Origin of the sequence: Microcoleus sp. B4-C1 (genome assembly GCF_036705285.1) — a bacterium.
Lineage (GTDB): Bacteria > Cyanobacteriota > Cyanobacteriia > Cyanobacteriales > Microcoleaceae > Microcoleus.
In genome coordinates, this window is the sequence record NZ_JAUBUC010000061.1 from 1 (window position 1) to 42457 (window position 42457).

Sequence of the window (42457 nt, forward strand, 5' to 3'; positions counted from 1 at the left end):
GGGCGTCCCGCCCGTCCAAAACGGACGGGCGGGACGCCCATCCCACTTTCAAGAGTGGAAGTTATTTAATTCTCATTCCTAAGTAGGTGCAAATAAACCTCCCTGTGGGGAGGAGGGGGGCTGAGTGCAGCAATAAACTGGCAGCTTTGATATATCTTTGCTTAACCGGCCACTACAAAATATTATTAAAAACCCCGTTGCTGCGTTCAAAACTATCTAAGTCAAAATAGACCCACTCATCATCCGCTGATATCTGCGCTCCAATTCATCCCGCACCACCGGCCACTGATTCAAACTTTCATCATTCTCAATTACCATTTGAGCCGCCGCCCTCGCCAACTCCAAAACCTCCTGATCCTCCACCAAACTCGCCAAAGCAAAATCAGGCAAACCCGACTGCCGAGTTCCCAAAACCTGACCAGGCCCGCGCAATCTCATGTCCATTTCCGCAATAAAAAAGCCATCTTGAGATTGTTCTAAAACCTTCATTCTCTGCATAGCTTCCGCCGTTTTGGAACCGGGCATTAACAAACAATAAGAACGGTTGCTGCCCCGACCAACTCTACCCCGCAACTGGTGCAGTTGCGACAGTCCAAAACGCTCAGAATTTTCAATCAGCATTACCGTGGCATTCGGCACGTCTACTCCCACCTCGACGACAGTAGTAGATACTAAAATATCCGTTTCTTTGTCCCGAAACTTAGAAATTGCGTCATCTTTGTCGGCACTGCTCATTCTACCGTGGAGCAAACCCACCTTAAACTCAGGAAATACACTTTTTTCAAGTTTCTCTTTTTCCTCAATTGCCGATCGCACATCCAACTTTTCCGACTCCTCCACCAGTGGTAGCACCACATAAACTTGACGCCCGCTCGCCACTTCCCGCCGAATCAAATCGTAAGCTTGTATGCGTTCTTTGGCAGACAGTACAGTGGTTTGAATAGCCTGCCTGCCGGGGGGAAGTTCATCAATTTGACTCACATCTAAATCCCCGTGCAGCGTCAGCGCCAGCGTCCGGGGAATGGGAGTTGCCGTCATCGTCAAAACGTGGGGAGCTTCGCCTTTTTGCTGCAATTTAGCGCGCTGCTGCACACCGAATCTGTGCTGTTCGTCAATTACCGCCAAACCCAATTTATGGAAATTTACCGTATCTTGAATAAGTGCGTGAGTTCCCACTAAAACGGGCAATTCTCCGGTTTCTAACTGGCTGTGAATTTCCCGGCGCTTTGCTATTTTTGTCGAACCTGTTAACAGTTCAACAGACAAGTGCATCAAGTTAAACCAACCTACCAATTTCCGGTAATGCTGTTCTGCTAAAACTTCAGTCGGCGCCATTAAAGCGGCTTGATAGCCGGATTGAATTGCTGCTAGCATTGCCACCACAGCTACTACGGTTTTGCCAGCGCCGACATCGCCTTGCACTAATCTATTCATCGGTTGCGACGAAGCTAAATCGTTGAGGATGTCATTGATGACTCTTTCCTGAGCATTAGTCAAGGCAAAAGGCAAGATTTCATAAAAATGTTCGATCAATTTGCCAGTAGGAAGGATGACTGCACTAGCTTGAGCTTTTCTTTGGGTTTGGCGGCGCTTTAAAAGCCCTAATTGCAGGTAGAAAAATTCGTCAAAAACTAAGCGACGGCGGGCGGCGGCCAAACAATCTCGATCGAGCGGAAAGTGAATATTAGTTACGGAATCGGCTAAACCCATTAAACCGTAACGCTGGCGCAAATCCTCTGGTAGCGATTCTGGCAACATTTTCGCCGCCGGCATTGCAGCCAAAATCGATCGTCTCACCGAACCAGCATCCACTCCCTCCGTTAGCGGATAAACTGGTATCAGGCGACCGACTTTCATTGATTCGATCGCACCGCCGGAGTCGTCTAATACTTCTAATTCAGGATTTTCTAAAGTAATTCCATATTTACCCTGCTTCACCAACCCGGAAGCTGCCAGCACCGCACCTGTACAATACTCCCGCTTTTTGAATTCTTGCCAACCGCGATTACTATAGCGAGGGCCTGCAAAAAAACGACTAATTTTTATCTCTCCGGTGCGGTCTTTTAAAATTACTTCTAATATGGTTAATTTCTTATTCTTCGGACTAGAAAAGCAATTGCAGCGCTTTACTTCAGCGATTAAAGTGACAGTTTCCCCAGCTATTAGCTCGCGAATTTGTACTTGCTTTGCATAGTCGATGTGGTTGCGGGGATAGTAGTAAAGCAAGTCATATACAGTGTATAAACCCAGTTTTGCCAAGCGGTTGCCGTTGGCGGGGCCGATGCCGGTGACGCGGGTTAACTGTTGGTCGAGAGTCAGGCTTGGTGGGGCAGGTGCTGTACTCAGGGGTGCTGTTCGGGGAACGGAAACTGCTGGGGCGGTTGGTTCAGAAGCGTTTGCGTTTGCGGGTCTGACTTGTCTTGCTGGTTCTTGCTGGTGGCGAGTTTCTTGTTCCCAAACTTGCTCCATTTGCCTCAAAAAACTGACCGTAATGGCGATCGAATGTTGGCGCTGTTCGAGATCCTTCTGAGGGTAGATGTCAAATTCAGCGGCTAGTTGTCTGGCTCGATCGCGCGAAGAAGCCGCCACAGAACCTGCCAACTGTCTCAAACTCAGGCCCAGAAACTCGCTGAAGCGGTATTGACTGCCTTGGATGTCGTTAAATCCGCGATCGGCTTCTACTGAAAGAGCTTTTTGCAATCGCTGCCATTCGGGTTGATTATTAGTCATCAGTCATTAGTTATTAGTCATTAGTCATTAGTCATTAGTCATTGGTCATTGGTCATTAGTCATTAGTCGTTAGTCATTAGTTATTAATCATAGCTCAAGAATTCCCGACAACTGACAACTGACAACTGTCAACTGACAACTGACAACTGTCAACTGACAACTGTCAACTGTCAACTGACAACTGACAACTGACAACTGTCAACTGTCAACTGTCAACTAACAACTGACTAATCTTCAAACCAACTCGATCGCCAAGCCGACTCAGCCTCCACCACAGCAAGTTCCCGCTGCTTTTTCTGGTAATCGCGGCCCAGCGAGTTCAACTTGACAGACAGGTTACGAATTTGCTGACGCCAAGCCGAGGTTCCCGCATCGGCAAACTCTATTTCCGACAGCCGCAGTTTAATCGCTGTAATGTGCAGTGCCCTACTACCAAAGGTTGCGGCCAGTTTTCGCGATGCTGATGAGGCATCGGTTTCAATGATTAAGTTTAATAAGTTAGGCGGCCCGGCAACACTATCGCCGGAGGATTCAGCTTGAGAAGCAGCTTCTAGAACCGGTTCTGGTAATTGACTCGGCAAGATTCCCGACTGTTGCAGCAAGCGGTTGGTGTCGCGAGAAAGCAGCTTGAGTATATGGACGATCGACTTTTCAATACTATTTTGCCAGCGTGCCAAACTTTCTGGCGAATTGGCACTTGGCAATTGATAATTTGCCAAGGAAAATAGATAGTTAATGGCGGAAACTGGGTTTTTTTCCTTTTCGTCTTCTTCCTTGTCGTCTGCTTCATCTTCCTCTTCATCGAAGTCGTCTTCGTCTTCCTCTTCATCGAAGTCGTCTTCCTCTTCCTCTTCCTCTATTTCTTCCTCTGCTTGTGATTCAGTCACCAGCGATCGCAATTTTTCCTCCGACGCCGCAGCCAAAGCCTTTACAGACTGCTGCATTTTTTGCCGCCCCTCGAAGGACAACTTGAGAAACGACTCCGGTACTGCTTGAGTGCAAAGGTGATAGCAAGCCAAAATTAACTGCTGTCGCACCGCTTGTCCCAACGCAGTTAAATAACCATCGTAGGTACTGCGAAACTCCATATTCAAGGCTGCTAAAGCCTCTTCGAGTCCTGCCAAATCTTGCTCTATTCTCTCTCTTGGTCGCACCATATCTCTCGTATAAAATTAAAATAAGCTAATCCACTTTTAAATTCCATGGTCAAATAAATTTTCACTTTTGTGGCGTCGGCAGCCGATCCCGCCCTCAACAAAAAATTTAAATGCACAACAGCTTAAGACTTACGCAAATTTTCACTTTTTACGCTGTCTGTAGTAGTAAGGCTTGCAGTGATCGGCCTACAAATATAGTCTGTCCATAAGTCCTATAAAAATTAAAAATTAAAAATGCAAAAAATCAAGTTTTCACATTTTTAATTTTTAATTCTCAATCTTAATTGGGATTATTGAACACCCATTTGGGCTGCCACTTCATCGGCAAAGTTAGCTTCTACCTTTTCAATGCCTTCGCCCAAGACAAAACGCACGAAGCGGCGCACTTGGATATTTTCTCCAATTTGGGCGATCGTTTGTTTCACCAACTCTTCCACCGAGATATTCTGATCTTTAATAAAAGGCTGATCCATCAAAGATAACTCTTTCATGCGCTTCTCAATCCGCCCTAGAACAATCTTTTCTTTGATGTTTTCCGGCTTGTTGCCCAAGTCATCTTTGCCCATTTCAATTGCCTTTTCTCTTTCGACAACTTCGGCGGGGATATCTTCAACTTTCACGTATTCCACATTCGGGCAAGCTGCAATTTGCATCGCAATATCCCGCACCAACTTTTGGAATTCTTCGCGACGTGCCACAAAATCTGTTTCGCAGTTAACTTCTACCAGCACTCCCACGCGGCCGCCGGTGTGAATGTAGCTACCTACAAGCCCTTCTGAGGCAACTCGTCCACCTTTTTTACCCGCCGAAGCCAGACCTTTTTTCCGCAGCCACTCAATGGATGTTTCCATATTGCCTTCGTTTTCAACGAGGGCTTTTTTGCAGTCCATCATGCCCGCGCCAGTTTTTTCGCGCAGTTCTTTAACAAGTTTTGCAGATATGTCCGCCATCTTCTTTAAGTTCCCAATCAAAATTAGTTATTAGTCATTAGTCATCAGTCATTAGTCATCAGTCATTAGTCATCAGTCATTAGTCACTAATTTTAATGTTAATGATTAGACCAGAGTGAAGAAATACCCAGTCGATTTTAGTACCGACTTTGTAGGTGTAGCGCCAGAATTAATTCTGGCCCTGACACAATGAATGCTTTTGCCAGAGCTCTACTAATGACTTAGACTCGTGCTATAGCAATCCTCGCATCATTTCTGAATTTCTTACTCCCTCCCCTTGGTAAGGGGAGGGCTGGGGTGGGGTAAAAAATTTACGACTCCTGCAAGGATTGCTATATGTATAATTAAAAATTAAAAATATCCAACTAAAAATAATAATTATTTTTAATTTTCAATCTTTAATTTTTAATTTCCTGGTGTCAGATTCCGATGGCAATACTAGCTCTCGGTTTCTTCGCCCTCGGCCTCAGCAGCGTCGTCGGGATCTACATAATCGGGGTCATCCAATTCTTCGATTTCGACATCATATTCAGCGCCTTCGTAACCACCTTCGTAGTCGTAGTCTTCCTCAGAGTCGCCGCCCTGCTGACCATGACGACCTTCGTAGATGGCATCAGCCAACTTGCCGACAATCAGCTTGATCGATCGAATAGCATCGTCATTCGCCGGAATCGCAATGTCAACCAAATCCGGGTCGCAGTTGGTATCCAACAGAGAGACGATCGGAATTCCCAACTTTTGGCATTCCAACACCGCATTATACTCGCGGCGTTGGTCTACCAGCACCACTCCGTCGGGAATCTTCCGCATAGACTTAATCCCGCCCAGATATTTCTGGAGTTTTGCCATTTCTCGGCGCAGTACCGAAGCTTCTTTTTTCGGCAGCAAATCCAGGGCGCCGATTTCCTCGCGACGCTCCAAATCCTTGAGGCGCTCCACGCGGGACTTAATCGTCGTCCAGTTGGTGAGCATTCCCCCCAGCCAGCGCTGGTTGACGTAATAAGCACCGCAGCGTTGAGCTTCTTGGGCTACAATCCCGGCAGCTTGGCGCTTCGTACCCACGAACAAAAACTTTTTGCCTTTTTCTGAGGCAACTCTCATGTACTCGTAGGCGTCTTCCATAAGCTGAGCGGTTTGCACGAGGTCGATGATGTGAACCCCGTTGCGCTCTGTAAAAATGTATGGAGACATTTTCGGGTTCCACCGACGGGTTTGGTGTCCGAAGTGAACCCCTGACTCTAACATTTGAGCCAAACTGACTACTGGCATTGTATTTTTAACTCCTAATTCGGGTTAATCCTCCACCCGGTCGTATTTCTGAAGGTTTGCGCCCTAGAAACACCCGAAAACCCGGATGTGCGAATTTAAACAACTTTTCTAGTTTATCACAGCGCGCGCTACTTTTTCTGACAATTTTATATCACTAGGTTTAAACTCAGATGTTGCACCATTGTCGAGAACGGGCAAGATGCCCGTTCCACAAAGAATGAGTTTTCTTGTGGAACAGGCCGAAAAGCCTGTTCCTAAACAAGTAATTGAGAATGGTGCAAGATGTGAGTTTAAATGGGCGGTGGGCACCCGGAGGTGAGATTTAGGGCGCGGGTTGGGTGCGGGGTACGCACGGTGCGGTTAAAGTTACTTACAAGCGCTTCTAAAAAACGAAAAATCCAGGTGGGAGGTTGCCAAAGCCTTTGTTGGCTTGTGAGAGAATGGCCTTGTTGGTGCGCCTCTGGTACCTTCTACCTTCGATCGAGCTGGTATCCATTTTTTTCGATCGGCAATTCAGTCAGCTTTAGTACCTTGCCCTCTCGATCCGCAAAAATCCCCAAGCTAAAAACGCCATGCCCATACCCATTCTCGTCCTGCTTGAAGTTCTAATTGTTATCGCACTTTCGAGACTTGTAGGTTTAGGATTTCGAGCGATCAAACAACCTCAAGTCATTGGAGAAATTGTAGCAGGAATTATGCTTGGGCCTTCTCTATTTGGCTTAGTTGCACCTGCCACCGCAACTGCACTTTTTCCAGCCGAAGCCGTTCCCTTCCTCAATGTGTTGTCTGAGGTGGGGCTGATTTTTTTCATGTTCTTGATTGGTTTGGAATTGAATCCCAAGTACCTCAAAAGCAATTTAGATATAGCGATTTTAACTTCCCACGTCAGCATTCTAGTGCCGTTTTCCCTGGGAAGCTTGCTCGCACTGCTGCTGTATCCCATCGTTTCAAATAATAGCGTTTCCTTTACCGCCTTTGCTTTGTTTTTGGGCGCTGCGATGTCAATTACTGCCTTTCCGGTGCTGGCAAGAATTATTACAGAACACAACTTGCAGAATACAAAATTGGGGACGCTGGCCCTGACTTGCGCTGCGGTAGATGACGTGACGGCGTGGTGTTTGTTAGCGGTGGCGATCGCAGTTACGCGAACTAACTCCATGCTTGGCGCTTTGCCGACAATTATTCAATCTTTAATTTACATCGGTTTCATGCTGACTGTAGTCCGCTGGTTCTTGCAGCGACTTTCCAAACAGTACAACCGCACTGGCAGATTAACACAGTTAGTGCTTTCGGGAATTTACATGGGAGTTGTAGCTTCTGCCTTAATTACTGAATGGATCGGCATTCATTTAATTTTCGGTGCATTTTTGCTGGGTGCTGTTATGCCGAAAAATGCGGGATTAACCAGAGAATTAGCTGAAAAAACCGAAGACTTTGTACTAATATTTCTGCTGCCAATATTTTTTGCTTACAGCGGCTTGCGGACTGAAATCGGCTTGCTCAACAGTCCCGAATTGTGGCTGCTGTGCGCCGCAGTTTTAGGAGTGGCAATTGTCGGCAAATACCTCGGCACTTACGTTGCGGCGCGAATTTGTGGCATCAGCAACCGCGAAGCTTCAGCGCTGGGATGGCTGATGAATACTCGCGGTTTGACTGAACTAATTGTGCTGAATATCGGTCTTTCCTTGGGCGTAGTGTCGCCGCTACTATTTACGATGTTAGTCATCATGGCTTTAGTGACAACTTTTATGACTTCGCCGCTGTTGGAGTGGACTTATCCAAAACGGTTAATTAGATTAGATATTTCAGAAGTTAACTCTGAGGATTCAGAATTAGAAGATTCACAAATTGCTGACAGCAGCGAAGAAACTGCTAGCAAATTGCTGCCCACTTATCGAATTTTAGTACCTGTTGCCAATCCCAGCACGCAGAAAGGTTTACTGCGACTAGCGGTAGCGCTGGCGCAGCCGGCTGCTGGTAGGGGCGGTGATGATTTAAAGTCGGCGGCGGTTCATCCTCTGAGTTTGATAGAATTAAATGATGACTATGCTTTTGAAAGTACGCCTGCGGAAGCCGATCGCATTATTCACGAGCGCCGCTCGAAATTATCAGAATTGATTGAGAGTTTGGAACTGCCGGAGGCACAAAAGTTAGTACATCCGATCATTCGGGTTACTAATGATGTAGCGCGGGAAACGGCACAAATTGCGGAAATAGATCGCGCAGATTTGATTTTATTAGGATGGCACAGACCTACTTTTAGCAGCAACCGTTTGGGAGGACGTGTCGGCCAAATTCTCAGCAACGCTAAGGTGGATGTAGCAATTTTTGTTGACAGAGGCAGGGAAAATTTGAATAACTTGTTAGTACCTTACGCGGCAAACATTCACGATGATTTGGGGTTAGAATTGGCGCTGAGACTGTTAGTTAATAGCGAGGAACGCCGTTTGACGGTGCTGCGGGTGGCGGTTGACGGGGAAGCTGAAAACAATCTGAGTTACGAGTTTGGGCGAGTGATGGATCAGTTACCGGTTGAGGTGCGATCGCGCATTGAGACTCCGATTGTGGAGGCTGCTGAGCCAATTCAAGCAGTAGTAGCGGCTTCTGCTAATGCTGATTTAACTATTGCGGGTACGAGTCGGGAGTGGGGAATTGAGCGCCAAACTTTGGGACAGTATACTGATGAATTGGCTGTGCAGTGTCATTCTTCGCTGCTGATTGCGCGGTGCTACGTTAAAGTGCGATCGCACTTGGCATCGGTACTCAGTCAAACTACTCAGTATTAGTCATGAGTAGGGGCGCACTGGGCATTTTACCCAATTACCGATTACCAATTACCAATTACCAAGATGATGAATCATTTAAGCCTCAAATCACTGGCATTTTACGGGATTGCGATCGGCTCAGTTTCACTGCTGTTTAAAGTAGTAACTGCTTACGGGGAAGCAAATTTAAAGGCGGCCCCGGCAATTGCAGGAAATTATCGCTTCGATCCTAAAAGTTTGCCCGAATGTCTGAATTCTGATGTTTTGGTATTGACAATCGAGCAATCGGGTGTTTATTTGAGCGGTAATTTGCGATCGGGCAGCAGGGAGGGCAGGGAAAAAACAGCCGAAGAGAAACCTTATCTATTGGGTAAGTGGGAAACTCAAGGATTGAACTTGTCGGGTGCGGTTCCTAATTTAGCGGGTTGCAGGGACTCCACAACAACCGGTCAAAACAGTTCTGTTAAAATGCGCGGAATTGTCGAGCAAGAAAGCCTCAAGGGAAAAATTAGTCTAACTGATAAGACGGCGGCTACTGATTTTACGGCTCAAAGAGAAGCGGCGGTGCAACCCCAGAAGCAGCAACATTGATTGATCCCAATAGAGAATAAGAAATGGGAAATGGGTAATTCTTTGTCGCTTTCCGACCGAAAGCATCCAGGATACCCGCCACGTAATTCATCCGTCCAGAAATAAAAAACCTGTATCCGATAAAGGAACCCCAGAATTTATCCGTGGGATCAATGCTTCAATTCTAAAATCTAAAATCTAAAATCTAAAATCGCGCAATCGATTGACTCTCCCCTTCTCCCCTGATGAAGCAAGGAATCACAAAGCTGCGGCGGGGTGGGGGAGTGGGCGATCGAACTCCTGCCGCCGGAGCTCGCCCGCGACGGTCGGTTGCTGCTAAATTAGAAAATATACCTAAAAGTCAATGATAAAAATAAAGTATCCCAGAGAAGTTCTTGGTTGAGAATTTGTCTTGCTCAAGACCCCCCGTGCCCGTATAGTTTGTTTGGAATGGATGTTGCCGTGATATTAATGCCGTCAGAAACTTCGCTTACCCAGTCAAACCCCTTGATTTTAGACAGTTTGCCAGACTTGTCGCCCTCCGATGGGGGATGTTCCCGCCGAGCCAGATTGCAAATTGACTTGATGTTGCTGGCGATCGAAGCCTTGTATCTCGGAGGTGCAGAAGAAATGCTGGCTGTGTCAAGGGACCTGGAATTGGAATCAATTATCAAAAATCGGGTTGCCCTTTGGCTGATGCGTAATACTAACCCGCTGAGACGCTATACCCAGCGCCGCTCCCTTACCATTGTGGAGGCAAAAGCGCTGGTGGCGATCGCCTGTAATATGGCGCGCAAGTTAACCGCCACAATTCGGCAGTTGCTGCTAGACTCCCAGCAGTTGCGATCGAAAAATATCCCCCTCAACCAGAACCAGCCGCTGGCGGAGTATTTAGAACGCTTTCGAGCTCACTTTCGATCGCGCATGAACCCCAAGCGATCGCTCGTTGCAGCTTACGATTCCGACGACAAGCTCAACGAACTAGCTTTGAACTTGTTGAGCAAACTGCTATTTTGTACAGGCACAGCCGGAATGCAGCGCTTCTGGGTTAGCCTGTTTGATGGAGAAGTTGAATAAAAAATGACTATTAGGCGTCAGTACAGTCTGCCAAATTGCACCCTCGTTCTAGAAGGGTTGAGCGATGGATCGGCAGCCAGCCACTTAGATATACGGCCGGTGCTTTCCATATTAATGAGCGCTGAATGCTATGTGACAGGTCTCGGCGAGCCCCTAAGCGGGGGACGAGACTTTTTTGAAAGCTTGGTGAGGGCAGTCAGCAGCTACGCTCAAGAATTTATGAGCGGAGTGCATTATCCCGATCGCTACGGCCCGAATGTGGGTATGGTGCAGTTACACAGAATTGACGGGAATGTGCATCGGTTGACCGTTCTACCCGCCTCCACAGGCAGCGCCACCCAAATCGATCAAAAAACAGAACTGTCGGCAAAAGTTGATTTGACAACGGTACAGCTATTTGACTTGGTAGAGGCGATCGATCAGTTTTTTGCCGACACGCAGACACTGCCGGAATTGTCGCTGCAATTAACCCCAATTTCCAGGCGTTATATCAAGTCGGCCGAACCTTTGGCGAAGCGGACTTTACCTGCTGTCGTGGGGGTGTCGAGTTTGGCTTTGGCTGCGATGGCGTTTTTCTTGGTGCCGGTGCCGGAAGTCCAGCGCCAGAGAGATCCGGTGCCGCAGCCCAATCCAGCGGGCCAGAATCAGGGGACGCCGAATCCGGGCGGATCGGGTTCGCCTAATCCCAATCCCACGCCCCCTGCTGACGGTTTGCTGCCGGGGACTCAAACTCCGAACGCTGAATCGCTTTCGCCGACTCCGATCCCCGCGCCGCAGCCGGACGCTTCACCTAGCGCCACACCGCAGTCGAGCACTTCGCCGGAAAGCACGCCCAGTCCTGTTGCTGAAGGTTTGGCAAGCCCAGATGTGGCAGCGGTGCCAATTACAGATCCAGGGGAAATTGACCTGTTGAGGGGCAAACTTTCCCAGCAAATTGACGGAGTTGTGAAGGATAAGCCTCCGGTTGATGCGGAGTTGGTTTATCGGGTGAGTGTGGCCCCAGACGGGGCGATTGTCGGTTACAAGCCGGAAAATTCGGCAGCAGTCGATCGATCCGAAACGCCTTTGTCGGAGTTGCTTTACCAACCGGTTGGCACCAGGACACCTGCGGAACCGCTGGCTGATTTCCGCGTAGTTTTGGCACCAGACGGCACTGTTCAAGTCACTCCTTGGTAATGGTTAACTGTTGACTGTTAACGGTTGACTGTTGACTGTTAACGGTTGACTGTTGACTGATACCAACTCCCGCTTAAATGCTGCCTCATACCATGTCCGATCGATCGCGCATAATACAATTGCCGGGGCGGGTTTTTGAGATTGTCGGTTTTTAGCAAATATTGTTGGTGAACCCGCCCCTACAGGAATCAGGGTAATTGACCGGACATGATATCAATCTCTTAGTCTGGGGAGGCAGACTTGGTTTTTCTAGTAGCGATTTAAATCGCCGAATCATCTAGAAACCGATTGCTGATTCAAAACCCTGTTGGTGCGATCGGCTTAATGTCTGGGTCAAATCCTCCAACTTGATTTGTGCGAATTATCCACAAAAAAGCTCCTTGTTTTAATAAAACTTTGGCTATTTCATCTTGGGTTCGCCTCGGCAGCATTGTTCGGTAACTAATAGCAGTTTTTATCATGGTTGCTATACCTGCAAAAAAGGTTTTTTTCAGTTCCGCATCAATCCCCGCCAATGTCGAATTTTTCCGCCAATCTGGACGAACAATTCCGAGGGGCATTAATACTTTTTCTAAACTCTCTCCTAAAGCTACTAATTGGTGAAATCTTTGGGTTTGTGCGTCGGTGGGATGTGTTTTCAGCCAGTCTTGAATCTGAGGATTTGACTCTATTTCGGAAGTGATTTTTTTAATTGTGGCGTAAATTGCCTGACTTGAATCTTGCACGCAAGAAGTTGCTGGCGTGACTAAACTTGCGCCGGTGCCGTCTCCGCTGCGGTAGCGGGCCATCATGATATCTAGCTGCTGGTTTAATTCGGTTAAAGGCGACAAGGTGATGCCGTCAAAATCGTAGTCGCAACACACGCAGTCTAATTTACAGATGATATCGCAAACCGGGCGATCGCCCAACCAGCCGCGTTGCAAGTCTCCCATGTAGCTTTGCCATTTGCTGGAACCGGCGACAATTCCGTCGGGATTGTGGGCGTAAACTTGTTTGTATTCTATGTCAAAACGCAGTTCGCTGGTAAAGCGATCGCGCACTACTTTTGCTACTCCGAAAGCAAAATGTCCGGTGACAATTCCCAGGGGTTGCCGTTCGCCTTTTTTGCCGCCGATACCCCCGAAACTGTGAATCACTATCCCGATATCTCCTTCTTGCCAAGGAGAGATTGAAGCGTTTTCTGTAGCATCATTTGGGGTTAACAATACTATTTTTGCTTGCCCTTTTTGGGCTGGTGTATTTTCCCAATTTTTGTTGCTTAAATAAGCGAGAGATTTTTTTAGTCCGAAATGTGTTTCATCTGGGATTAATTGGGCAATTTTGCGGGGTTCGATTGCCTGTACTACAAATATACTGTCTTCGTCTCTTTCGCCGTAAATGTACCAGCCGTCTGGATTTAATGGCGATTTTTCGATCAGGTGATTGGTAGACCTCGCTACGCCATGTTTGTCTGGCTGTACTTGTGGAATCCGAATGATTTCGGCGGCGCCGTCAAATTGTTGAGATGTTTTGTTGAAATGCCGGACAATAAATTTGTCGCTGTCGCGTTCTTTTCGCTGTAAAATTGAGACTAAGGCGCAGAAACGTCCGATAATTTGTACTGGTTCGCGATCGATCGTGAGTTCATGGCGATCGCCGCTGCTATAATTAATCGCAATCACCGGCCTCCGCAGCATCACAGTCACGCTGTCTTCAAGTCTGCTGCCTGCTAGAGTTTCTAAAGGGCCGACATTTCGCCAGCCGTTTAATCTATCTGGATGGATATTGCCAGATTTTTGACTTTTTTGAGTTTCTTGTGTGAAGTTTATATCTTGACTGACTGCGTGGACAAAAAACTGTACTTCGCGATTTGTACTCCATTTCAAAAAGGCTGTTTTACCAATAAAATTTTTATATTTTTTGGGTGCATTTATTACTTCAAAAAATACTGTACCGTAGGGCTGGCGCTGTTCGTTTGAGGGCAAAATTAAGCGGCCGTGCCAAAGAGCGATCGGCTTGTATAGATAGGCAACGGATGCTGAATTATCGCAAATTATCTCCGGCTGAAGCGTTGCTGAAATATCGCTTTTCTCTCCAAAAATAGTAGCCGTTAAATTGCCGTCACTTTCTACGAATCGGGGTTCTAAAAAAATCTTTTCAGGTTGGGAAACATTAGCGGTTAAATGACCAGTGTTTCTTGTGAAGGAGCGTATAAACAAATGGCTGTTGCCCTGCAATTTCGCCTGCAACCAATTAAGGAAAATCCGAATAAAAATAAAAGCTGTTAGGCAGGAAATAACAGCCAGAACTATCAGCCCTAGGGTCAAAATGAATTGGTTGAAAGACTGACCTGACAGTAAAAAAATTGTTGGCCCGATTAAAGAAAATGCCGCCATAATATCTAAAAACGAGTTTTAGGTTCGATCCAGTCTGTGCTGGCTTGACTGCCGAAAACTAGGGGTTTGTCCTCGGTGACTGCTACCGTTTGCCCTGTCATATCCACTGCACAAAGAGGCCAAGATCGATCGCCCAAATTGCCGGCGCGGAACAGAACTTTTCCGGGACAAACTTGACTCCAACCCAACAATACAGCATGAGTGTAAAGACTGCGAGCGGGAGCAACGGTATAAGTATAATTATCATTTTTGTCCCAAATGACACCGTAGTCGGACATATCGGAAGAGTTGAAAAGTGCTTCAAATTCGCGGGCGAGAATCCGGGAACCGTCTTGATTCCAAGAAACAGGCACTAAAATGGCGATCGTCCCAGACATATCTGTATCATCGCTAGCATACATCCCACTTTCGGCCAGTGGCGAAGCAGCCGCCACTGTTTGCAGTTCCCCGGTTTTGAGATTTTCCACAAACATGACGCTGCTAACCCGACACCGGCCGAATTCCGGCTGTACTTGCAACTCAATTCGACTGTAAGCTGCGTATTGGCCGTTAGTTGATACGAGGGATGGACTGCGATAATAGCGGAGGCCTGTGCCTGCAGTGGAGCTCACTTTAGCATGAGTGGCACTAATCCATTCCCAAGGAACGGGATAAGGGCTATTTAAAGGGTCAGTCATCGGTTTTTTTCCCAAAAGTTTTACTGAATTATCCAACAGATTCAGGCTGGCACGCAACGAACTAGAAACCCGGTTTCTGCCTCGATGCTTCGCCACCAAACCCCAGATTTATAGAAACCGGGTTTCTTTTTTAGATTTGAGATTGGAGGACAAATCTCAAATCTCAAATCTCAAATTTCAAATCGGATAGGTAAGATAGTATCGAAATTAATGTGGTCTGTACACGGAGAGGGATGAAATATGACGCGATCTTTTAACCAAAAACCTTCAATCCCCCCCACTCGCGTCTCCAAGTCGCGGGGAAAAGGTTTGCTTGTACTGTCGCTGATTTTTCGACTGCTGCTGCTGGGGGTGGGCAGCGGTTTTGCGTGGGTTTTGGGGATGGCGATCGCTCAAATTTATCCGTCAGGGGCGACGGAGATGCCGATCGCAGAGAGATTGCTGCGTGTAACTCAAAATTTGACCTCCAGCCCGAAACGCGCCCCAGCAAGGCAAATTCCGGCGCTCCCGCCACCAACCGCTACACCAACTCCCCAGTCAAAACTCAGTCCTGCCCAGAGAGAGAAATTGCAGTCTGATTTGAGACAGTTGCAGGGCGAACTCAACGCGCTGATTGGTCGCACGGCGGCTTTGGAGAGTCAGTTGGGCAGCAGCCGCCCGACGGAAACTTTGGAAAAGCGTTTGCAGTTGATGTCGCGGGAATTGGCGGGGCCGGAAACGGCGGCAACTATTGCCCCTGCTTTACCCGCGATCGGCAGCAGCCCGAGTCTGAACCCTGAAACGGTCAATACTGCCCCACAGAATGCCAATAATCCGGTGTTTGGGGGGGATGGGCTGATGGTGACTCTGCCCAGCGATGTTTTGTTTGATACTGGCAGTATTTCTTTGCGCGCGGGAACAAGTGCGATTTTGGACAATTTGGTGGCGGAGTTGGGCAATCACGAGGGGGCAACTGTGCGGGTTGCGGGTCACACTGACGACGCGGGGGAAGCGGCGGATAATCGCAATGTGTCGTTTGCGCGGGCTCAGGCGGTGGTGCAGTATTTGTCTGGTGTGCTCGGTCAGAAGTATCATTGGGTGGCGATCGGCTATGGGGAAAGTCGCCCTTCGGTGGATAATAGTTCTGATACTAATCGGCAGCGCAACCGCCGCATTGAGGTGGCAATTAGTCCTTAGTTTTTAGTCATCAGTCATCAGTTATCAGTCGGCAGACTTGTAGATACTGTTGAAGTGTCAATGGTAGCGATCGAATAATTGGAGTCAATCGATTTTAGATTTTAGATTTTAGATTTTAGATTGACTTGCGCGAGATAAATGCGGGGGCTTGAGGATTTTCGATTTTCGATTTTGGATTGATTCCACGGATAAATCACGTGGCGGGTACCACCTTTGAAATTCGTGGTCATATCACATCCGGTTGAACCGGAATGATTTAACCGCAGAGGGCACAGAGGACGCAGAGGAAGAGAAGAGAGAGATGAGTAATTCCGATGCCAACGGATTTGATATCGAACGGCTTCTGGGATGTTAAAATTGCTGTTTTGAATTTAAGATCAAACCTGGCAACTACGGAATTATACCCAAGTACGAGTGTCCCCGCGATCGGTCACGTAAGCGCTGAACTCCGAAAATTATTATTCCGATGCCAACAGAAACGATATAAATTGTATGTTTCAATTCCCTACTCCCCTTCTCCTCTTCTCCCCTGCTGTCACGCCGAAGGTGTAAGAGGTGGCAAGTCAGAATTATTTTTAGCCCGATCTATTGCCTCTCGATGTTCGCTCCTAAGTTTCGGTTTTAAATACAAGTTTTCAATCAAAGCTGCTACTCCCGCAAACCAAGGTGGCACAATTACAGCTCCAATAATTCCTAATACTTGAACGCCTCCCAATACAGACAGCAATTGATATAAAGGATGCACACCAACCGAGGAACCAACCAGCAAAGGATCGAGGACGTAAGTTTCTAAATTCTGGATAATTACAAATAACAGTAATACCCACAAAAGTACCCAGCCACCTTTAGCTAATGCTACAATTAATGCTGGTACTGCTCCCAATACTGGGCCGATGAACGGAATCAAGTTTGTCACACCTGCGATCGCACCCAAGCCTAAAGCAAATTCCGGCATTCCCAAAATGCTTAAACCTGTGGTAATAAATATCCCTAAAATGCCCGAAACTAACACTCGCCCGCGAATATAACTCCCCATTCTTTGACCGATTGGCGCGGCTTGTGCGGCTAATCTTGTGTCCCAAGGTTTCGGGAAAAATTGCACCAAACTTTTGATTAATGTGTCGCTGTCCGCAACCATGTAACCTGAAATAAATAATGCTAAAACTAGGCTGAAGACACCGCCTAGAATGCCTCTCGTTAAACTGTACGATCGCAAAACCAGTTGTTGGCTCGATCGAATCAGCCAATTAGTCAGCGATTGAGTGTCCACCAGACCCACCAAGGTTGGGGCATCGTCGCTCAAGCGACTCAATAGATTAGTTGCCACAGTTCGCAAACTTTCGACATAAACTGGTAACTGCCGCAGCAGTAACTCTATTTGTTCGATTACCGTGGGCCCGATTAACACTACCGTCCCGCTAAATCCGCCGATGAGAGTTAAATAAACCATAATCACCGCCAGCCAGCGCGGAACCCGCATCGTTTGGGCCCAATTCACGATCGGGACGATCGAAGCAGCCAGCACAACTGATATCATCAGAATTACTAGCAGGCTCCGCAATTGCCACAGCAGCACTAGCAGCAAGGACGATGCTACAATTAGCAGCAAGTTAGGTAAAGAAATGGTAATCCGCTGTTCTGACATAATTAAGTAATCAAGGTTTGTATTGGCGCTTATGTCATCCCGCAGGGCGGGTTTATTTATATTCTCAGTTACCAAATATATGTCGGGTAAAACCCGAACCTACTCATATTATAATAAAAAGTAACATCGGCACAAAAAAATAATATGCAACCGCAATATTCAACCCAAGATTTCTCCACCATCTCGTCTATAAAATCCCCAACGCTGTTTTACGAATGGCAAAATTATCGCTGTGCTTATGAAGTTTATCAACCAACTACTGCGACCGAAGATAGTATCCCTTTGTTATTAATTCACCCGATAGGAGTTGGTTTGTCAAGAATCTTTTGGCATAGATTTTGTGAGAGTTGGTACAAAGCAGGGAACACTAATCCAATTTATAATCCCGACCTTTTGGGCTGCGGCGATTGCGAAATGCCTGCTGTGGCTTGCTATCCTGACGATTGGGCGGCACAGTTGCAGTATTTCTTGGAAACTGTGGTCAAAAAACCTGCGATCGTACTCGTGCAAGGTGCTTTACTGTCTGTAGGCTTGGCTTTAGCAAAAATGCAGCAGGAAAGCGGCTCAAATTTAATTCGTGGCTTAGTTCTCGCAGGGCCTCCAGCTTGGGCGGTAATGAACAAACATTCGACCGAAAGACAGCAACGAATTGTCTGGAATTTGTTAAATTCTCCCTTGGGAAACGCTTTTTACCGCTACGCCAGACGCGCTGAGTTTTTGCGGTCTTTTTCTGTGAAACAACTGTTTGGCGATGCCACACAAGTTGACAGCGAATGGTTGGATGCTTTGCAGGCTGGGGCGGCAAATCCTGACAGCAGACACGCGGTTTTCTCGTTTTTAGCGGGGTTTTGGCGCCAGGATTATAGCGGTACGATTCAAAAGTTCGATCGACCTGCACTCATTGTCATGGGAGAAAAAGCCTCAAGCATCAGTCAAGCGGGTAAGGAAGAGAAACCGGATGAAAGATTAGCGCAATATTTAGCTTATTTTCCCAATGGGGAAGGTTTATTAATGCCGGGGCGCAATGTTTTACCTTATGAATCCACCGCAGAATTTGTCGCGGCTGTTGCGGAGTTTGTGGATAAGTTAAATACAAGTTCAAGTTTTTTATGAAGTGGTCGTCTAATAATAACTGACCCAGTTAATAGACCTCATCATGTGTCCCAATATCGAGTAAAACAATGACTTCACTATTTGTTTCCGTATCCTCTTCAATCGAGAAAACGATGCGACAATCATAGCCGCAAGAGCAAGACTGAAGACCGTCGAGTTTGCCGCCTAGTTTGTGGGTACCTAGGTTTGGAAAAAATACATCTGCTTCCATTTGTTGAAGAGAGTCTTCAATACGTTGCTGGAGGTCAGGATTTCGTTTCACAAACTTGCGGAATGCTCGTTTGAATTTGGGAGTCAGAACCAGTTGTCTCATGCTTCCGGCTCGTCCAAAGACTGGCGTAATGTTGCAATAACATCCTCGGCTGACTGGTGTCGAAATTTGCCTGTACGGAAATCAGCTAAGGTTCGTTGGGCATCAGCAGCTATTTCCGCGCGGACACTCTCGCGGTGACGGTTTTGCAGGATTTTTATCAGCATTTCCTGCTGTTCGTAGGACAGTTGTAAAGCAGTTTCTAGCACTTGGTCGAGGGTATTCATAGAGTTAGGCTATTAGCTCTAAGGTTGAACAAATTGCGAAGTTGAGTAAATTGTATCGCTTATTCAAAGACTAGGCTACACTAAAAAAATGTACTAAACTCGGTTTTGTCATGAGCGACAACATCATTACGATTGAAGCAGGTAAACGCAGTGGAAAGCCTTGCATCAGGCGAATGCGAATTACCGTTTATGATGTGTTGGGTTGGCTGGCTGCGGGAATGTCTCACGCAGAGATTCTAGACGATTTTCCAGAGTTGACGGAGGAAGACATTAGAGCGTGTTTAGAATTCGGCGGTTGAAACCGCTTCTTGTCAAACAAAGTCGGCCTCCGCAGACTATGAATTTAGTTTCAACCACGATGCCAGATGGTTGTACCATCCTTTTGATCGATCAAAGTAATCCCATTATCCTTAAGTTCGTTGCGGATGCGATCGCCCTCAGCAAAATCCCTAGCTTTCCGGGCATCTTTCCGCTGCTGAATCATCACCTCAATATCCGCATCACTCAAACCGTCAACAGCATCATTGCTATCACTTTCCGGCTGAACTTCTAAACCCAAAACCCCAGCCAAACTCACCAAAGTTACCCATTTTTGCTGCAACAAATCCGGCGAACTTTCTGTTTTTCCCTGATGCACTAAAACATTGCCTTCTTTGGCCAATTCCTTAGCCAATTCAAACAAAATCGTCACAGCGCCGGGAGTATTGAAATCATTGTCCATCGCTGATTGAAATTCCTGCACAGCTTTGCTATCCTGTCCAGTTTTCTCAACGTCCCAACTCAGTTGAGAACCGTAGCGCAGCCCAAACAGCAAACCTTCATTGATGGTATTCCAGCCATTTCTAGCGCTAGCGATCGCCTCTTCGGTAAAATCAATTTGACTGCGATACTGCGCCATCAACACAAACAGCCTCACCGCCATCGGTTCCACCGCTTTTGCATTCTCGCTTTGATTCTTACTCCCCCCCTTACCAAGGGAGTCTTCATTCTGACTCCCCCCCTTACCAAGGGGGGGCTGGGGGGGGTTAGATTCCAAATCACCCGACCAATTGCCCTCCAACAAATCGCGAATTGTAATAAAATTGTGCAAAGATTTCGACATCTTTTTGCCATTGACAGTCACAAAAGCATTGTGCATCCAATAATTAGCAAGTGACTTGCCAGTCGCGGCTTCAGATTGAGCAATTTCGTTTTCATGGTGCGGAAAAGTTAAATCGGAACCGCCGCAGTGAATGTCAATAGTTTCGCCCAAGCAATCGCGCACCATAGCCGAACATTCAATGTGCCATCCGGGGCGACCTTTTCCCCAAGATGAATCCCAAGCAGGTTCTCCGGGTTTAGCGCTTTTCCACAGGGCAAAATCAGAGGAATCTTGCTTTTTTTGAGCTTCTATTTCTGCGGTTTCCAATCTACCGCTAGCCCCGGCCTGCATTTCTTCCAACTTGCGGCCGGAAAGTTTTCCGTAATCGGCAAACTGCCTCACGTTATAGTAAACGTCGCCGCCGGAAGCATAGGCATAACCTTTATTTTCTAATTCGTGAATCAGCCGTTTAATGCCGTCGATTGTATGGGTGGCGCGGGGATATTCATCGGCCCTGAGAATATTCAGCTTGTCCATATCTACAAAATATTCCTCGATGAAGCGTTCCGCCACGGCTTCCATTGTGGAATTGGTTTCGCGGGCGCGATCGAGAATTTTGTCGTCAATATCTGTAAAATTCTGCACGTAGCGCACATCGTATCCCCGCCACATCAGATAGCGGCGCACCATGTCCCAAACAATGTAAGCGCGGGCGTGGCCGACGTGGCAGTAATCGTATACCGTAACGCCGCAGCAATACATCCGCACCTTTCCTGGTTCGAGGGGATCAAAAGGTGATTCGCGACGGGTCAAGCTGTTGTAAAGCGTTAGAGTCATTCGATTTTAGATTTTAGATTTTAGATTTTAGATTTTACAAGATTTACGCAGAAGCTCTATGTGTAGGGTGTGCAGTGCCCACCTTATCTGTATAGGTAGCGTCAAACCTTTTTTGGGTTCAGGAATGTTGGTTTGTAGTTGCGATCGCCCGTTAGCGAAGCTCGCACAAGAGTACCGCCCAACTGCCAGCCTACCAAATTTTGTACTAAATCTCCTCTATCCATAGTACCGCCCTGGCCGACTCAATCTCACATCTAATTCATGTCAGGGAATGTTGACAATTGTTTCCCTGACGATCCCCACAAGCGCTTAATTGTCAAGATTCCCTGACAAAGTGATCCCCAAAATCACGAAAATGCGTATAAGTACCCAGAATTAAAGGAAAAGACCCCTTGACCCGATCGCAAGTTGTCTGCAACATTGAGTCATGACAAAACGATCCCAAAGAAATGCTTCGATTAAGCAGCACTGGGAGTCGAATAGCGCGTGTGCTGCCAGCACAGCGTTGCTAGCAGCACCGATCGCACTCACAAAATCGATCTTGTCAATCAAGAATCGACAGATAAAGCTTTATTTAGATCGAACGGTGCGCGCAGAAGCCAATAAGTCCAAACCCCCGATCGCATTGGGGAAAAGACAAGCTAAAAACAAGCAAGGCTTCAAAGGTTGGAGAGATTTGGAAGCTCGATAATATGTGGATTAAAAAGAGTTTCTAACTCAAAAAGTCAACACATTTGTGTTGAAACGAAAAATCTAACCCGCCATCCTAAATTAGTGGAGAACAAACTCATGGCAAAAGAACGCCCACCATTAGAAGAGATGACTTTGCGACAACTCCGCAGAGTTGCTAGCGAATGTGGAGTCTCTCGCTACAGCCGGATGCGGAAATCGCAACTCCTGGCATCAATTCAAGAAATTCAGCGCACCAAATTTTCCTACAGCCCATCTCGCAAACTAGAGGCACAAGAAGCAGTGGAAGCAGCAAAGTTTGAACTCGGTCAAGAAGATAGAACAGGCGGTTCTTTGTCGTCTGTAGATGAAGGTTTAGCAGATTTGCCCAACGGCTACGGCGAAAGCCGGGTGGTTTTAATGCCCCGCGACCCAGAATGGGCCTACACTTACTGGGACATTCCCAACGATCGCAAAGAAGAATTGCGTCGCCAAGGAGGACAGCAACTCGCCCTGCGGATCTACGACGTTACAGATGTTAACCTCGACATTCAAAGCCCGCACAGCATTCAAGAATATCCCTGCGACGAACTGGCGCGGGAATGGTACGTGCCAATCCCCGTGAGCGATCGGGACTACGCGATCGACATCGGCTACCGCTGTGCAGATGGCCGCTGGCTGGTATTAGCTCGATCGGCAGAAGTCCGCGTTCCTCCCGTCTATCCCAGCGACTGGATTGAAGATCAATTCATCACCCTCGATTGGGAAGAAGAATTGCAGGGCAAAACCTTCGCGGAACTGGTTCCTCCGGCCAAGAAACTCGCACAAGCAGTCAATGGCGGTGGTTACAGCACCAGCAACGCCATCTACGAACAAATCTTCGGCATGGCAGAATCGGCAGAATCCCTGCGTGTAGCGGGTTCTATCTTCGGTTCCATGCAGCACGTAGCCGGTTCAGTCCAGCAAGTCGGCATCCACGAACAAGCTCTCAGTTCCTACGTGTTCCCCTCCGGCGTCGGAATGTGGGCGGCTCCCACCATGTCCGGCCTCACCGCGTCGGGTGTCGGTATGTCCGGCCTCACCGCGTCGGGTGTCGGTATGTCCGGCCTCACCATGTCCGGTGTCGGTATGTCCGGTCTCACCATGTCGGGTTTCGGTATGTCGGGTGTCGGTATGTCGGGAGTTGGCTTCGCCGCCCCGATGCGCCCCCGCCAGTTCTGGTTAGTTGCTGATGCCGAACTGATTGTCTACGGCGCCACCGAGCCTGACGCTACCGTCTACGTAGGCGGACAGCCGATTAAACTCAATCCTGACGGCACTTTCCGCTTCCAGATGTCCTTCCAAGACGGCTTAATCGACTATCCGATTTTTGCAGTAGCAGCAGACGGCGAACAAAACCGCGCCATCCACTTGAAATTCAACCGCGAAACCCCAGAACGGCGCACCAATACCAAGCAGGATGCTGTTGTGGAATGGTTGGGCTAATCGCTCGCGGTCGATCGAGCAGCGGGCGATCGTTCAGGTTTGTGCCAATTTTTTAACCATCACAAGGCATAGCCTCAGCCGATCGTGATTTGTTAAGGTTAATCCCAGACAACAACCCATAACACCCCCTATACACCGTTCTCCTGTTTTGAGGAGCGGTGTTTTTTGTATTTAGTTTGTATTTAGGACTTACTCAGAAACCTGGTTTTTAGAGCAGAATAGATCGTCGATCGGGCGATCGACAAAAGTTATACCAATGCTTAAAAGTAGGGATAAATATAGATTGGATGCGAGCATCTGTAGGGACTTAGGCTGGGTGTAAGTCCCTACTTTGTTTCATCTGAGATATTGCACAATTCTCAATTACTTGTTTAGGAACAGGCAAGATGCCTGTTCCACAAAAGATGAATTTCATTGTGGAACAGGCATCTTGCCTGTTCTTGACAATGGTGCAAGATGTGAGTTTCATCCGATTGACAACTGCTATATTAGACAATTATCTCAATATCTCTCTATAGATAGATGTCTACTAAACTCCCCTTCCACCTACTTAAATCAAAATGTGCACTCTTCACTCAAGCATTATTAAGTAAGCTAAAGTTTACGTGAACAAACCTGACGGTCAACTGAGTACAGTTAGACCGCAGGCTTCTTTTTCCTTTTTTTCAAAGGCTTTTTATAGTGAGGTAGTTCCACCCCCACTTGCTAATATAGTATCCGAGTATTTCCAGATTATCAAGGGATATACAGAAATAATTGTCGCTTTGGGTACCTACACCCGACGAGCCTTTCATCCCAAGGAGTAATTCCCAACGGGGTACTTCGCGCAGCGCTCAGATTAATCCCCTTTAAATATACCGAGGGACTTCCCGGCTGGTAGTTAAATTTTTATTGCACAAACTGGCTAAATCCAGCGAAACAAAAGAAAGCGAGTTATCAAAGAAATAAGGCGATCGCACCGCCATTTCTCAAAAGCAAATGCAAAAAATAAATTCCCCGCAGCAACGAAGCCAGAAGCGTCCCCGTCTTTTAGCCTTATTCGCTGTCACATTAGCCACCGTCTTGCTTTTATTTATTCTGCCGGCACTGACTCAACAGCCAGTCGCGATCACCATGTTAATGCAAGGTCAAGACCTTGTTAACTGGAAACCCTTTGTCAAAGAATTTGAACAGAAAAACCCCGACATTCGCATCAACCTCATAGAAGGGCCTTTTGACAGCAATCTCATAGAAAATCTTTACACATCTGCCTTTCTTTTAGGCGAATCGCCCTACGACATCATCAACATGGATATTGTCTGGGTTCCCAAATTTGCAGCCGCAGGTTGGGTAAGCGATTTGACAGACAGAATTCCCCCCGAACAACTATCAAAATTTATCCAAGGAAACGTCGAAGGCGGGCGGTATCGGGGCAAACTTTATCGAATTCCCCACGCTTCCGATGCCGGAATGCTTTATTACCGCAAAGACATTTTAGAACAAGCGAAAATTCCAGCCCCGAAAACCTTTGAAGAGATGGTAAAAATCTCTCAAAACTTGCAAAAACAGGGAAAAGCAACTTGGGGTTATCTGTGGCAAGGTAAACAATACGAGGGAGTATCTGCGATGTTTGTCGAAGTGCTCTCCGGTTTTGGTGGCTTCTGGGCTAACCCGCAAACTTTTGAAGTTGGGTTAGATAAACCAGAAGCAATTAAAGCAGTGGAATTTCTCAAAAATACGATCGCCTCTGGCATTTCTCCTCCCGGTGTCACCACCTACGGCGAAGAAGAAACCAGGCTGTTATTTCAAAACGGCCAAGCGCTGTTTTTGCGAAACTGGCCCTATGTTTGGAAGCTGGCAAATGCCGAAGGATCGAATGTTAGAGGTAAAATTGCGATCGAGCCAATGCTCAGCAGTACCGGTCAAACAGGCGGTTCCTGCTTGGGCGGCTGGGGCTGGGGAATTGCCAAAACCTCAAAACATCCAGAACAAGCGTGGAAAGCAATTGAGTACCTTACCAGCGAGGAAACCCAGCGCAAATTTATTTTACAAACCGGTTTAGTTCCCAGTTACAAATCCCTATTTACCAACAAAGAAATAGTCGCCAAATATCCCCACTACCCGCAACTGCTAAAAGTAGTGGAACGATCATCTTTGCGCCCGCCCCTGGCACAATACGCTCAAGCTTCTGATATTTTGCAGCGCTATTTGAGTTCCGCTTTTACCGGGAGAATGAGTGCAGAACAAGCAATGAAAGCAGCCGCTAGCGAAACTCGCAATTTATTAGGTAGTTTGAAACAACCCCAAGCTTCGTAAATTTGACATCTTGCCTCTGTCAGAAACAGGCAAAATGCCTGTTCCACAAAGAGTTAGAAATAGGCAAAATGCCTGTTCCACAAAGAGTTAGAAATAGGCAAAATGCCTGTTCCACAAAGAGTTAGAAACAGGCAAGATGCCTGTTCCACAAAGAGTTAGAAACAGGCAAGATGCCTGTTCCACAAACCAGTTAATTCAATTGTGGGGAGTAGGGGTTGGGCTTCTAGCCCGCCCAAAAATAAATTAAAGGTGAACAAGATGCAATTAGACAAGATGCGACAGCGCGAACAAAAAACCGGATGGATATTAGTAGCACCAGCTTTGATAATTCTGATGCTAGTATTTGCTTACCCAATATTGCGGGCTTTTTGGCTGAGTTTATTCACCCAAAACCTCGGTACAGAATTAAAACTGGTTTTTTCCGGTTTTGCTAACTACAGTCGAATGTTAGGTGACGGGCGTTTCTGGCAAACTTTAGGCAACACCACAGTATTTACTGTCGCCTCTGTTGTGCTGGAATTAATTCTCGGTATGGGCATTGCCTTAGTCTTAAATCAATCCTTCCCAGGGCGCGGCATTGTTCGCACAATCTCCCTGCTACCTTGGGCGTTGCCCACTGCATTGATGGGAGTAGCTTGGGCGTGGATTTTTAATGACCAATACGGGGTAATTAACGACATTTTGAGGCGATTGGGATTGATTCAAAATAGCATTAGCTGGCTGGGAGATCCGACTTTGGCAATGATGGCAGTGATTACAGCGGATGTGTGGAAAACTACGCCCTTTGTCAGCTTGCTTTTGCTAGCAGGATTGCAGTCAATTCCCGGTGATTTGTACGAAGCACACGCGATTGACGGCGCGAGTAGCTGGCAGAGTTTCCGTCAAGTTACCGTGCCCTTGCTGATGCCCCAAATTGTGATTGCTGTGCTGTTTCGATTTGCCCAAGCTTTCGGCATTTTTGATTTGATTCAGGTGATGACGGGAGGGGGGCCGGCGGGGGCAACGGAGACGGTTTCTATCTACATTTACAGCACGGTAATGAGGTATTTAGACTTTGGGTATGGGGCGGCTTTGGTGGTGTGTACTTTTTTGATGTTAGTGGCAGCAGTTGCGATCGCCACTTATCTGTTATCGAGAGCCCGCATCAATTGATTTTAGATTTTAGATTTTAGATTTGAGATTTGAGGATTGTAGATTGTAGATTTTAGATTGCTGAACGGTTTAAATTTTTCCTTTCATTGGTATAAATTATGTCGATCGCCCGCGAACAACCTAGCAAAAAAACCTTTGACATCCGGCAATTAATCTTGCCAATCTCAGCGCTCTTAATTGTCGCATATTTCCTTGCACCCATTATCTGGCAAGTGTTAACTTCTTTCAAAGTAAATGCGGATATTTCGGCGATTCCCAACGTCTACATTCCCAAACGAATTACTTTCGAGCATTACCTGTCGCTGTTCCAGCGCCGCCCGTTTGCACTTTACATTTTAAATAGCGCTTTTGTTTCCATTACTTCAACATTGCTGTGTTTGGCTGTAGGCGCTCCTGCAGCTTACGCTTTAGCCCGGTTGCGGCTGTGGAGCGAGAGAATTATCCTGGCAACTGTGACGATTGTAACGCTATTTCCGGCGGTGCTGCTATTTTTGGGACTGCTGGAAATTGTCAAAGCTTTGGATTTAGGCAATAATTATTTAGCCTTAATTATTCCTTACACTGCTATCAATTTGCCGCTGACAATTTTGGTGATGCGAAGTTTCTTTCAACAGTTGCCAAAAGATTTGGAAGATGCGGCTAAAGTTGACGGCTACAACACTTTTCAAATGCTGTGGCAAATCGTGCTACCGATGACATTTCCCGCGTTAGTCACAACGGGAATTTTGACGTTTATTTCAGCTTGGAACGAGTTTATTTTTGCACTGACATTTATGACTCGCGAATCTCTGAAAACTATTCCCGTCGCAACTGCTCAACTCAGCGGGGTGTCAGTCTTTGAGATTCCTTACGGCCCGATCGCCGCAGCTACCGTTTTGGGAACTTTGCCCTTGGTTTTGCTGGTTTTGGTGTTCCAGCGGCGCATTGTTCAGGGTTTAACTGCGGGGGCGGTAAAAGGATAGTTTAGAACTGGTTCCTAGGCTCTGCCTGGGAACCGATATCTAGAGGCTCTGCCTCGCTTGTTAAACAGGAAAATTGGAGGCAGAGCCTCCGGATATGCGTTACCAGGCAGAGCCTGGAAACGAGCAAACAGTCAAAACAAGCAACAGAAGATTAATCCGTGTATCCGTGTTTATCCGTGTCGTGCTGTTCTTACCAATTTCCAATTACCCATTAAAAATCATGGCAAAATTGCAACTCAAAAACCTCAATAAAACCTACAGCCCTAAAGTAGTTCCCGTGAAAGACATTAGTTTGGATGTCAGCGAAGGGGAATTTCTGACTTTGTTGGGGCCGTCGGGGTGTGGTAAATCTACGACGCTGCGGTTAATTGCAGGGTTGGAACAGCCGACTAGGGGGGAGATTAGAATTGGCGATCGCGATGTCACTTATCTCAGGCCGGGCGATCGCGATATTGCAATGGTTTTTCAAAGTTACGCGCTGTATCCGCACATGACAGTATACGAGAATATGGCGTCGAGCCTCAAACTTCGCAAAATCTCCTCCAGCGAAATCAATCGGTTAGTGACAGAAGTTGCGACATCCCTCGGATTGACGGAATTAATCGATCGCAAACCAGGAAAACTATCAGGCGGACAGCGGCAGCGAGTGGCCCTCGGCCGCGCATTAGTGCGCCAACCGGAAGTATTTTTGCTCGACGAACCTTTGAGCAATCTCGACGCATTATTACGGGAAAAAGTTAGGGCCGAACTTAAACAATTATTTTCCTCACAAAAAGCTCCTGTAGTGTACGTAACTCACGACCAAACTGAAGCAATGACGCTTTCTACAAAAGTCGCAGTTCTCAACAGCGGCAACGTGCAGCAGCTCGATCCGCCACACTTAATTTATACTCGTCCGGCAAATCAGTTTGTAGCTGGTTTTGTGGGCAGCCCGCAAATGAATTTGCTAGTGCTTAAATGCCAGGGAAATTTTGCTAAGTTGGGGGAGTTTGGAGTTCCACTCCCAAATATGCCGACTGTGCCGCCAGAAATTGTCTTGGGAATTCGCCCCGAACACGTCGGCTTTGCAGATGTAGAGGCCGGCAATATGTCGGCCCCAGAGGCAATTAAAGGTGAGGTTTATTTAGTGGAAAACTTGGGAATGCAAAATTTAGTTAGCGTCCGAGTTAAAGGTTTGGAGTCAGTAACGGTGCGGGCTTTGCTGCCAAATGACCGCCACTGGAATTCAGAAATTGTAGAGCTGGTTTTTCCGTCTCAGTTGCTGCACTGGTTTGACGTGAAAACGGGCGATCGCTTGCAATAAGAATTTGCCCTGCATACCATGCTTGATTAAAAATTGTCTAACCATGTGTATAAAAATATGTTTTTTGCTTCTAACTAAGTTATGACTTTAGTTAGAGGTAGAACTATTTGGCTGCTGTTAACGTGATATTCATGTGTGAAAAAGCTAATTGGCTGACACATAGGTTGCGTGTTTAGCAGATTTTATCGCTAACCTATAACTCTATTTAGGTGGTCGATCGCAAGTTAAAGCTAAGTTGGCTTTACCTCGCATTAGCTGCTAAATTTGGAGCGAGTCAATTAGATGAAAAAATGTTGAAAATTATCACCAATTAACTTCGGGAGTATTACTGAGATGAATTTGATTTCCACAGCCATTGCTCGAATTAGTTCCCTGCTTAAGGGCTTTCAAATTAAGAGTTTTTTGAGTGTTGTCCTAGTCGGTTTTTTGCTGCTAACAACAAATGTTGATTCGGGAAGCAGTAACAAAGGTTTTGGCGCGCAAGCCAGCTCAAAGTCTGAGCTCAACAATCCTGAAAGACCCCAAACAACACGGGAATGGAGGCAAGAAGCTCGCGAAACCTCAGACTCTCCCGGCGAACGAGCTCAGAAGATTGGCCAAGAAGCAGGAGCAGCCGTGAAAGAAATGGGGGAGATGTATCAAGACACTGCTAAGAGAAGTATCCGCGAATTAAAGGATTAGTAGCTCCACCTAAAAAAATATAACACTGAGAAACCTGATTGCTTTCGGGGCGCAGCCAAGAGTGCTCGCCCTTCCGGGTTTCTGGACACCTGAAAAGTTTGACGTTTAAAATAGGTTGAGCTAGTTAATACGACAGACGCAATCAAGTAGGCAATCATAAATAAACTAGAACAGATGCTCAAAAACCCAGTTTCTCAGGTGAAACTGGGTTTTTGAGTTGGAAGTCTTTTATGTTAAATCAAATCCATTGTGACTTAGCTAGCCTCTGGAATACGAGTTCGAGGTCAAACTACGCAAACTTTCGTCTCTTTCCCTTTAGACGAATAAATAAGTGGTAAAGCGCTTAGGTTGCACCTAACATCTTGCACCATTCTCAGGAACAGGCTTTTCGGCCTGTTCCACAAAGAGTGAATTTTCTTGTGGAACAGGCATCTTGCCTGTTCATACAAAGCTTATTGAGAATGGTGCAACATCTCAGTTGCACCCTACATATAGAAGTTGCAGGTAATTCCTGATGAATAAACATCTTAACAGTCTTTGCTTAACCGGCCTGCTGTTCATCCTGCCTGTTTGTTCTGCGACAATTGCCGGCGCTCAACTTCCCGAAACTTCGGAGACTAATGCCAAGCAAACAAATCTCCTCAAAAATGAACTATTTTTTGGCTTAACCAAACCGGGATGCGAGACAATTTATGAATCAGAATAGCAGGAGTTTGTCAAGGCAGTTATTACCCCTCGCTTTCGGGAATGGCTAACCGTATTAGACGGCTCAGGGCAGTTTCTCAACAGATCGGGAATTCTGATTAGAGAAAACTCTAAAATAGTTATTTTAATTTATGAAAGGAGTCCTAAAAAAAATCAAGCTATTCAGGAAATTATCGAAACTTACAAGCGCACTTTCCAGCAAGAGTCAGTGCTGCGGGCAACCAGCGAAGTTAAGGTTTCTTTCTGATGTGGTCATCCAATCAGCGTATTTATGATATTATTCGTGGTAATCAAGGTCATATCCTCAAAGATACGTAGGGTGCGGGTGCAAGAAAAATCATAATTTGTGGGTATCGATCGCAGACTGCAAAAAATCGCTATAAAAACCTGGCCGGGAGAAAACAAAAATATGATGAATGACGGCAACCAAAAAGCTGAAGCGCCTGAAACTGAGGATGCACAAAATTTGTCCGGCATGGCGAAAGCTTTTCTTGTGAACGTGGCTTGGTCTTACGCAGAGGCATTGGAGCTAATGAAACGATCGCGAAATCCACAGGAACCAGCGCCGCAATCTCCTATAGAACAAGTCGAACCCGATACTGAAAAAAATTAATGAAGGACTATTAATGCGATCGATTTGCCAAATTATCTGGGGGTGCGATCGCAATAGTCAATTAGCTGTTTTGAGTTAAGAACAATCTACTCAGAACAGCGAACTGTGCAGCTTAAGCCGAATTTGTATTGGATTTTACAATAAAAAAAAACTGAAAGCCCCGTGACCCTTCAACAAGCTCAGGAAAAGCTTTAGTCCGGGGATGACAACTGCGTTGCAGGTTGGAACCTCAACCTATATCTATCCCTAAAAGGGATTTAAACTACACTAATGTACGGTTTTACCGCTACAGTGTACAAAACAAATAACCAATTTTTAGATCGGTCTCATGTCTAATTCAAAAATGATTGGTAAAGCGATCGCAAGTAGCCTTTGCTTGGGCATCCTCATTAGCTTCAACGCCGCCCTCGGTTCAGCATCCGCAGCAACACCAACAATTGCCCAAGAAACAGCAGCCCCGGCCGCTAGCACCCTCGACCAGCAACTCTTAGGCCAATGGCAAGGCACTGTTCCCTCCGGTCAGTCTTTCACCTTCGTCTTTGCCCCAGAAGGCAAATTGTTTCTCATGGCTAAAGGCCCCGATGGAGCCGCCCGCGCCAAAGAAATGAGGTACAAAGTTAATCTCGGTGAAAAACCGATGCACATTGATGTCGGCCTCAGCAGCACAGAAACCGTTGAGACTGTTTTTGAGTTGACTCCCGAAGGTCAAATGCGGCTTCAGTTGCAAGGCACGAATCCCGGACAGGCGAGGCCTAATTCCTTAAACGAGCAGGCAACTGTGTTTAAAAAGGTCTCCGAGGCCACTGCACTGCCTGCTGACACTCAAGTCATCGGTTTTTAAGGAAAATTGCAGGCAGAAGTATAATTTGGTGAAAAAACGGTTGCTAATTTTGGGGGGGACGGGGGATGCTGCGGAACTGGCGGTGAGAGCGTCTCAAATTGCTGATATAGAGGTGGTTTCTTCGCTAGCAGGACGCACTCAACAGCCTTTTACCCCCAAAACGGGTACGGTGCGAATTGGGGGGTTTGGTGGGGCGGCTGGGCTGGCGGCGTTTTTGCGCGTTAGCTCAGCCCGCCCCTACGGGGACTACGCCAACGGAGACGATCGCCCGATCGACTTCTTAATCGATGCTACTCATCCGTTTGCGGCTCGGATTTCTGCTAATGCTGCTGTTGCTGCTGCTGAATGTAATGTGCCCTTTTTGATGCTGGTGCGGCCTGCTTGGGAGAGGGTGGAGGGCGATCGCTGGATTGAAGTTGCGGGCCACTCGGAGGCTGCGAAGGCTTTATTAGGGCTGTCTCAGCGGGTGTTTCTGACGATTGGTAGGCAGGAATTGGCTGCTTTTGCTGGTTTGGATGCTATTTGGTTTTTGATGCGGGCGATCGATCCTCCGGCAGTCAATTCTCCTATTCCTAATGGTAAGTTGTTATTAGCAAGGGGGCCTTTTTCTTTGGATGAGGAGCGCCAATTACTATTAGAATATCAGATTGATACAATTGTTAGTAAAAACAGCGGGGGCGCTGCTACTTATGCGAAAATTGTGGCGGCTAGGGAACTGGGAATTCCGGTGGTGATGGTGCAGCGGCCGCCGATTGGGGATGTTGAGCAGGTTGCTGATGTTGCAGGGGCGATCGCTTGGTTAGTTAAGCAGTTATCAGGACTTTGATAACTTCGTGTTCGGGTAGGGGAACCATGACTTCTAATGTTCTTTTGCTGTAGGAAAGTCGGGATGCGCGACTTTCTCCTAATTCGGTTTGTAGGGTTTCAAACATCGGCCAGGTTATCTCTTTGAGTTAATAGTTGGTTTCCTGGCTGGATGATTATTTGTTTTAGTTCTAGCTGCATATTTTGACATTTTTAAGGGGATTGGAAATATAAAATAATTTAAGTTAATAGATTTTAGCAATTCAGAACTTATGCGGAATTGCTGTTAGAGATTAAGATTAAATTTATTGAAAACTAGGGTAGCGTTGGGCAATCATTTCCTTCAGCAGTTCTCATGCCTCCTATGATAGTTTCCACGATCGCACACTGCTTAGCACCACCGTTAACAGTAGAAACTGTGGCAACAAATCGACGAACATTTGGATTTGCTGATGTATCTAACGGAAGTTCATTTACATTACCCAGATAGTCAAAAACGATCGAGTTTGCAGGTGCAGGCGCATTATGACGAAGTGCAATGGTGCCGGGTGGAATTTCGCCTCCACCATCTAAGGTCTGCGTACTACCACCCGTAGCTAGTGGGGGGGTAAACGTAATTTTTGGCGGATCGACCGTTGTATCAAATGTAACAGTGATATCGCGCTTAGTTCGCTTTGCTTCGCTTTGTGCAAGTCGTAATGATTGGAAAACGCGATCGTTGACAGTGCGAACTCTTTGTCTGTTGATGAATCCCTGCCAGCTTGGAGCCGCGATCGAGCTGAATATACCTATGATTAACGCTATCACGAGCACTTCTAGAAGGGTGAATCCTCCATCATCTTTTCTGGATGCAGTTTTGTTGAAATTATGGCTGGGCTTGGCAGCCGAGTTATGCAAAAGTTTTAATAATATGGGTGGGGTTTTCATGGTATTCTCCTATTGTTTATCGGCGGGCGGCGATTCGGAAATGTGTTTCAGAAATCCGTTATTTTCCTAACCCACCTAAACCTTGTACTTGCACGGTTGCTGTTGGGAAATATGCCGATTTCGTGGCCTCATAATCAGCATCAGTTTGAATGCGGCGCAGGCTGTTTCCTCTGAGCGTCACTCTGGCTATGTTTTTAGATGTATCAACACAAGCGTAAAAGCTGTGGTTTGAGCTGTCCGTTATTAGTAAATTGTTTGCATTGAATGTTGCTGGTGGTGGTGGTGGTGTTACGGAAAGAAGAGTTTGACACTGAGTTCCGGTTGGTATTGGAACATTAGTGCTACTGTAGTGGATGTAATTAACCAATACTTCAGGATCTGGAAAATTTGCTCCCATCGTCACATTTACTGTGGGCTTATTAAAGTCAAAGTCTTTATTAAATGCCTTACTGCCTTCTTGACTATCACTTAAATCTGCCGCATCGTAATAAGGTTTTGTGGGATCTATGGTGTAGGGATTTCTAACTGGCTCCCTAATTTCATAGCGAGCAATACGGGTAGGACAATTGCCTCCTGAAGGCTGACACCAAATAGAGTTAGGAGCAGTATCTCTGATCTGGTAGTAAGCCACTAAGGATAGTACATAAGTGTCGTTGCACTCACTACCGTTAGCTGGACAAGCGCTTGGTGTTTTTGCACTAACAGTCGAATTAATAGGAACAGCATTTTTAATTAGCTGTCGCTTCCAGAATACTAAAATTGGAGTACCTGTGGTATTTGTAGGAGCCGGAGGAAGTTGAGTCGCGGGGTTAATAGCAGTGATTCCTGCCTGATCGTAAATATAAATAGCTTGACTCAAATCTTGGGCGATGAAATCAACGGCTGCCTGAAGGTCTTGCTCGGTATTTGACTTGACTTGTTCCCTCCTGTCGGTATTGAGCATATCGACTACAAAACCGAGCATCGGCGTAATGATTAAAAACGCCATAATTGCTCCGACTAATAGCTCGACAAGAGTCATCCCCTTTTCTGTTTGAGCTGGCCCTGAGCGGTTTCGCTGGTACTGAGTTTTTAGAAGCAACCTGAGTAAAGTTTTCATTTTGACTGTTTCCTTTGTCCAATGGGGGGAGCGATTTTAAATTTAATAACGGGGACTTTGATTATTACTGACATGGGCCGTCATTAATGCGAGTACACAAACTGTTGTAAGCACCTTCTCTATCGCTAGCACCTATTTCTGTTCTCATTTCTACCAAAGGCGCTCGGAGATTTCCCAGCCCTGAGCTAGTAATTCCTTGCTGTACTTGTCGGTTTGGGGCGTTGACTTGAATACTTCTCTGAGTTGTTAGTGCTCCGACGCCACTAGCAAAAGAACTAGCCCTGTAAACCCGAACAATTAAGCTGTAACCTGTTTTTGCCGGATTTGTAGCAGCGGGTAAGTTGTTATAGTAGTAGCCCTGAACTACAAGGTCTTGATTGCTGTCAGTTTCACACTTTTCAGTTGTTACATCTTTTTTGTCTATGTCTATGCAGTAAAGAGCGTTGACGTTGGTTGGAGCGGGAGTGTCCTCTAATTGCTTGGTTGTGGACTGAGCAGGAAACCCGTTAGCACCTTGTTTAAGCGCCTCAGACCTGAGCGCCTCAATATAGGTTTGGGCGGCTTGAGTAGCCATTTCTATCCGTTTGGCTTGTACGCGAGTTGCTACTGAGAAAGCCATCACGGGGGCGATCGCAATCATCAGTACCGAAACTACAATCATCGCTACCAATGACTCGATAATCGTGTAGCCGGCTTCTTCAGACTTCTGTAAACTACTGTGTGGCTGTTGGCGTTTTATCATAGTAAGCACTCCGTATTGGGAACTCAGGAATGTGAGGGTTTAAAGGTCAGGGAAGTTAAAGACAGCCTGCTGGTTTAGGGCCGTCATTTACAGCATATATTCCAGATGGAGCGCGATTAGGGTTCAATTTTTCAGCGCACATTAAAGTTTTTACCCAATCATCATTCCGGCTGACTTCTCTGAAATATTCGTCAGGTTTTTTCTGAGAAGCAGGGAGAGTGAATTTTTGGGCAAACAAGTCAGGCGGCTGTGAAAGCAAACCTACATCAAATCCCCATTCCCGATCAGGCGGTACGAAATAGCCGATCGTACCACCTCCTGTTTCTATTTTGTAAGGGGTAGTGGGGTAGGTTGTGTCGTAGTCGAATAGCTTGGCCTTGAATAGAGAACCACCAGCAGGATCAATAACAGATAGGTAGGGAGCAGTGGCGTAAGAACTGCGCTTGAATTGGATAAACGAACCTGCGATCGAGTGAGTTAAGCCTTTCCAATTTTCCATAAAGCGCGGTAAGTTTTGCATACCACCATTGGTGTCGCCCAGGGTGGCAGAGATAGCCCGAGAAGGAACGTCATTGGAGGCGACTATGAGGTTAAACTCCGTCGGTCGTGCTTTTTGTATCCATCGCCTTTCGTTGGCGTTGAGGCCTATTCCTGGGGCCGCACCAGGGGCTGGATCAGTAGTTGTTGCCTGAATTTGCAAAGTAGGTCTTAGCTGTGGCTGCTCAACTGTATTAGGAACTCCGCTACTAACTGTTGGTAATTTGGCGTACAACAGAGGTTTATCATTGCCATAGTCCATTCCTCCTATTCGATTAGCATTGGTGGTTGTCGCATACCAAAGAGCGTTGTCTTTGGGCGGAGGCTGACTAGCGGCGGTGGGTACATTAAGCGCACCACTAGATATCGTTACATTGACGGGATTTCCTGTGGCGTAGTGAGCTACCTGGTTGCTACTATTAATTCCCAGTGCCACAGGGATAGTGCCATCCAGTACCAGCCTATTTTGGTTGGGACCTGCACTGTTTCGCAAAAAAGCGACGCGACGGGGATATCTGCGATCTGCTGGATCGATAGCTGGTCTAGCTGTTGTACCTGATAAAAGTTGATCGGCAGTGGTAATAGTTGCTGGGACAGCGCTTGTCGGTTCTATTTCACCATTAAATTCCCCAAGAGGAGCAGCATCAATACCAACTACCCAGTCATTAGGCCCGCAAGCTGAAACAGGCAACTTCCGGCAGATTTCCATTACATATTCTGGAAAATTAGCCCGTCGCTGAACTGGCGTAACGAAATTGTTGAAGTATGAACTATTGGGAGCAGCACCTGTGGTAGTCCTGTAGTTTGTGTCTGTTGGTGTAACGCTAGTCCCCGTGCTTTGCCCGAACTTTTCTTGGTTGAGAATGTCAAAAGCAGCACCGCTACTTAAACCGTTAGTGACGTAGTTGTTAGCACCAAAACCGTTAATCCTGCGAGCTGCTTTAGCCGTTACCTCCGTCTCTTTAACGTTAACGCCCGTATCGTTCGTAGTCCCATTTCCATTGAGGTCAAACCCGAAGTCAGCTTCATTAAAACCGACATCACTGGTGTCACCATCGCCATTCAAGTCATAGCCGACGATCGTGGTACCTGCATTATTTCTCAGGTCAAAATCTCCGTGATTGCGGACACCGTACCGGAAGCCATCCTGTAAATTACCTGACACTGGCTCAGAGAGTAGGGTAATCGCATCCGAGAGCACTGTTGCCGCTCGCCAATTATCGCTGCCAGCGCATTTGCCAGGGTATCGCGGATCATTGAAGCGACAAGCAAAATCGGGATCTAGGTTGGAACCGAGGCGACCGTAGAAATCGCTGGGAGTCCAACTAAAAGCCCCTTTAAATTCCCTCTTGGTGTGTTTGTTAAATTCGCCTTGGATGTACACCGGCAGGTTAGAAGTCAACAGCAAACCCTTCTCTTTGAGTACGTCTGTCACCGTGCTTACAGTTGTCGGGCGGCCCAAGCTAGATCCATTAATCAGCATAATTCCGTGGGGGCGGCGACTGGGGTCTAGCCGAGAATCCGTTGAGCTGCTTAGCTGGCTGCGGGTTGTATCAATGGCAGTGCCAAGACTATTGGGAGTACGATCGCTGCGATCGGGTGCTGCATCGTCACGGCTGGCATAAATTAGGCCGCTGTAAGGCAGCATATACTCCTTGTTAAGGGTGTTGATCTTGGGCAATCGATCGTAAGTGACCGAATTTTTGTTCCTTAGCTTATCGATATCTAATTGCGTGACCCGGATTTCTAGGGGTTGTCTTTCTGCTAGAGCAAGGTCGTATTGTCCGGTTAGCTGCGCCCTCTGAGCGCGAGCCATCAAGCCGGTACCAGTGGAAGAACTTAAGGGACTGCTAAGGCTATAAGTCTCGTCCACTGCAGTAGCTGGGTCGTCCTTGTCTATCGCCTTAACTTCCCTAGGATTGAGAAAAGCAACTTCCCGAATTGTCCCGTGGTCGAGATAGGTGGTAGCAAAGCCTGTAGTCGGATTTGCCAAAATTTTAAAAGAGCAAAGAGTAGAGTCGATCGCAGCTTTTTCCGACAAGCTGCGTTCTGCGTCCGCCTTCTGCAAAGCCTTCCTTAAGTTCTCGTTGACAAACCTACCGTCGGGGAAGACGAGACTGGCTTGATAATTCAAGCGATTCTCTGGTGTTCCTATTGAAGTGAGACTTGATGGATCAGTCAGGAGACTTGCCGTTAGAGTTGCACCGGTCGGTCTGGCGTCAGGAGGGCCGTAGACGATGCCGTTGTTGGATTTACCATTGTTATCGCTTCCCAATGGCAAATCTGGATGGTTGAGACTGGAATCAAATAAAGTTGTACCCTTCTTGTATCGGTAGCTCGGATCGTAATAGCTGCTGACACAAGCCAGCGGGCTATCAGCTAATTTAGCATTTTGATCGCTTGGGTTGTTTGCGTAGTGATAGATCGCACTTGCACGCATCCGCAAGTCGCCCTTAGCATACTGGGGAGTCTTGGGGTCAATAGTGCCGCTCAAATTTGATGTCAGAGGTTTGGGCAAAGTGCCCCAAGTAGCAGCCGTCAAATCAGTCCAGCCAGTACCAGCAGGATTATTGTTATAAACTTTAGAATTCGGGCCGGGTGACATCGGCATGGAGTCGGGCCAAACAACAGGGAACTTTTCTACAGCAGTAGTTGCCGGGTTGTCGTAGAACTCCGATACTGCATTCGCAGCAGGGTTGAAGACTTTGGGAGGTGGCAGAAAAGAGTTTGTGCGCTCGTAAACACCCGCACCCGTAATTACCCGCAATCCGCCAATGCCATCAACTGCTGTTTGAGGTGCTTGGGCCGCACTCTTTTCCCAGAAGCCGTCTCTCTCTGCTCCCCCTACATCAGCGAACTGCCTCACTTGCGGTTCTCGGTAGCGTTGGCCCCCATCCAGCCAGTTAACTCCCAATGTGTCTCTTCCTTCCTCACCTTCACCCACAAATTTGGGAGGGTCCAAATCGCTTCTCCACCTTAGTGCTGGTAGATTATTGCCTACGACTATGCGATCACCTAACTCGGATTCTTTATTATCTTCCTCTACCTTTTCCGGGCTGTTGGCTTGCAGCCTTACACTTGTATCGAGGTTAGTGTTGCTGTCCAAAGGCATAACCCAGGGATCCACCGGTCGCAGTTCCTCCCCTGTACCACCGAATGGAGATGAAGTCACCACTTTTGTTACAGGATCGACAAAGCCAGCCAATGCGTCTCCAGTGGCCGACACTTCTGCAAAAGGCACTTTCCGCGTCCGCAATCTAAAGTAAGATTCCAGCTTTTCGCCTCGAATCTCGTTTTGACGATCGGCGCTGGGAGCAGTGGGGTCAGTTTCTTCTTGAACTTGTGTGGCAATAGCATTTTTAACTTCCTGGGGATCGGAAGCAGGGGCATTTTTTTGCTGTTCGGAAACTAACAAACCGATGCGATCGGAATAAGCCTTGTTATTGTACATGACCCCCAAAGCACCATCTTTGTAGGCTACAGATTGGTCTGTGGCCCCTTTAATTGCTTTTGTGGTGACTGGATCGGTAGCCTCCTTCCCAAATAGATGCACCGCTATGTCTTTGCCAGTGTTGCCACTACTTCCCGACCAGCCGTTAACCACATTACCGCTAACGACTATTTTGCTATTTTCTAGGTCGTAGAAACAAGATTCTTTGCTGCTAACGAGATAGAATGCCACCGGACCATTAAAAGTCGTAGTGACCATAAAGTTACTGTTAGTAAATATCCGTCCGTTCAGACGCAGTGCCGGACCTGGAGATACTTCTAAATCATCTTCATAAACCACCGCATTATTTTGTAGTGGAATGCGTTTTTGGTCTTGTTGATACTCCAAAGCAGAGAAACTTGGAGATCCTTTAAATATTTCGTAGTCGTCAGGTTGAGTGACTCCCGTAATATTACTAATCGGCACGTTCACTGTGTAGACAAAGAAGCTTTTTTTTAGTACGCCCTCTGCTTTGTACCAGTCCGTACTGCCTACCAAACTAGCGCTAGTACCTGCTGCGGCCTTGCAGATCGCGTTGGTAGAACCTTGGGATACCGACATAGGAGGGGTTCGGGCTTCTAAACCCTTTCTAGCTCTATTAAACTCTCCTGTGTTCAGCTCGCGAGGTGGGCTGCGAAAATATATCCCGTATAGAGTGTAGGTATCAAATTTCCCATTGTTGTCAGTATCTACAGGGAACCTCCAAGCGGTATTTATCCTCTCGCTTTCATTAATTTTAGTTAGATCGGCAGGGGCAGGCTCAATTACCTTTGAATTATCAATATCAACCTTAACCTGTAGAACATCCTCATCTCCAAATTTAAAGCGATCTGAATCCAGCGCTTGGTAAACGCTCAAGTCTGATGGTGTATCAAGTGTTCCGCTTCCTTGAGGGGATAAAGCGTACTGAATTTTCGCTTTCGCCCGATCGAGCGCCGGAGTCGCCGCCGCCAGCACCTGCTGGTTCACGCGCACGTTACGCGCCGTATTTGCCCGATCGAACGATCGCAGGGTAATCGCCACAGTCAACAAAATCACTACCAGCAACACCATCGTCACCGTCGGCAGCACAAACCCCGCCACCGGCAGTCTCGCCCTCCGGCCCATAGCCATCAGGGTTTGCAGCATTGCTCTCATCAGCCGCTTCGCCCCGGATCTGGTAACACCAGCAATCCGCCGCAGCAGGGATACGATAACTTTGGATAATTTGCTCTTAAACATTGACGCCTTCCTGAATAATTTCAGAGATGGTATTGCTGGTAGTTACTGCTCGACAGTACAATCCCATCTTTATTGTTCCCATTTTCCACAACCTGCATATCAGCCTCTTGCACAAATTTTAATTTGTACCTTGGCTGAAAAATAAAACCCACAAACCCACAACCAAAATCGCCGCCGATAATATATTTTTCAGCGAAAGATTTGCCCCGCAGGGATTAGATATTCCTAACTCCACTCTAATCTAGTTAAATTGAAATGTCAGGGGTCAATCGATTTTCGATTTTCGATTTTCGATTTTCGATTGACTTGCGCGAGATAAATGCGGGGGCTTGAGGATTTTCGATTTTCGATTGACTTGCGCGAGATAAATGCGGGGGCTTGATACCACCTTTGAAATTCGTGGTCAGACCCAGAGTGAATGCGATCGCCCAAAAACAGCGATCGCGATCGTATCCGATGTATTTCCCAGCCCCTATCTGGCCGGCTTTGTTGTTGTGTTCGCCTTGCTAGCGCTTTTCAACCACCGGAATCTACAATCACGATCGGCCGATCGAGTAGTTAAGCCTGTCAGCGCGATCAAATCTAAATTGGGCGATCGAATTGCCGTAATGCCCCTAAGTGCGATCGAATTGCCCTAATGCCCCCAAGTGCGATCGAATTGCCCTAATGCCCCCAAGTGCGATCGAATTGCCCTAATGCCCCCAAGTGCGATCGAATTTCCGTCATGCCCCCAAGTGCGATCGAATTTCCGTCATGCCCCCAAGTGCGATCGAATTTCCGTCATGCCCCCAAGTGCGATCGAATTTTCGTCTTGCGCCCCAGCCCGCCGGGGGTTAAAAACCCCCGTCTCATAGCTAAAGTCCTCTAAAGAGGACTAATCAAATATTAAGATATTAGATATATAAATACATCTTCAGTCCTTTTCAAAGGACTTGCGCTATGAGACGGGGGTTTTAACCCCCGGCGGACAATCGGTACAAATGCCAAATCCGAAACACTGTCAGTACAAGTGCCAAATAAACCTAGCATCCCCACCCATGAAACAACCCCCCAAACCCCCCGACTTCATCATCATCGGCGCCCAAAAAGGCGGCACAACATCCCTGTACAATTACCTAATCCAACATCCCCAAGTCGCCCCCGCAGTCCAAAAAGAAATCCATTACTTCGACTTCAACTTCGACAAAAGCCCCGACTGGTACTACGCCCAATTTCCCCAGCCCCAAACAAGCGAAAATCTAGTAACCGGAGAAGCCAGCCCCTACTATATCTGTCACCCCCAAGTTCCCCAGCGAATTTATGATTTATGTCCCAAAGTTAAAATAATCGCCCTGCTGAGAAACCCAGTAGAACGCGCAATCTCCCACTATTATTACTATATCAAAATAGGCTACGAATCCCTATCATTAGAAAGTGCGATCGCCGCCGAACCCGAAAGACTCAAAGGCGAAATAGAAAAACTCCAAGCCAACCCAAACTACTACAGTTACGAACACCAACACCACAGTTATCTAACCCGCGGCATTTACGCCGATCAACTCCCAGCCTGGATGAAACTTTTTCCCAAATCACAACTTTTAATCCTCAAAAGCGAAGACTTATATACCAATCCCTTCGGCACATACAACAGCGTCTTAGAATTTCTAGAATTGCCGCCGCACCAACTACAAACCTACGAAAAATACAACGCCACCCAATATACCCCCATCAGCGAGACAGTATACGACCAATTGAGAGCATATTTTCGATCGCACAACCAAAGACTAGCCCAATTGTGCGATCGAGACTTCGGCTGG

At 46.9% G+C, this 42457-nt stretch carries 39 protein-coding genes and 1 pseudogene; 24 read left to right on the forward strand and 16 right to left on the reverse strand.

Annotated features, from left to right (window positions below):
* Window positions 1-216: 216 nt before the first annotated feature.
* The 4 genes from recG to rpsB all read right to left on the reverse strand — a co-directional run bounded on the left by recG (window position 217) and on the right by rpsB (window position 6106).
* Window positions 217-2730 carry an ATP-dependent DNA helicase RecG gene (recG, locus tag QUB26_RS22000; protein ID WP_333243536.1) on the reverse strand — a complete coding sequence of 838 codons (2514 nt, stop codon included), beginning with the start codon at window positions 2728-2730 and terminating at the stop codon, window positions 217-219.
* 227 nt (window positions 2731-2957) lie between these two features.
* Entirely contained in the window at window positions 2958-3887 is a 930-nt protein-coding gene (locus tag QUB26_RS22005; protein WP_333243533.1) for a hypothetical protein, read from the reverse strand.
* A 290-nt stretch (window positions 3888-4177) separates the two neighbouring features.
* On the reverse strand, window positions 4178-4837 hold the full coding sequence (gene tsf / locus QUB26_RS22010) for a translation elongation factor Ts (protein WP_333081940.1): 660 nt from the start codon (window positions 4835-4837) through the stop codon (window positions 4178-4180).
* A gap of 438 nt (window positions 4838-5275) precedes the next feature.
* Window positions 5276-6106: a 30S ribosomal protein S2 gene (gene rpsB / locus QUB26_RS22015; RefSeq protein WP_333035195.1), complete on the reverse strand. Its 831-nt coding sequence runs from the start codon at window positions 6104-6106 to the stop codon at window positions 5276-5278.
* A gap of 572 nt (window positions 6107-6678) precedes the next feature.
* Here rpsB and QUB26_RS22020 point away from each other — a divergent pair.
* The 5 genes from QUB26_RS22020 to QUB26_RS22040 all read left to right on the forward strand — a co-directional run bounded on the left by QUB26_RS22020 (window position 6679) and on the right by QUB26_RS22040 (window position 11694).
* Window positions 6679-8892 (forward strand): cation:proton antiporter domain-containing protein, encoded by a 2214-nt coding sequence (locus tag QUB26_RS22020; RefSeq protein ID WP_333243530.1) that lies wholly within the window; start codon window positions 6679-6681, stop codon window positions 8890-8892.
* Between the two features lie 63 nt (window positions 8893-8955).
* Window positions 8956-9462, forward strand: coding sequence for a hypothetical protein (locus QUB26_RS22025; protein WP_333243527.1), 507 nt, complete (start codon window positions 8956-8958; stop codon window positions 9460-9462).
* Between the two features lie 224 nt (window positions 9463-9686).
* Window positions 9687-9809 (forward strand): hypothetical protein, encoded by a 123-nt coding sequence (locus tag QUB26_RS22030; protein ID WP_333302723.1) that lies wholly within the window; start codon window positions 9687-9689, stop codon window positions 9807-9809.
* A gap of 82 nt (window positions 9810-9891) precedes the next feature.
* The gene (locus QUB26_RS22035) at window positions 9892-10518 is read left to right on the forward strand and encodes a DUF3038 domain-containing protein (protein WP_333243525.1); all 627 of its coding nucleotides are present in this window, start codon (window positions 9892-9894) and stop codon (window positions 10516-10518) included.
* Between the two features lie 3 nt (window positions 10519-10521).
* Entirely contained in the window at window positions 10522-11694 is a 1173-nt protein-coding gene (locus QUB26_RS22040) for a DUF4335 domain-containing protein (RefSeq protein ID WP_333243523.1), read from the forward strand.
* A 296-nt stretch (window positions 11695-11990) separates the two neighbouring features.
* Here QUB26_RS22040 and QUB26_RS22045 read toward each other — a convergent pair whose 3' ends face one another.
* On the reverse strand, window positions 11991-14000 hold the full coding sequence (locus QUB26_RS22045; RefSeq protein WP_333319721.1) for an abortive infection protein: 2010 nt from the start codon (window positions 13998-14000) through the stop codon (window positions 11991-11993).
* Window positions 14001-14074: 74 nt separating this feature from the next.
* Window positions 14075-14746 (reverse strand): hypothetical protein, encoded by a 672-nt coding sequence (locus tag QUB26_RS22050; RefSeq protein WP_333243517.1) that lies wholly within the window; start codon window positions 14744-14746, stop codon window positions 14075-14077.
* Window positions 14747-14986: 240 nt separating this feature from the next.
* Between QUB26_RS22050 and QUB26_RS22055 the strand changes: the two genes are divergently transcribed.
* Window positions 14987-15922 carry an OmpA family protein gene (locus tag QUB26_RS22055; protein WP_333319723.1) on the forward strand — a complete coding sequence of 312 codons (936 nt, stop codon included), beginning with the start codon at window positions 14987-14989 and terminating at the stop codon, window positions 15920-15922.
* A 535-nt stretch (window positions 15923-16457) separates the two neighbouring features.
* Here QUB26_RS22055 and QUB26_RS22060 read toward each other — a convergent pair.
* Complete coding sequence (locus QUB26_RS22060) at window positions 16458-17567, reverse strand: AI-2E family transporter (protein WP_333243509.1); 1110 nt, start codon at window positions 17565-17567, stop codon at window positions 16458-16460.
* 144 nt (window positions 17568-17711) lie between these two features.
* Here QUB26_RS22060 and QUB26_RS22065 point away from each other — a divergent pair, with 144 nt between their 5' ends.
* Window positions 17712-18680: an alpha/beta fold hydrolase gene (locus QUB26_RS22065; RefSeq protein ID WP_333243506.1), complete on the forward strand. Its 969-nt coding sequence runs from the start codon at window positions 17712-17714 to the stop codon at window positions 18678-18680.
* 28 nt (window positions 18681-18708) lie between these two features.
* Here the strand turns inward: QUB26_RS22065 and QUB26_RS22070 are convergent, their stop codons facing one another.
* A complete protein-coding gene (locus QUB26_RS22070) occupies window positions 18709-18993 on the reverse strand; it encodes a type II toxin-antitoxin system RelE/ParE family toxin (RefSeq protein WP_333243503.1) in 285 nt (94 codons plus the stop codon).
* Window positions 18990-19217, reverse strand: coding sequence for a hypothetical protein (locus tag QUB26_RS22075; RefSeq protein ID WP_333210616.1), 228 nt, complete (start codon window positions 19215-19217; stop codon window positions 18990-18992). The genes QUB26_RS22070 and QUB26_RS22075 overlap by 4 nt, the downstream gene beginning before the upstream one ends.
* Before the next feature lie 110 nt (window positions 19218-19327).
* Between QUB26_RS22075 and QUB26_RS22080 the strand changes: the two genes are divergently transcribed.
* Complete coding sequence (locus QUB26_RS22080) at window positions 19328-19516, forward strand: DUF433 domain-containing protein (protein WP_333243500.1); 189 nt, start codon at window positions 19328-19330, stop codon at window positions 19514-19516.
* Between the two features lie 50 nt (window positions 19517-19566).
* Here QUB26_RS22080 and cysS read toward each other — a convergent pair whose 3' ends face one another.
* Together cysS and QUB26_RS22090 are read right to left on the reverse strand one after the other, a co-directional pair.
* Window positions 19567-21135, reverse strand: coding sequence for a cysteine--tRNA ligase (gene cysS, locus QUB26_RS22085; RefSeq protein ID WP_333319725.1), 1569 nt, complete (start codon window positions 21133-21135; stop codon window positions 19567-19569).
* A gap of 101 nt (window positions 21136-21236) precedes the next feature.
* Window positions 21237-21359, reverse strand: coding sequence for a hypothetical protein (locus tag QUB26_RS22090; protein ID WP_333243494.1), 123 nt, complete (start codon window positions 21357-21359; stop codon window positions 21237-21239).
* A 203-nt stretch (window positions 21360-21562) separates the two neighbouring features.
* On the opposite strand from QUB26_RS22090, the gene QUB26_RS22095 reads away from it, so the two are divergent.
* From QUB26_RS22095 to QUB26_RS22155, 13 genes and pseudogenes are all read left to right on the forward strand, one after another.
* Window positions 21563-21826, forward strand: coding sequence for a hypothetical protein (locus QUB26_RS22095; RefSeq protein WP_333243491.1), 264 nt, complete (start codon window positions 21563-21565; stop codon window positions 21824-21826).
* Window positions 21827-21924: 98 nt separating this feature from the next.
* Complete coding sequence (locus tag QUB26_RS22100) at window positions 21925-23289, forward strand: DUF4912 domain-containing protein (protein ID WP_333243488.1); 1365 nt, start codon at window positions 21925-21927, stop codon at window positions 23287-23289.
* 386 nt (window positions 23290-23675) lie between these two features.
* Window positions 23676-23807, forward strand: a complete 132-nt coding sequence (locus tag QUB26_RS22105) for a hypothetical protein (protein WP_333243485.1) — start codon at window positions 23676-23678, stop codon at window positions 23805-23807.
* A 460-nt stretch (window positions 23808-24267) separates the two neighbouring features.
* Entirely contained in the window at window positions 24268-25584 is a 1317-nt protein-coding gene (locus QUB26_RS22110; protein ID WP_333243481.1) for an ABC transporter substrate-binding protein, read from the forward strand.
* Between the two features lie 258 nt (window positions 25585-25842).
* Window positions 25843-26736, forward strand: coding sequence for a sugar ABC transporter permease (locus QUB26_RS22115; RefSeq protein ID WP_333319727.1), 894 nt, complete (start codon window positions 25843-25845; stop codon window positions 26734-26736).
* Between the two features lie 98 nt (window positions 26737-26834).
* Window positions 26835-27698: a carbohydrate ABC transporter permease gene (locus tag QUB26_RS22120; protein ID WP_333319729.1), complete on the forward strand. Its 864-nt coding sequence runs from the start codon at window positions 26835-26837 to the stop codon at window positions 27696-27698.
* 220 nt (window positions 27699-27918) lie between these two features.
* Window positions 27919-29001 carry an ABC transporter ATP-binding protein gene (locus QUB26_RS22125; RefSeq protein WP_333319732.1) on the forward strand — a complete coding sequence of 361 codons (1083 nt, stop codon included), beginning with the start codon at window positions 27919-27921 and terminating at the stop codon, window positions 28999-29001.
* Between the two features lie 333 nt (window positions 29002-29334).
* The gene (locus QUB26_RS22130) at window positions 29335-29682 is read left to right on the forward strand and encodes a hypothetical protein (protein ID WP_333243470.1); all 348 of its coding nucleotides are present in this window, start codon (window positions 29335-29337) and stop codon (window positions 29680-29682) included.
* A gap of 514 nt (window positions 29683-30196) precedes the next feature.
* Window positions 30197-30388, forward strand: a complete 192-nt coding sequence (locus tag QUB26_RS22135) for a hypothetical protein (protein WP_333243467.1) — start codon at window positions 30197-30199, stop codon at window positions 30386-30388.
* 12 nt (window positions 30389-30400) lie between these two features.
* Window positions 30401-30634 (forward strand): annotated as a pseudogene (locus QUB26_RS22140) (DUF3574 domain-containing protein); the annotation flags it as partial.
* A gap of 99 nt (window positions 30635-30733) precedes the next feature.
* Entirely contained in the window at window positions 30734-31000 is a 267-nt protein-coding gene (locus QUB26_RS22145; RefSeq protein ID WP_333243464.1) for a hypothetical protein, read from the forward strand.
* Between the two features lie 328 nt (window positions 31001-31328).
* Entirely contained in the window at window positions 31329-31841 is a 513-nt protein-coding gene (locus tag QUB26_RS22150) for a hypothetical protein (protein WP_333243461.1), read from the forward strand.
* A 28-nt stretch (window positions 31842-31869) separates the two neighbouring features.
* Window positions 31870-32667, forward strand: a complete 798-nt coding sequence (locus QUB26_RS22155; RefSeq protein WP_333319748.1) for a cobalt-precorrin-6A reductase — start codon at window positions 31870-31872, stop codon at window positions 32665-32667.
* On the opposite strand, the gene QUB26_RS22160 is transcribed toward QUB26_RS22155, so the two are convergent.
* The 5 genes from QUB26_RS22160 to hpsA form a co-directional block, all read right to left on the reverse strand.
* Window positions 32645-32773 (reverse strand): hypothetical protein, encoded by a 129-nt coding sequence (locus QUB26_RS22160; RefSeq protein WP_333319734.1) that lies wholly within the window; start codon window positions 32771-32773, stop codon window positions 32645-32647. The genes QUB26_RS22155 and QUB26_RS22160 overlap by 23 nt on opposite strands.
* A gap of 187 nt (window positions 32774-32960) precedes the next feature.
* The gene (locus QUB26_RS22165) at window positions 32961-33572 is read right to left on the reverse strand and encodes a prepilin-type N-terminal cleavage/methylation domain-containing protein (RefSeq protein WP_333319736.1); all 612 of its coding nucleotides are present in this window, start codon (window positions 33570-33572) and stop codon (window positions 32961-32963) included.
* A gap of 58 nt (window positions 33573-33630) precedes the next feature.
* Entirely contained in the window at window positions 33631-34671 is a 1041-nt protein-coding gene (hpsC, locus tag QUB26_RS22170) for a hormogonium polysaccharide secretion pseudopilin HpsC (protein ID WP_333292907.1), read from the reverse strand.
* A gap of 64 nt (window positions 34672-34735) precedes the next feature.
* Window positions 34736-35413, reverse strand: a complete 678-nt coding sequence (gene hpsB / locus QUB26_RS22175) for a hormogonium polysaccharide secretion pseudopilin HpsB (RefSeq protein ID WP_333319738.1) — start codon at window positions 35411-35413, stop codon at window positions 34736-34738.
* 55 nt (window positions 35414-35468) lie between these two features.
* Complete coding sequence (gene hpsA, locus QUB26_RS22180; RefSeq protein ID WP_333319740.1) at window positions 35469-40661, reverse strand: hormogonium polysaccharide biosynthesis protein HpsA; 5193 nt, start codon at window positions 40659-40661, stop codon at window positions 35469-35471.
* 368 nt (window positions 40662-41029) lie between these two features.
* Here hpsA and QUB26_RS22185 point away from each other — a divergent pair, with 368 nt between their 5' ends.
* The 3 genes from QUB26_RS22185 to QUB26_RS22195 all read left to right on the forward strand — a co-directional run.
* The gene (locus QUB26_RS22185; RefSeq protein WP_333319742.1) at window positions 41030-41299 is read left to right on the forward strand and encodes a hypothetical protein; all 270 of its coding nucleotides are present in this window, start codon (window positions 41030-41032) and stop codon (window positions 41297-41299) included.
* Between the two features lie 9 nt (window positions 41300-41308).
* A complete protein-coding gene (locus QUB26_RS22190; protein ID WP_333319744.1) occupies window positions 41309-41515 on the forward strand; it encodes a hypothetical protein in 207 nt (68 codons plus the stop codon).
* A 183-nt stretch (window positions 41516-41698) separates the two neighbouring features.
* Window positions 41699-42457 (forward strand): sulfotransferase domain-containing protein (locus tag QUB26_RS22195; protein ID WP_333319746.1); only part of this gene is annotated, 759 nt, incomplete at its 3' end.

Excerpts from the sequence above, each read along its gene's own strand:
- recG (WP_333243536.1), bottom strand. The coding sequence starts at position 2,730 with ATGACTAATAATCAACCCGAATGGCAGCGATTGCAAAAAGCTCTTTCA.
- QUB26_RS22005 (WP_333243533.1), bottom strand. The coding sequence starts at position 3,887 with ATGGTGCGACCAAGAGAGAGAATAGAGCAAGATTTGGCAGGACTCGAA.
- tsf (WP_333081940.1), bottom strand. The coding sequence starts at position 4,837 with ATGGCGGACATATCTGCAAAACTTGTTAAAGAACTGCGCGAAAAAACT.
- rpsB (WP_333035195.1), bottom strand. The coding sequence starts at position 6,106 with ATGCCAGTAGTCAGTTTGGCTCAAATGTTAGAGTCAGGGGTTCACTTC.
- QUB26_RS22020 (WP_333243530.1), top strand. The coding sequence starts at position 6,679 with ATGCCCATACCCATTCTCGTCCTGCTTGAAGTTCTAATTGTTATCGCA.
- QUB26_RS22025 (WP_333243527.1), top strand. The coding sequence starts at position 8,956 with ATGATGAATCATTTAAGCCTCAAATCACTGGCATTTTACGGGATTGCG.
- QUB26_RS22030 (WP_333302723.1), top strand. The coding sequence starts at position 9,687 with ATGAAGCAAGGAATCACAAAGCTGCGGCGGGGTGGGGGAGTGGGCGAT.
- QUB26_RS22035 (WP_333243525.1), top strand. The coding sequence starts at position 9,892 with ATGGATGTTGCCGTGATATTAATGCCGTCAGAAACTTCGCTTACCCAG.
- QUB26_RS22040 (WP_333243523.1), top strand. The coding sequence starts at position 10,522 with ATGACTATTAGGCGTCAGTACAGTCTGCCAAATTGCACCCTCGTTCTA.
- QUB26_RS22050 (WP_333243517.1), bottom strand. The coding sequence starts at position 14,746 with ATGACTGACCCTTTAAATAGCCCTTATCCCGTTCCTTGGGAATGGATT.
- QUB26_RS22055 (WP_333319723.1), top strand. The coding sequence starts at position 14,987 with ATGACGCGATCTTTTAACCAAAAACCTTCAATCCCCCCCACTCGCGTC.
- QUB26_RS22060 (WP_333243509.1), bottom strand. The coding sequence starts at position 17,567 with ATGTCAGAACAGCGGATTACCATTTCTTTACCTAACTTGCTGCTAATT.
- QUB26_RS22065 (WP_333243506.1), top strand. The coding sequence starts at position 17,712 with ATGCAACCGCAATATTCAACCCAAGATTTCTCCACCATCTCGTCTATA.
- QUB26_RS22070 (WP_333243503.1), bottom strand. The coding sequence starts at position 18,993 with ATGAGACAACTGGTTCTGACTCCCAAATTCAAACGAGCATTCCGCAAG.
- QUB26_RS22075 (WP_333210616.1), bottom strand. The coding sequence starts at position 19,217 with ATGAATACCCTCGACCAAGTGCTAGAAACTGCTTTACAACTGTCCTAC.
- QUB26_RS22080 (WP_333243500.1), top strand. The coding sequence starts at position 19,328 with ATGAGCGACAACATCATTACGATTGAAGCAGGTAAACGCAGTGGAAAG.
- cysS (WP_333319725.1), bottom strand. The coding sequence starts at position 21,135 with ATGACTCTAACGCTTTACAACAGCTTGACCCGTCGCGAATCACCTTTT.
- QUB26_RS22090 (WP_333243494.1), bottom strand. The coding sequence starts at position 21,359 with ATGGATAGAGGAGATTTAGTACAAAATTTGGTAGGCTGGCAGTTGGGC.
- QUB26_RS22095 (WP_333243491.1), top strand. The coding sequence starts at position 21,563 with ATGACAAAACGATCCCAAAGAAATGCTTCGATTAAGCAGCACTGGGAG.
- QUB26_RS22100 (WP_333243488.1), top strand. The coding sequence starts at position 21,925 with ATGGCAAAAGAACGCCCACCATTAGAAGAGATGACTTTGCGACAACTC.
- QUB26_RS22105 (WP_333243485.1), top strand. The coding sequence starts at position 23,676 with ATGCCTGTTCCACAAAAGATGAATTTCATTGTGGAACAGGCATCTTGC.
- QUB26_RS22110 (WP_333243481.1), top strand. The coding sequence starts at position 24,268 with ATGCAAAAAATAAATTCCCCGCAGCAACGAAGCCAGAAGCGTCCCCGT.
- QUB26_RS22115 (WP_333319727.1), top strand. The coding sequence starts at position 25,843 with ATGCAATTAGACAAGATGCGACAGCGCGAACAAAAAACCGGATGGATA.
- QUB26_RS22120 (WP_333319729.1), top strand. The coding sequence starts at position 26,835 with ATGTCGATCGCCCGCGAACAACCTAGCAAAAAAACCTTTGACATCCGG.
- QUB26_RS22125 (WP_333319732.1), top strand. The coding sequence starts at position 27,919 with ATGGCAAAATTGCAACTCAAAAACCTCAATAAAACCTACAGCCCTAAA.
- QUB26_RS22130 (WP_333243470.1), top strand. The coding sequence starts at position 29,335 with ATGAATTTGATTTCCACAGCCATTGCTCGAATTAGTTCCCTGCTTAAG.
- QUB26_RS22135 (WP_333243467.1), top strand. The coding sequence starts at position 30,197 with ATGAATAAACATCTTAACAGTCTTTGCTTAACCGGCCTGCTGTTCATC.
- QUB26_RS22150 (WP_333243461.1), top strand. The coding sequence starts at position 31,329 with ATGTCTAATTCAAAAATGATTGGTAAAGCGATCGCAAGTAGCCTTTGC.
- QUB26_RS22160 (WP_333319734.1), bottom strand. The coding sequence starts at position 32,773 with ATGTTTGAAACCCTACAAACCGAATTAGGAGAAAGTCGCGCATCCCGA.
- QUB26_RS22165 (WP_333319736.1), bottom strand. The coding sequence starts at position 33,572 with ATGAAAACCCCACCCATATTATTAAAACTTTTGCATAACTCGGCTGCC.
- hpsC (WP_333292907.1), bottom strand. The coding sequence starts at position 34,671 with ATGAAAACTTTACTCAGGTTGCTTCTAAAAACTCAGTACCAGCGAAAC.
- hpsB (WP_333319738.1), bottom strand. The coding sequence starts at position 35,413 with ATGATAAAACGCCAACAGCCACACAGTAGTTTACAGAAGTCTGAAGAA.
- hpsA (WP_333319740.1), bottom strand. The coding sequence starts at position 40,661 with ATGTTTAAGAGCAAATTATCCAAAGTTATCGTATCCCTGCTGCGGCGG.
- QUB26_RS22185 (WP_333319742.1), top strand. The coding sequence starts at position 41,030 with ATGCGGGGGCTTGATACCACCTTTGAAATTCGTGGTCAGACCCAGAGT.